The sequence below is a fragment of the Pseudomonas sp. Q1 genome (genome assembly GCF_009935975.1).
Classification (GTDB): domain Bacteria; phylum Pseudomonadota; class Gammaproteobacteria; order Pseudomonadales; family Pseudomonadaceae; genus Aquipseudomonas; species Aquipseudomonas palleroniana.
The window spans coordinates 57,672-113,242 of the sequence record NZ_QODI01000018.1 but is presented as its reverse complement, the minus strand read 5'-3'; the positions used below and the strand labels follow the sequence as shown (position 1 = coordinate 113,242).

Sequence of the window (55,571 nt, the reverse complement as noted above, 5' to 3'; positions counted from 1 at the left end):
TTGCTGGCTCGATGGCTGGAGCGAGCAACCTGTGCATGACCAGCCTGACCTCGAGCCGAGCAAACGCACTGATCGCCTGACCTGGGCGGAAATCCGTCGCCTGGCCCTGCGTCACAAGAAATCCTTGTGGCTCGCCAATGGCGTCGCCGTGCTGGCGACCCTGTGCAGTGTGCCCATTCCGTTGCTGTTGCCGCTGCTGGTCGATGAAGTACTGCTGGGCCACGGCGACGCCGCGCTCAAGGTGATGAACCACGTCTTACCGCTGGGCTGGCGGAAAGCCGCCGGTTATATCGGCCTGATGCTGCTGGTGACCCTGCTGCTGCGCTGCGGTGCGCTGGTATTCAACGTCGTGCAGGCGCGGCTGTTCGCACGGCTGGCCAAAGACATCGTGTACCGCATCCGCGTGCGCCTGATCGAACGGCTCAAGCGCATTTCCCTTGGCGAATATGAAAGCCTGGGCAGCGGCACGGTCACCACGCATCTGGTCACCGACCTCGATACTCTGGACAAATTTGTCGGTGAAACCCTCAGCCGTTTCCTGGTGGCCATGCTCACTCTGGTGGGTACCTCGGCCATTCTGGTGTGGATGCATTGGCAACTGGCGTTGTTGATCCTGCTGTTCAACCCGCTGGTGATCTACGCCACGGTGCAGTTGGGCAAACGCGTCAAACACCTGAAGAAGCTGGAAAACGACAGCACCTCACGCTTTACCCAAGCGCTGACCGAAACCCTGGACGCCATCCAGGAAGTGCGCGCCGGCAACCGCCAGGGTTTTTTCCTCGGGCGCCTCGGCCAGCGTGCCCTGGAGGTGCGCGATTATGCGATCAACTCCCAATGGAAAAGCGACGCCTCCAGCCGCGCCAGCGGGTTGTTGTTCCAGTTTGGTATCGACATCTTCCGTGCGGCGGCGATGCTCACCGTGTTGTTTTCCGACCTGTCGATTGGCCAGATGCTCGCCGTGTTCAGTTACCTGTGGTTCATGATCGGCCCGGTGGAGCAGCTGTTGAACCTGCAATACGCCTACTACGCGGCGGGTGGGGCGCTGACGCGGATCAACGAGCTGCTGGCGCGCGCCGATGAGCCGCAATATGCCGGTGGCGAAGATCCGTTTACCGGGCATGAAACGGTCGGTATTGATGTGCGGGGCCTCAATTTCGGCTACGGCGAAGATTTAGTCCTCGACCAGCTTAACCTGAGTATTGCGCCCGGAGAGAAGGTCGCCATCGTCGGTGCCAGTGGTGGCGGCAAGAGTACTTTGGTACAACTGCTGCTGGGCTTGTATACCCCGCAGGCGGGCAGTATCCGTTTTGGCGGTGCCACCCAGCAGGAGATCGGCCTGGCAACCATTCGTGAAAACGTTGCGGTGGTGCTGCAGCATCCGGCGTTGTTCAACGATACCGTGCGCGCCAACCTGACCATGGGCCGTACCCGTTCCGACCAGGCCTGCTGGCAGGCATTGGAGATCGCCCAGCTGGATGCTACCGTCAGGGCGCTGCCCTTGGGCTTGGACAGCGTGGTGGGGCGTTCCGGCGTGCGCTTTTCCGGCGGCCAGCGCCAGCGCCTGGCGATAGCGCGGATGGTGCTGGCCGAGCCGAAGGTGGTGATTCTGGATGAGGCGACCTCCGCTTTGGATGCCGCCACCGAGTACAACCTGCATCAGGCGCTGGCGCGGTTTCTCAGCGGGCGTACTACACTGATTATCGCCCATCGCCTGTCGGCGGTGAAACAGGCCGATCGGGTACTGGTGTTCGATGGTGGGCATATCGCCGAAGATGGCGACCATCAGCAATTGATTGCCGATGGCGGGTTGTACGCCAAGCTGTATGGTCACCTGCAACAAGTGCGTTGAGTTAGCTTAGGCTGTGCTGTCGGGGGCGGATTTTCGCGTGCGTATTCAGCTGTGCATGTGCAAGGGACTTCATGAAGCAAAAACGAACTCTCGGAACACCACGGTTGTTGGGCATTGTCTGGCCTTTTATTGCCGTTGTGCTGTTCCAGGCATTGTTGGGTTGCGTCAGTCTCTACGTGCTTTCAGCGGTGCGTGGCTATGTGGCTGGCGAAAGTCTTTGGTCCAAGGGGCAGAAAGATGCCATCTATTACCTGACCCTCTACGCCGATAATCGCGACGAAGCCACTTACCTCAAGTATCAGCACGCCATCGCCGTGCCACAGGGTGGGCACGAGTTGCGCATTGCCCTCGACCGTCCCGTCCCTGACCTCACCGCGGCGCGCCTGGGTATTCTCAAGGGGGGCAACCACCCGGATGACGTTTCCAGCCTGATCTGGCTGTACCTCAACTTTCGCCATTTCAGCTACCTGGAAAAAGCCATCGCACTGTGGACCGTGGGCGATGGCTACCTGGTGCAGCTGGATGAACTGGCCCAGTCGATGCACCGGGCGATCAGCGCCAATCAAGTCAGTGGCGACAACGTGCGCGACTGGAAGGCGCACATCATTGCGATCAATGACGGCGTGACCCCGGCGGCCAAGGCATTCAGCGATGCCTTGGGCGAAGGCTCGCGGATGATTTTGCGGCTGTTGCTGATCACCAACCTGGCCACCGCGTTGGGGCTGATTGTTCTGGCGCTGCTGCGTACCCACAAGCTTCTGGCCCAGCGCCATGCCTTCGCCAATGCCCTGCAAGTCGAGAAGGAGCGGGCGCAGATCACCCTGGAGTCGATCGGCGACGGGGTGATCACCACCGACGTCGATGGCGCCATCACCTACATGAACCCAGCGGCGGAGGCGTTGACCCACTGGAAAAACGCCCAGGCCCAAGGCCTGCCTCTGGCGGCGTTGTTCAACCTGCTGGACGAAAGCGCCGAGCCCGACGGCTTTACCCTGATCGAGCGCATCATCAGGGGCCGGCTTGGTGGCGGCAGCGAACATTCCAAGCTGATCCAGCGCCTGGACGGCAGTACGGTGTCGGTGACGCTGGTGGGGGCGCCGATCCGCAGCGCCGGCAAAGTCAGCGGTGCGGTACTGGTGCTGCACGATATGACCCAGGAGCGCCAGTACATCGCCAACCTGTCGTGGCAAGCGACCCATGATGCCTTGACCGGCCTGGCCAACCGTCGCGAGTTCGAGTACCGCCTGGAGCAGGTGCTGCAACAAGTGGGGCGCCAGCAGGGTGGGCGGCATGCGTTGATGTTCCTAGACCTGGACCAGTTCAAGCTGGTCAACGACACCTGTGGTCATGCGGCCGGTGACGAGCTTCTGCGTCATATTTGTGCGCTGCTGCAGTCGGACCTGCGCGAAGGCGACACGCTGGCTCGGTTGGGCGGCGACGAGTTCGGCATCCTGCTGGAGAACTGTCCGGCGCCGGTGGCGGAAAGAATCGCCGAAAGCCTGCGCCATACCGTGCAGAGCCTGCATTTTGTGTGGAAGGGACGGCCGTTCATGACCACCGTCAGTATCGGCCTGGTGCACATCTCACAAACCCCGACCACCCTCGAAACGTCGTTGCGGGCGGCAGATATGGCGTGCTACATGGCCAAGGAAAAGGGCCGCAACCGAGTGCAGGTCTACCATGCCGATGACTCGGAATTGTCTTTGCGTTTCGGTGAGATGGCCTGGGTGCAGCGCCTGCACATGGCGTTGGAGGAAGACCGTTTTTGCCTGTACTCCCAGGAAATCTCGCCGCTGGGCCATACCGACGCCGGCAGTGGGCATATCGAAATCCTGTTGCGACTGCACGATGAAGGGGGGCGCATCATCTTGCCCGACAGCTTTATCCCGGCCGCCGAACGTTACGGCCTGATGACATCGCTGGACCGCTGGGTGGTCGAGAACGTGTTCAAGATCATCGCCAAGTGCATGCATGAGCGTCCGGGCCGGCCCATGGCCATGTGTGCGATCAATCTGTCAGGCATTACCATTGGTGATGACGATTTCCTGGGTTTTTTACATGAGAAATTCGCGGCTTATAACATCCCGCCTGAAATGATATGTTTTGAAATAACAGAGACGAGTGCTATTGCCAATCTCGGCAGTGCAATCCGTTTTATTAATGAACTCAAAGCCTTAGGTTGCCATTTTTCCCTCGATGACTTTTGCGCCGGAATGTCCTCATTCGCTTATCTCAAACATTTACCTGTAGACTTCCTGAAGATCGATGGAAGTTTCGTAAAGGATATGCTGGACGACCCGATTAACCGCGCCATGGTCGAAGTGATCAATCACATCGGCCACGTCATGGGTAAGCGCACAATTGCCGAGTTTGTTGAAACCACGCACATCGAACAGGCGTTACTTGAGATCGGTGTGGATTACGCTCAGGGCTACCTGATTGAACGCCCGCAATTGTTTACCTTTGATAGCTTGCAGTGTCGACCTGTGCGTCCGCAGCCTCTGTTATTCAAGGCGCCCGGCACATTCCGCTGAAACATTTGCTGGTCTGTACTATCACACTAAAAAAGGAGCCCTACAGTGATCGACACATTCAACAGAACCGGCCCGCTTATGGAAGCCTCGAGTTACCCCGCCTGGGCGCAACAATTGATCCAGGACTGTAGCGAGAGCAAGCGCCGAGTTGTCGAGCACGAACTGTACCAGCGCATGCGCGACAACACGCTCAGCGCCAAGACCATGCGCCACTACCTGATTGGTGGCTGGCCGGTGGTGGAACAGTTTGCCTTGTACATGGCACAGAACCTCACCAAGACCAAGTTTGCCCGCCATCCTGGGGAGGATATGGCGCGACGTTGGCTGATGCGCAATATTCGTGTGGAACTGAACCACGCTGACTATTGGGTGAATTGGGCGCGTGCCCATGGCGTGAGCCTGGAGGAGTTGCAGGCGCAGAATGTACCGCCGGAATTGCATGCCCTGAGCCATTGGTGCTGGCATACCAGTTCGTCCGATGCGCTGATCGTTGCAATTGCCGCAACCAACTATGCCATCGAGGGGGCGACTGGGGAGTGGTCCGCCGTGGTGTGTTCGACCGGTGTGTATGCCGCCGCCTTCCCTGAGGAAGACCGCAAGCGTGCGATGAAGTGGCTGAAGATGCACGCCCAGTACGACGACGCCCACCCCTGGGAAGCCCTGGAAATCATCTGCACCCTGGCCGGGATGAACCCGAGCAAGGCCTTGCAGGTCGAGTTGCGCCAGGCCGTCTGCAAGAGCTACGACTACATGTACCTGTTTCTGGAAAGCTGCATGCGGTTGGAAAAAGACAACGACAAGATGCTCGCGGCCGTTCGCGAGCGCCCGGCACGCGTCGCCAGCGAGGCGTGATGCAAGCGTGATGGCGGGGGCTTACCCCGCCATCGCCAAGCGGTTACGGCCTTCGCGCTTGGCCACGTACAAAGCGTTATCGGCCCGGCGCAGCAGGCTTTCAGCCGACTCGGCGGCCAACAAGGTTGAGCAGCCGAGGCTCACCGTCAATTCGATCCGCGTCCCCTCCACCCAGTAATCCTGTGCCTGTGCTGCCTGGCGCAAACGCTCGCCGACCATGGCGGCGGCCTCTCGGCCGGTATTCGACAGCAGGATCAGAAACTCTTCCCCGCCAAACCGAAACACCATGTCCACGTTGCGCAACTGGTTTTTGATCGTGGTGGCGATTTCGCGCAGCACGCTGTCGCCAGCCGCATGACCGTGAGTGTCGTTGATTCGCTTGAAGTGGTCGATGTCCAGCATCAGCAAAGACAACGGGCTCAGGTGCCGCTTGGCCATGTCGATCTCCCTTTGCAGAGTCTGGTCCATGGCGATTCGGTTGCCGGTTTCAGTCAATGGATCACGCAGGGCGCTGCGCGTGGCTGCGCGGTAGAGCAGGGCGTTGCGCATCGGATAGAGCAGGGTCGCCAGCAAGGTTTCGAGTTGGTGCAGTTCGTCTTCCATGAAGCGCTGGTTGCGGCGAAAGATCAGTTCACCCAAGTGCTCGCCTTCGTGGCTCAGGCTGTAGCTCACTGAATGATGGCCGCGATGGCCGAACTCCAGGCGCAGGTCGCTGGTTGCGTGACGGTACTGCAGGGCATCCACGGGGACCAGGCGCTGGGTTTCGCGAAAGAACAGGCCGAGGATACGCTCCGGCTCCAGGCTGACCTGCAATTGCTGGTTCAGCTGCTGGCGCAATTGGTTAAGGGTGATGGGACGCTGCGGCCGCAGGGAGGGTTGACCAAACCCCAGACGTTGCAATTTGGCACTGTCGAAGTCAATTGCGTTGGTCTGGGTGGGTGTTTTCATAGTTGGACGGCCTCTAAGCACTGAACTGTCTTACAGGCTGGATGAGAATGGCAGAAGCCAAGCGTCTTACTGTTCCGTCAGTTGCGTAAAACAATAGGAACAGTTTAAACCGCTTTAGTCCGGGTTATAACCCCGGGGCACCGCCGCACGTCTTGTCATCGCTTAACCTGCTTGTCAGGGATTAGAGCGAGATTCGTGCCAAATCCTTTTGGCTGTATAAAACGTCTTACAAATCAATTAATTGCTTTTATAACTCAGTGGGGTTGTCGCCTGCTCGCGTCAGTTATTTGGCTGACTGCTGGCTTAGACCAAGGTTGTGCGGTCGATCTGCTCAATCGACGTGACCCCGGTCAGGGTCATGGCCACGCGCATCTCCTTGGCGAAGATATCCAGCAGGTTTTCCACCCCGTGCTGGCCGTCGGCAGCCAGTGCGTAGGCGGTGGCGCGGCCCAGCAGGCACGCCTTGGCACCCAGGGCGAGCATGCGCACTACGTCCAGCCCCGAACGGATGCCGGAGTCCACCAGCACGGTGAGGTCATCGCCTACCTTGTCGGCAATCGGTGGCAGGGCCTTGGCGGTGGACAGCACGCCGTCCAGCTGGCGCCCGCCATGGTTGGAGACCACGATGCCATCGGCCCCGAAGCTCACGGCGTCCTTGGCATCCTGCGGATCGAGGATGCCTTTGATGATCATCGGGCCTTTCCAGAACTCACGGATCCACTCCAGGTCTTTCCAGCTGATGGAGGGATCGAAGTTGTTGGCCAGCCAGCCGATGTAGTCTTCCAGGTGGGTGGGTTTGCCCAGGTACCTGGAGATATTGCCCAGGTCGTGTGGACGGCCCAGCAACCCCACATCGAACGCCCATTGCGGCTTGGTGACGGCTTGCAGCATGCGCCGCGACGCCGCGAATGGCCCGGACATGCCCGAGTGTGCATCGCGGTAGCGTGCGCCTGGCGTGGGCATATCCACGGTGAACACCAGTGTCGTCACCCCGGCCGCCTGGGCCCGTTCCAGCGCGTTGCGCATGAAGCCACGGTCCTTGAGGACATACAGCTGGAACCAGATTGATTGCGCGCTTTGAGACGCCACTTCTTCAATCGAACACACCGACACCGTCGACAGGCAGAAGGGGATGCCTTTATTGGCGGCTGCTTTGGCCGCCTGCACTTCGCCGCGCCGCGCATACATGCCGGTGAGGCCCACCGGGCTGAGGATCACCGGCATGTCCAGGGGCTGGCCGAACAGGGTGGTCTTGAGGCTCAGGCTATCCACATTGCGCAGGACACGCTGGCGCAGGCTGATCTCGGCCAGGTCCGAACTGTTGGCGCGCATCGTGTGTTCGGCGTAGGCACCGCCGTCGATGTAGTCGAACAGGAAGCGCGGCAGCTTGCGCTTGGCGGCTGCGCGATAGTCGGAGGCGGACGAGATGATCATTGAAGAAGGGCTCCACAAGGCAAGGTGATTCAGGATAGGCAATAATCTGGCATGATAAAAACAACTTTTATCAATGGTAGCCAGTCGCAAAAGGAATACCGATGAATCTACGAGCATTGCGTGCCTTTGTCGAAGTGGTGCGCCAGGGCGGCTTCTCCCAGGCTGCCGAGGTGGTGTCGCTGACTCAGTCCTCCGTGAGCAAGGCCGTCAGGACGCTGGAGGATGAACTGGGCGCGCCGCTTTTTAATCGCCTGGGCCACCGTAACGAACTCACCGCCGCCGGTGAAATTGTCTACCGTCGCGCCCAGGTGCTGCTCGCCGAGAGCAATGACCTGGTGGCCGAGATCAATGACTTGCGCGGCCTCAAGCGTGGCCAGCTGCGCATCGGCCTGCCCCCGGTGGGTTGCGGCGTGCTGTTCGCGGCCATGTTCGCCACCTACCGCAGGCGCTACCCTGACATCGAAATCGAACTCACCGAGTACGGCAGCAAGAAACTGCGCGGGTGCCTGGAAGCCGGGGAGATTGACCTCGCGGCGTTGCTGCTGCCCACGGATGAAGGGTTCGACTTCCAACCCGTGCGCAATGAACCCCTGATGGCCGTGTTGCCCATGAACCACCCGCTGGCCCGGCGCAAGCGCATCGACTTCACCGACCTTGCGGACTCACCGTTCATTCTGTTCGAAGCCGGCTTCGCCCTGAACGCCAAGATCCTCGCCGCCTGCGAGCGCAAAGGCGTGACACCCAAAGTCACGGCCCGCAGCGGGCAGATCGACTTTATCGTCGACCTGGTCTCGGCGGGCCTGGGCGTCGCCTTCCTGCCGCGCATGCTGGCGCACATGCACCAACCCACCGGTATCGCCCTGATCCCCTTGGACGAACCCCACACCGACTGGCACATCGCCCTGGCTTGGCGCGCCAGCGCCCACCTGCCGCCGGCGGCGCGTGCCTGGCTGGATTTGGCCAAGGAAATGGCCCATTCGGAGTAGGGCGGCTAGCGGTTATCAGGATGAATTCACCAAAATGCATCCAGATGCTTGACTTCTTCTTTTTAATCAGTAACATACGGCGCATTCCGCGATAGCTCAGTTGGTAGAGCAAATGACTGTTAATCATTGGGTCCCTGGTTCGAGTCCAGGTCGTGGAGCCAGATAGGAAAAGCCTGCAGCGATGCAGGCTTTTTTTTTGCCTTGGATTTCTTCGGGGTGATCAAAGCGCACGGCGTGAGCGGCATGAATGCGCATCAGGAGGTCGATCGCTCCATGATTTGATGGGTTAAATTCTGATAACGTCCTGGATATCAACATTCGAGGCAGTGTCAATAATGGGCAATCATGTAGCTCGCTACGCGTTATTTGCTTTTCCCCTCTTCCTGTTGTGCCAACCAGTACAAGCAGCATCGTGGCAAATTTGCAGTATGGAGTTACGTGTTACTGATGTATTGAAACATCCATACCCCAAGCTGCAGGCGCAGATCCTGAAGGTGAGCCCTACATCGACCACGGCAGAGTGCCCGGAAGAGGGGGCGACCCTCACGTTTATCCCAGAAACTACTGATTACCAAAGCCAGATCCCACGCCGAGAGTGGCCAAAAAAAGGCCAGTCGGTGCGTGTGAACTACCGGTATCTGGATGGGATATGTAAAGGCGATGGCCATAGTCATGCGTGCCGTATTGAGCATTACCCATTAGCGGGTAGCTGAGTTGCAAGCGTTTTCCCGGTTCACTTCAAGTTAGCTGAACGGACGCGGCGGTAACTGCCCGATCTTGCTGATCCGCTCCGTCTCCAGTCTTAGGCTCAGGAGGACCGCCCTTTAGACCAGCGCTTGTAATCCGCAGGAGTCATCCCCGTAAGTTGAATGAAAGCCCGTCGAAACGAGGTATCTTCGTTGTAGCCGCACTTGAGGGCCACTTGTTTAACGCTGGCTCCCGGTGTCTGAAGGAGGACGCAGGCCGTTTCTATCCTCACGCGGGTAATGAGTTCTTTAGGCGACTCATTGGTCAATGCCTTGAGTCGCCGATGCAGTGTCCGCTCACTCAGATTCAATGTTTTGGCCAGCTCTTCAGCCGTCAGCCCGGGTTTGGCATGACGAATGATTTGCTCGGTTTCCAGAAGCAGCGGATTGGCACTATTGATAAAACCTCGGGGTGCATAAACCAGTTGAGGCAGGGGCAAGCTGTCGGTCACAGAGATATCTGCGGTCAACTTGGCGACATCGGCACCGGCCAAGCGCCTAATCACGTAGAGGGCCAGATCAATCCAGGATAACGGTCCTCCAGTGGTAATGATGCCGTCTTGCTCCTCCACCGCAGTGCCCCACACCGGCTGGGCTTTTGGAAATCGCTGTTTGAAAGCATGGTGCAGCCACCAGGTCGTGGTGCAGCGTCTGTTGTCGAGCAACCCAGACTCTCCCAGAACAAACGTACCCGCGCACGCCCCACCGACCAGTACGCCTTGCTGATGGTTCACTTTGAGCCAAGCTGCCGCGTGTTTGAGGGAGTCGGAAGTGGGCGGCAACCTATCCGGCCCCAAGGCCATGCCAGTCACGAGCACAGCATCAAAAGGCCCCGCGCCGTAAAAATCTGCATCAACGGGGATCAGTCTGCCCTGAGGATCCCTTAGCGCCTTACCATCCGCACTGACGATGATCGTTTCGAATTCAACATCGATCTTGGCGCTCATTTCCGAAGCCAAACCAGGCGGTGGTGATTTCAGCGCCTGATTGGTCATCCAGAACAGATCAGCCAGCCCAGTGATGGCAGACATCAAGCTACCTTCCACAGCAACAATCGCAACGCGCATGGCAAATCCTGCTTTGGCAATCAAGTTGGCGAGTTTTGCATGAAGTGTGGCTTATTTGTTATCTAACAGTTCCAGTTGCGCCTACTTAAACTTTGCACAGTCAACTGCAAAGGCGCTCCGACATGAACCTGCCGCTCTACCTGAACTCCAGGCCTCACGAAGAAAAACGCCCCGGTCCGCTGAGCTGGCTGAGCCGACTTGGCTTGGCCCTGGGTTTATCGCTGTTGTTCTCCGGTGGCCCGGTCCTGGCCGCGTTACCTGATGGCAGTGTGCGCAACATCGTGCTGGTACATGGTGCATTTGCCGATGGCTCGAACTGGACACCGGTGATCAAGCAGTTGACTGCTATGGGCTATCACGTCACCGCCGTACAGAACCCGATGACCTCATTGGAAGATGACGTTTTGGCAACGCAGCGCGTACTTCGCCGACAACAAGGTGATGTTCTGCTGGTAGGACACTCATGGGCCGGCGCGGTTATAACGCAGGCCGGTAACGCCTCCAATGTAAAGGGGTTGGCCTATCTCTCCGCTTTAGTGCCCGACAGCGGTGAATCAGCAGCGGGCCTTCTGCAGCGACTGAATGCGCCTATGACTGGCCTGACACCCGATGCGGAGGGTTGGGTTTGGCTGGACGATCCCGTGCAGTTTCATCAAGTCATGGCGGCGGACTTACCGATGAAAAAAGTGCAGTTGCTTGCATCGGTTCAACAGCCTATAGCGGCAGCCTGTTTTGTCGAGAAAGTCCAGCACGCGGCGTGGCACGACAAGCCGAGTTGGTACTTGCAGACAACTGACGATAAGGCGCTTTTACCAGCGGTACAGCTGGCTATCGCGAAACAGATTGGAGCACAGACCTTATCAATCCGATCCAGCCACCTGTCCCTTGTTTCTCATCCCGACACGGTAGCCAAGTTCATCGATCAAGCCGCCAGAGAAGCCGGACGATGAAAAGTGCTCATACGTTTTCTACAGCAAGCAGGTCCTCAAGCATGAAAATTCTGCATATTGACTCGAGCATAATGGGCAGCAACTCCATAACCCGTAGACTTTCCTCAACTTTCGTTGCACATCTTCAAGATAGCCATCGCGAGACGCATGTGGAGTACCGCGACCTGGTCGATGATGAGTTGAAGCATCTCACCGGTCCTATTGCAGCAGGATTCCGACAAACCGAGATCAATGATTTTACGGAGGCCACTTTGCAGGAGCATCAACTGTCAGAAACTCTAGTCATGGAGTTCCTGGCGAGCGATGTGCTGGTCATCGGCGCTCCGATGTACAACTTTAACGTATCGAGCCAGCTAAAGGCTTGGCTCGACAGGATCGCCCAAGTCGGACGAACCTTTAAATACACAGAACAGGGTCCTGTAGGCTTGTCCGGCGATAAACGCGTCATCGTGGTTTCGGCTCGTGGGGGCTTCTACTCGGAGGGGCCACTGCAAAAAATGGATTTCCAAGAAAGTTATCTCAGGGCATTTTTTGGTTTTCTCGGAATTAGTGATATCCACTTCATCCGCGCCGAAGGCGTCTCCAGAGGCCAGCAATTACGAGACCAGGGCGTTGAAAAAGCCATAGCTGCAATGCCCGCTGTCATTGCAAGCCTGTCAGCCCCTGCTCAATAACTCACCCAGTCTGGAGGCTTGAATTCATGCTGTTTGCTATCAAACTTACCTACCTTCGCCCTGTTGAGGAAATTCAAGCTCACTTGGAAGCCCACAAAGCGTGGCTGGTCAAATATATACAGTCCGGAATCATACTGTTTGCCGGCCCTCTCGCCGATGAGAGCGGGGGCTTCATCCTTGCGTATGGTGAGCGCCACTCGGACATTCAACAAATAGTCGCCGAGGACCCGTTCGATGTTTACCGGTTGGCAACTTTCGACATTCTGGGTTGTGATCCGGCAGTCCGCACGTCCGATTTCGCAGCCCACTGGGCCAGCGGAGCCAAGTCCATAGACTGTGTTTAGCGCGTTGCCTGTCGCATAAGGAGTTGCGTTTTTTGGGTGGCATCGCTCTTCAGTGGGACGGCGAGGGGATTTTTAATCAGGTGCTTATACTTCCCAAACCGTGCCATACAGTGAAAAGCCTGCAGTCATGCAGGCTTTTTTTGCCCTGGATTTGACCTTGCCCCTGCTCACCAGAACAGCATCTTCAATGCCAACGCAATCACGACGATATTGAAAACTGACTCCATCCATTGATCACCTTTCTTTAACGCAAACTTGGCGCCGGCATTGGCGCCCAATAGCGTGCCAATAATCAGGCAACATCCGTACTGCCAGTTGATGATGCCGCTGACACCGAAAATGATGAGTGAGCCCACGGAAAGGACGAGCCCGCCGACTTTGCGTGTACCCACCGATTCGCTGATGGTTTTTCTGAAAAAGATAATGAATAAATACGTCGAGAGTTTGGCCTGCCCACCGAATAGCCCGCCGATCATTCCTACTGGAATGAAGAGAACATAGCCAAACAGACGCCTGGCCGCTGAGGGAGGTGCTTCGCCGCTACGAGGTTTTTTTATAAAGGACAATGCGACCAGCAGCAACGTCAGCCCGCCAATCACTTTGTGCAGCAGCGCGGGGTCTATTTGAAGCAGCAGGCTCGCTCCTCCCACGGCCCCGGCGAGCCCTAGTGCAGCAGCCGGAACGGCCAGCGCATAATCGATTTTTCCCTGATTATGGAAGTGCCGCAACCCGGCAACCATGGTGCCTACCGAGGCCAAGCGTGCTGTGGCGATCGCTGACTGAGGCGCAATCCCCAACCAGATCATCACTGGGACGGTTAGAAACACGCTCCCACCGGTGTTGGTCCCGACGAATCCCGTCAGAACTCCGAGAAAAACCAGGGCAGCACCTGTCAACCCATCATGTGCCGTCGCCCAGGCAGTAAAATCCAACATCACTTATGCAGGATCGCCTGGTGAATATCCTGCAACGCCATGATGCGCTGGGCGGCGTTTAGTTTGATGGCTTCCTTGGGCATGCCGAATACCACGCAACTGGCCTCGTCCTGGGCTACCGTCGCGGCGCCGGCAACGAGCATTTCCTTGAGGCCGCGGGCGCCGTCGTCGCCCATGCCGGTCATGATGATGCCGGTGGCGTTCTTGCCGGCGAATTTGGCCACTGAGCGAAACAGCACATCCACTGATGGCCGATGGCGGTTGACCAGCGGCCCGTCGATGACCTGAGTGTGATAGTAGGCGCCGCTGCGTGTGACCATCAGGTGCTTGCCGCCGGGAGCGATCAACGCCAGGCCGGGCAGGATACGGTCGTTGTTGCGCGCTTCACGCACTTCGATCTGGCACACGCTGTTCAGGCGCTCGGCGAAGGAGGCGGTGAACTTCTCCGGCATGTGCTGCACGATCACCATGCCCGGGCACACCCTCGGCAGTGCCGTCAGCACGGCCTCCAGCGCCTGGGTGCCGCCGGTGGAGGTGCCGATGGCGACAATGCGTTCAGTGGTCTGGGCCATGGCCTGGCCGTTGGCGGCGGGCAGGATCGCATCCGCGGTCAGCTTGCCGGCGACCGTGGGCGCCGGGGTCGGCTTGGCGATGCGCTTGCCGAGGTTGCTGACATTGGAGTTGGCCGCCGCACGGATTGCCGCAATCAGTTCCGGGCCCGATTCGATCAGGAAATTTTTCAGGCCGGTGGTGGGTTTGGTGATGATGTCCACGGCGCCGGCCGATAAAGCCTGCAGGGAGGTTTCCGCGCCTTTCTGGGTCAGTGACGAGCAGATCACTACCGGTGTCGGGCGCTCGCTCATGATTTTCCTGAGGAAGGTGATGCCATCCATGCGCGGCATTTCCACGTCCAGCACAATCACATCCGGCCATTCACGGGCGAGCTTGTCCATGGCGAAAATCGGGTCGGAGGCGGCGCCTATGACGTGGATATCCGGCGTGTCATTGAAAATCGCCAGCAGCACTTGGCGGACAACGGCCGAGTCATCGACCAGCAATACGCTGATTTTTTTATTAGGCATTGTTTTTGAGTAATCCCATTGGTTGATGCCGGACCCAGACGTTGCCGTTCCACAGGTCGAACACGATAGTGCGATAACCGGTACTGCCCATGTCCTGGGCCGCCAGGTGCAAATGATGGTGTTTGGCAAGCGCCAGCGCGGCGCGGATGTTCAGGGCGGCCACATTTTGCGCCGGTAGGTGGCGATGCTGCGTGGGGAACATCTCGCCGCCGCCGAACGCCTTCACCTGATAGTCCTGGGGCCGCGTGCCATGGGCGCGTGCATGCCGAATCAGCAGCTCCAGCGCTTCGTCGCCGTATTTGCCATCCAGGGGCTGACCATGCCGCAAGCGTGCTGGCAGCATGAAATGGCACATGCCGCCGATCCGCCGTTGCGGATGCCAGAAGGTGAACGCCACGCAGGAACCGAGCAAGGTGCGCAGGCGAGTCGGCCGCGTCGCAAAAGTGACTTGGCCGGGCGCCAACACCACTTCGGCTGCACCGAGAGGCTTTTTCATGGCTTTCGGTAAATCGACGGCGCCACCAGCTTCAAGGTGTCGTTCACACCATTGAGGCTTTCCGAGTGGCTGATGATGAAATGGCCGCCGGGCTTGAGCTGCGGCAACAAGCGTGCGACGACTTGGCTCTTGGTCTGCTGGTCGAAATAAATCATCACGTTGCGCAGGAAGATCACATCGAACTCGCCCAGGCCTGGCAGCGGCTCGTTCAGGTTGACTTGCACGAAGTTGACGCGGTTGCGCAGGCTCTTGTCGATCAGGAACGTGCCTTCCTGGCGGCCGATGCCCTTGAGGCAGTATTTGGTGAGCAGCGGCTGGGGCAGGGTGCCGACGCGCTCCATCGAGTAATGCCCGGTACGCGCCTTGGCCAGCATCTGAGTGCTGATGTCCGAGCCGATCACTTCCCAAGGCGTAGTGCCCAGGGCCTCGGCCAGCGTCATTGCCAGGCTGTAGGGCTCTTCGCCCGAGGAGCTGGCCGCGCTCCACACGCGAAACACTTTGCCCGGCGTGGCCTTGGGCAGGACGTGCTGACGCAGGAAATCAAAGTGCTTGGGCTCGCGAAAAAAGTAGGTTTCGTTAGTGGTCAGCAGGTCCAGCGCGACTTGCAGTTCGCCCTTGCGCTGGTCGTTCATGATCAGTTTGAAATAGTCCCCGTAGCTCTCCAATTCATAATGCTGGAGGCGCTTGAACAGGCGCCCGGCCACCAAGGCTTTTTTGGCCGGCGACAGGTTGATGCCGGCCGCACGGTACAACCAGGATTGGAATTGACCGAATTCACGATCATCGAGCGAGGCAGTGTCGGCCATGATCGTATCTCAACGCTGCTCAAGGTCGAGCGCCGGTGCCTGCGCGCTTTCGGCCAGGCTGGACATCTCATCGATAGAAAGGACTTTGCCCACCTCCAGCACAATCACGAACTTGCCTTCGACCTTGGCCATGCCGCCGATGAAGTCCGCGCGAATCCGCGCGCCGAAGCTGGGAGGGGGCTCGATCTGGGCCGCTGGAATCTCCTGCACGGCGGATACCGTATCCACCAGCAACCCGATGTCCTGGGGCTGCCCATCTTCGGTACTCGCTTCGATGATGATCACGCAGGAGCGTCGGGTAATCGGCGAGTTCGCTCGGCCGAAACGCGCCGATAGATCAACCACCGGCACCACGGCGCCGCGCAGGTTGATCACGCCGCGCACGAACGCGGGCATCATCGGTACCACGGTCAGGCTGCCGTATTCGATGATTTCCTTGATGCCCAGAATGCCGATCGCGAACATCTCGCCACCGAGCATGAAGGTCAGGTATTGCGCATCCTCATCCGCCGCCACTGCGGTCTGACGGTTAGTCATCACTGCACCCATGTCACTCTCCCTGTAAGCCCGCGTCGATGTCTCGCATCAGAAACGGGTAAATTCCGACTCGTCCGGTGCGCTGGCCATCGTGTAGGCAAACGCTTTGCGGGCGGGCTGCGGTGCCGGGCGGGGTGGCTGGCGGCTGGGCTTGTTGCCAGGGCTGTCCACACTGCTGGGTTGAACCGCGGCGCCGGACGTGGCGTCGAGTACGAAAAAGCTCATCGCCTGTTGCAACTGCTCGGCCTGGCTGCTCATTTCTTCGGCGGTCGCCGCCAGTTCCTCGCTGCTGGAGGCGTTCTGCTGGGTCACCTGGTTGAGCTGGGTCATGGCTGTGTTGATCTGCGCCACGCCGGCCGCCTGCTCTTCGGACGCGGCACTGATTTCCTGCACCAGGTCGGAGGTCTTGTTGATCGAGGGGACCATTTCGTCGAGCAGTTTTCCGGCCTTTTCCGCCATGTCCACGCTGCTTGACGACAGTTCGCCGATTTCCTGCGCGGCCACCTGGCTGCGCTCCGCCAGTTTGCGGACTTCGGCGGCGACCACCGCGAAACCTTTGCCGTGCTCGCCGGCCCGGGCAGCCTCAATCGCGGCGTTGAGCGCCAGCAGGTTGGTCTGGTAGGCAATGTCATCGATGATGCTGATGCGCTGGGCGATTTTCTTCATCGCCAATACCGTTTGTTGCACTGACTCTCCGCCGTCGGTGGCTTCCTTGGCCGCCTTGCTGGCCATGCCATCGGTGACCTTGGCGTTTTCGGTATTCTGATTGATGCTGGCGCTCATCTGTTCCACAGACGCGCTGGTTTCCTCGACGCTGGCGGCCTGTTCACTGGTGGCCTGGCTCATCGACTGTGCGGTGGCGCTGACTTGCTCCGAGGCGCTCGCCAGGTTATCGGCAGCGTTGCGTACTTCACCGATGATAGTCGCCAGTTTGCCGACCATGTTGCGCATGGCATTGAGCACCATGCCGGTTTCATCTTTGCCGCCCGGCGCGATAGGGGTGCTGAGGTTGCCTTCAGCCAATTGCTCGGCGGCGGTCGCGGCTAGCCTCAGTGGACGCGAAATAATCCGCGCGATGAACACCGCCAGGCCCAGGCCGATCAACAGGGCGGCGACCAGCACCGCGATGATCGACACGCGTGCGCTGTCGTACAACGCCAAGCCCTTGTCACCGGCTTCGCTCGCGCCGGCTTCATTGAACTCGACCATTTTCTGCAAGCGGCTGGTCACCTCATCGAAATGCGTCCTGGACTCCCCTCTGAGCAGGGTAGTCGCAGCGGCTTCCTGGTTCTGCCGGGACAAGTCGAGCAATTGCTTGCTGGTCGCCAGGTAGGTGGACCAGGCACTTTTCAAACCGGTCAAAAGCTGACGTTCTTCATCGCCCGACAGCAATTGCTCGTAGGTGCCCATGCGGGTATTGAACTGCTGAAGCGTCTCATCGGCTTCGCGATCAGCCTGGGCCTTTTCTTCGGCGATCTCGGTAGTGACGTGGCGGTTTTCCTTCAGACGATAATTGGCTGCAAAAAAACGCATGCCGGCCGCGGCGCGCATGGATGGCATCCAATCGCTCTTGATCTCCTGGGCTGCCTGGTTGACGGCACCGAGCTGGTGGATTGCGAACACGCCCATGGCCGCAGTGAGCGCCAGGACTACCAGGAACGCGCTGATCAATTTGGTGGAAATCTTAAGATCGTAGAACCATTTCATCGGGGAACCTCCATGGAATTGCGAATGCGTCAGCGCACGCCGACCGCGGGCGACGAGGGCGCCTGAGGTGTGCGGGCTTCCTGTTGTACGATTTGGTTGAGCAACGCCGGTATATCCAGGATCAGGGCCACCGCGCCGCTGCCCAGAATGGTCGAGCCGCTGATGCCGCGTAGCGCACCGAACAGCTTGCCCAAGGGTTTGATGACGGTCTGGAACTCGCCGAGCAGGTCATCCACCACCAGCCCGGCCTTGTGTTCGGCATAGCGCACCACCACCACGTTCTGGCGGCGGGCCGGCGGGCCTTCATGGTTGAAGTGGTCGCGCAGGTGCACCAGCGGCAGCACCTCGCCGCGCAGATCCAGGTAGCCCTGGTCGCGGCTGGATTGGCGCTGGTGTTCGTCCAGCTCGACGCATTCCTGGACCATATCCAACGGAATCACGTAGGTGCAATGGTCGATGCCGACCAGGAATCCGTTGATGATTGCCAGGGTCAGCGGCAGGCGAATGCGCACCACGGTGCCTTGGCCGGGGCGGCTGTCGAGGTCGACGGTACCGCGCAACAGGGTGATATTTCGTTTGACCACATCCATGCCGACACCGCGTCCGGAAAGGTTGGTCACCGCCTCGGCCGTGGAGAAACCGGCTTCGAAAATCAGGTTGTAGATTTCCTGGTCGCTGAGCACCGCACCGCTGGCGACCAGCCCGCGTTCCTGGGCTTTTTCCAGGATACGTTCGCGGTTGAGTCCGGCGCCATCATCGGCGATTTCGATCACGATGCTGCCCGAGTCGTGGTAGGCATTCAGGCTCAGGTGACCCTTGGTCGATTTACCGGCGGCGCGTCGGGCCTCGGCGTTCTCGATGCCATGGTCCATCGCATTGCGCAACAGGTGCATCAGCGGGTCGCCGATTTTCTCGACGACGGTCTTGTCCAGCTCGGTTTCCGCGCCGCTGATGATCAGGTCGATATCCTTGCCCAGTTCCTGACTGACATCGCGCACCACGCGGCGGAAACGATTGAAGGTATCGCCGATGGGGATCATGCGCAGGCGCAGCGCGCCATCAAGGATCTCTTCCACCAGCCCGGAGACGGTCGAGGCGGCTTCTTCCAGCGGGTCGTTGTTGCAGGAGCGCGCCAACAGGCTGGCACCGGCGCTGGCGATGACCAGCTCACCGACCAGGTTGATCAGTTCATCGAGCTTGTCGGCATTGACCCGTACATAGTTGCCGTCCCGCGGCTTGACGTCGCTGGTCGTCGCGACGCGCTGTTGCGTGGTCGCCACTGGGCTGGCAAGGGTCTGGGTGACCAACTCGGTACCGGCTGCGGTGCTGCTGTCGCCTGGCGCGTCGAGGGCGCTGATGAGCACCTCACAGTCATCGCGTACGAAGTCGAACACTTCATTGAGGGTGGCATGGCTGGCATTCGAACGCAGGTCGATTTCAAAGCCCAGGTAGCAGCTTTCCGGGTCCCAGGCGTCCACGGGCGGAATGCGCTCGGTCAGCGGGGTGACCTGTAGCAACTGGCCCAGCGTGGCGAGGTAGCGCAAGAAGGACAACGGGTCCATGCCATTGCGGAACACCTCTGCGCCGAAACGCAGGGAAATATGCCAGAGCACCTCGGCGCGGGTATCGTCATCTTGGCCTGCGCTTTCCACAACGGCGATTGTCGTCTGCAGTGGCTGATAGGCGCTCAGTGCTTCGCGCAACACCTCACCATATTCCAGTGTCGCAGGCTGCAGCGCGCCACCGTGATGGTCGACCGCCTCGATCAGGTCAAGTATGTGGTCGCCGCACTTGAGCAGCAGTGCGATCAACGCCGCATCCACTTTTACGCTGCCATCGCGCAGGCGGTCGAGCACATCTTCGACGATATGCGTGAAACCGACAATCGGTGCCAAGCCGAACAATCCGGCGGAGCCTTTGATGGTATGGGCGGCGCGAAACACTGCACCGATCGCATCTTCATCACCGGGTTCGCTCTCCAGTTGCAGCAGGGATTGCTCCATGACCTGCAGCAGCTCGCGTGCCTCGGCGATAAAGGTCTGCTGTGCCTGATCGAGATCAATATTCACCTGGACACTCCTTGTCGCTCATTGAGCGGGGCTGCGCGCTAGAAGATCGCGCCGCCACACAGTTGAAAGGTGCTCGTGACCGCCTGGCTCTGCCCGGCAAGGCTCAGGTCCGTGCCATTGCCGGCGGCTTCGCGCTTGATGACCGCGAGCAATTGCAGGCCGGCGCCGTCGATTTCGGTGACCTGTGACAAGTCGATTTCCAGGCGTGGCACCGCGCCAATCTGGGGCAGCAGCGCGGCGGCAAGCTCGGCCACGGTGTAGATCGTCAATTCGCCGTCAATGCCCAGGCGGGCGGTGCCGTCGACTGTTTCGCAGGTGATGGACATAAGGCCTCCGTGCCGTCATCGGTCAGGGCAGGATCAACTTGGACACCGCCGCCAGCATCTGCGCCGGCTGGAATGGCTTGACCACCCAGGCCTTGGCACCTGCGGCCTGGCCTTCGGCTTTCTTCGATTCCTGCGACTCGGTGGTCAGCATGATGATCGGGGTGAACTTGTAGCTGGCCAGCTTCTTGACTTCCTTTACAAAGGTGATGCCGTCCATATTGGGCATGTTCACGTCACTGATGATCAGGTGCACCTTCTGCCCGTTGAGCTTGCCCAGGGCATCCTTGCCATCGCAGGCCTCGATCACATCGTAGCCGGCACTTTTCAAGGCAATGCCGACCACTTGTCGCACGCTGCTCGAGTCATCGACCACCAATACATTCTTCGCCATGCTGTGCTCCTAGAAAAAAGTGATGTCTTGTGAACTCTGCTGCGCAGCGGTATCGCCATGGTGGTTACGCCGCTGCTCGTCGGTGGCATAGGTGGCCTCCATGCGCGCCAGCCACTGGCGGGCATCGACGGCCGCCAGTTGGTCGGGCATCTGGTTGGCCTGGAGCAGGTGCTCATGCAGGGCGTACATGTTGTCGCGTACATGGCTGAGGATCTGGCTGACCCGGTCCTGGAATTGCAGGTTGACCAGCACCTCGGTCATTTCGTCACGGATGCCGTAGCTTTCCTGCTTGAGCAGGTCGGCGGAATCTGCCAGGCGCCCGGTGATGCTCTGGAAGCGTTCGAGCACCTGCTGGATGCTCTGCTCGGACGCGGCGACGGAGTGGCTGTCCTGGTCGGCGCTGCTGGAAGCCACCTGCACCAGTTGGGTAATGGCGTTGTTAATGATGTCGACTTTGGCCGACATCTGCTGGCCGGTCTCGCTGGATTTACTCGACAGGCTGCGCACCGCATCCGCAACCACGGCAAACCCGCGCCCGGCTTCACCGGCACGCGCCGCCTCGATCGCGGCATTGAGGGCCAGCAGGTTGGTTTGTGCCGCAATCGCCGCCACGTCGGCGGCCATGGTGCGCAGTTCGCCGGTATAGGCGGTAAGGCTGCGCACCTGGGAGAGGGTCTGGTCGCGGCTCGATTGAGCGGCCTTGAGCGAGTCGATGACCTGGCTCAGTTCGCTGTCGCTGCGCGCCAGTACCTTGAGCGCGCCGTCTGCAGCCTGCCCATCGAGTTCCCCGGCGGCTTGCTGCGAGGCCTGCACGGTGTCCTGCAGGCGCGTGGAAATACCCGTGAAACGGTTGGCCAGGCTGACGATGGCGTCTTCGGTCTGCAGGCGCGAGCTTTCCACTTGCTTGGCCCAGATGGGCATGGCGCCCAGCAACACCTCGTCGAGCTGGGCGCGCACGGCCATGCCGTGGTGTGTCGCGTCTGCATCTGCCGGGTCTGCCTTGGCCTGCGCAATTGCTCGCAGCACCAGGTCACGCTGCGAACGGGTGCTCCAGGCGCATGCACCCAGACCGATCAGCAGCAGTACGGCACAGGCCGCCAGATTGGCCGGCGAGGCTGATTGCAGGAGTATCCATGCAATGGCAGGGATGACCGGGATTAACGCAAACCAGCGAAAAGGCAAGGGAACGGGGGGGAAAGTACGGCCGGATTGACGCTGAGTCATGAGTTCGGTCCTTGAACAGTGTTGCAGATGTGAACGACATAAAGTCTATCTGTCCCCGGCGCCTTAACTTTAGATGGGGTACATACCTTCCGTCCGGTTTGTGACCGGTGTGTTACCGGGCGTCGGCAGGAGAGTTGCCCCATCTCTTGAGAATCCGCGGCTCTTCAACCGTAGGCAGGAGGTACTCGAGCCACCCGGTACGGTGTGAGCCTGGCAGGCCCTGCGCCTCGTCGGCACCCGCCGATTCACCTTCATCGCAGCTATAACACTTGTCACTGCTGCGTCTGCCATCAGCATAGACAATAAAGCCGCCGCGGCCTTCATGGCACTCGTGCAGATACACCGGCGACAGCTCTCGTTGCTGATCAACATACGCATTCACGCGAGTGATATAGATCCCCATCGACAACGACACGCAAACAATCAGCACTACGCACAATACCAACTGATAGGTATAGCTGATGTTTACGTGATCAGGACGCACTGACGACATACAACGACCCTGTTCGCTCAACGTTCTGACCCACCAGAAACCAGCTACTGCCTCCCATGCGGATCAACTGAGCTTTCGGTGCGAGGAAGCCAGCCATCAGGGCGGAGAAAATCAACACCAGCAGGGCACCGATGATCATCGAAGACAGGTTCATGGCTGTGATGCTCTGGATAAGAAGAGCCTCAGCTTAAGCAGGGGAGGGTTAACATCAGGTAAACATCATTCGAAGGCCGGCCGGCTTCCGTTATCCTTCAAGCCTCTGCGCACTACCTGTCCGAGGCTTTTTACTGTGCATATTCATCTGCTGCTGGTCGAGGACAACCTGGACCTGGCCACCACCGTCATCGAGTATCTGGCGTTCAGCAGTATCGTCTGTGACCACGCCAGTAATGGCCAGGCCGGACTTAATCTGGCACTCAACCAACATTACGACGTCATTCTCCTGGACATCATGCTGCCGCGACTGGATGGCCAGCAGTTATGCGAACGACTGCGCCAGCAAGGCGTGCAGACGCCGATCCTGATGCTGACTTCGCTGGATGCGTTGTCGGACAAGCTCGCCAGTTTTGCCGCGGGAGCCGATGACTATCTGGTCAAGCCATTCGAACTGGCCGAGCTGGTGGCCAGGATTCGCGCATTGAGCATGCGCCGCAGCGGTCAGACCAGCCGCCTGCAGGTGGATGATTTGGTGATGGAGCTGTCCACCCGTAAGGTCAGTCGCGCAGGACAGGAACTGCATTTGTCGCCGATCTGCTGGGCCTTGTTGGAGCATCTGATGCGCGCCAGTCCTGAACCCGTTCCCCGAGAGCGGCTGGAAGCAAAAGTCTGGGGCGATGAGCCTCCGGACAGTAATACGCTCAAAGTGCACCTGCATCGGCTACGCAAGACGGTCGACAAACCCTTTGGCCGGCCATTGATCCATACCCTTGCCGGGGTCGGTATTCAGGTAAAACCCTATGCGTAATGGGTTGAGCCTGAAGTGGGTGATCAGCGGGAGTTTCCTGTTACTGATTGCGGTGGTGTTGCTGATCTACAGCCACCTGCTGCCTGTATTCACCGTGCGCGGCTTGCTCTACACCGCCAGCTCGATGATGGAAGAAGAAGCCCAATATTTTATCCGGCACTACAAGAAAGACCCGACCACGCCACCTCCGCACAATTACTTCTATACCGGCGTCATCGGCAAGGAGGCGTTGCCGCAGAACGTCCGCCAGATGCTGGATAGCCCGCCGAGCCTGTCCTTCGGCGCGGTCCACATCTTCGGCGATCTTTACTCCGATGATGACGATGCCCCCTTCCAGATCATCCTCGAGCAGCCCCTGGGGGACGGTAAAACCCTGTACCTGTATGACATCGACCATGACCACGAGGAGGGCGGTGAAGTCGAGACACCCTTGTCCGATGCCTACTTTGACCAGGTGTTGCAGAGCGTCACGTTCATCAGCCTGGCGGTATTCGTGCCGGCGCTGCTCATTATCGCCTTGTTGGTGTGGTGGTTGGTGCGTCCGTTGGGACGCCTGGCCGAATGGTCCAGTACGTTGAAAAATGCTGACGCAATGGCCGCCGGCCGGCCGGGTTTCAGCTTCAAGGAATTCAATATGCTGGCCGAAGCGCTGGCCAAAAGTGTCGAGCAGGTGCAGGCGGCCAGCCAGCGCGAAGGTCGTCTTTTACGCTACACCAGCCATGAACTGCGCACCCCATTGGCGGTGCTCAAGGCCAATATGGAACTGTTGACCCTGCAATCGGGCGGTGTGCTGCCGACCTCTTTGCAGCGCATCGAGCGCTCCGTGCTGAATATGCAGCTCATCGCCGAGACATTGCTGTGGATGAGCCGCGAGAGCCCCGAGCCGCTGCCGGAAGCAGACGTTGACCTGGGTGAGCTGGTGGGCGAATTGATTGAGAAACATCGCTACCTGATCGGTAACCGGGATATCGAGCTGATCATCGACATCCGCCACGAACCTTGCCGCTTGCCTCCCACCGCATGCCGCATCGTGATCGGCAACTTCCTGCGCAATGCGCTTCAGTACGCGCAGGAGGGGGAAGTAGAAATCAGCTTCCAATACCCCCGTTTGTTTATTGCCAATCAGATGAGGGAGATCCCGCCGCAACAGGAGTCCAACGACTTCGGCTATGGCCTTGGGCTGCAGTTGATGCGCCAGCTATGTGCAAAACTGGGTTGGCACATTGAAGTGATTCGCGTGCAACATCGTTTCACTGTCATTCTCGACTTCACGGACTCGCTGGCGGTCGAGTCGGCGAAGTAAGGGGCCGTTAACGATTACTGTGTTCGGGCTGGTAACCTGCGTAGCGGCAGGCCGGGTTTCCCTTCAAGAGGATCAAGTGCATGGCTTTCACCACGCTGATACTGGATGCGCCCGCGCCACCGTTGTTGTTCGAGGAGGTCGATCAATGCCTTGAACTGGGTCTCGTGGTTACCCTGAACCTTCATTATTTCACCGATAAGGACTGCATCAAGCGACACTACGGTGGGCGCATTGGTTATGCCGAGATCAACTGCCACGACGAGCCCGCTTTCATTGATGCAGTGAGGCAGGCCGGCGGGTACAGCGTGTTCAAGACACGTTTGAACATTCCCCTCGGGCAAGCACTCATCCGTGCCGCAGCGTCACCCGCCCTGGCCACCCCGCTGTGTGCCATCGCCCAGGCAGGCGCCGGTACCAACCATATCGACCGGCAAGCCTGCGAACGGCACGGGGTGACGATATTGAGCACGCCGGGTTCCAACGCGGTGGCGGTCGCTGAATATGTGGTTGCCCAGGCGTTGTTTTTATCCAGGGACCTGGATGCCTACAACACACAGACCCACAACGGCCATTGGTCCAAAGGCAGCTTGGCGCCTGGCCGCGAATGCTCCGAGCTGACCCTCGGCCTGGTAGGCACCGGCAGTATTGCGCAACAGGTGGCGCGCAAGGCGGGTGCGCTGGGGATCAAGGTGATCGCCACGGGTTCAGAGCGCTTTACCGAGCAGATGGCGCGCAGCCTTGAACTGGAGCGCAGGCAAACCCTGGGGCAACTGCTGAGTGAGGCCGATATCGTCTCGATTCATGTGCCGCTCACCCCGCAAACCCGAGGGTTATTCGGGGCTGCCGAGTTCGCGCAGATGCGTCGAGGTTCGATTCTGATCAATACCGCACGTGGTGGCATCGTTGATGAATATCAGCTCGCAGCCTTCATGACCGAGTTTCCAGGGCATGTGAAAGCAGTCGCCATTGATACCTTTGCCTTGGAAAAAGACCAGTTCAACTCGCCCTTGACCGGCATCCCCAATGCGCAACTGACGCCTCACATCGCGGGCAATACCGCCACGGCGATCCGCACGGCCTCGCGGCGAATCATCGATCAGATCCATAGGCTCAGTACCGTCGCGACGGGTAAAGCCTGATGACGGGCTGCGTGCGCGGGTGCCTGGTTTTCGTCCCAGAGGTTATGGCGTATCGGGACGTATCGGCGGCGCCGTAGCGGCGGCAATATCCCACGTCAACAGCAGATGGTTGATAGCCGCGTCGATGCTTTCATGGGGGACGTTGTCCCGCGCCAGGATCGAGACGCCCTGCAGAAAACTATCAAACACCGTGGCCAGTGCCGCCGCATCCAGTGTGCTCGGCAACTGCCCGATACTGATCGCACGTTCTACACACTGCACAATGCCCGCCCGCGTTCGCGTGCGTGATTGCGTCAATGCCTGCGTAACGCGCGCGTTGTCCGGGCTTGGTGCACTCATCACGCCGAGCGCCACCATGCAGCCTTTGGGGTGTCCATCTTCACATTGCATGCGCGCTGATTGACGCAGCGCCGTTTCGATCGCTTGGCGTGGCGCAAGGCTTTCGTCCCACAGGCATTCGGTGACTTGCGCGTAGGTTGCCAGGTAGCGCTGCACACACTCATCGAACAGCGCTTCCTTGGAGCCGAAGGCCGCGTAAAAACTCGGAGCGGAGATACCGCCACCCAAGCCCGACTTGAGCTGGGCCAGGGAAGTGGCGTCATAACCATGCTGCCAGAACAAGTGCATAGCTTGCTCCACGGCGTGTTCGCGGTCGAAGTTACGGGGGCGCCCCATTTGTGCCATGGCAAAAATCCTCTGGGTGACGAGATAAATACTAGTCGATACATAAGTCGTTGACAACGCATCGCGGCGCTGCGCAATATTTGTAACGATCAGTATCTAAGTCCTTCCAAGGAGTTTCCCGTGACACCTTCACTCAGCTTATCCGAGTCATCTGACCGCTTGCCCATCGGCGCATTGCTCGCCCTGGCCATGACCGGTTTCATCTGCATCGTCACCGAAACCTTGCCGGCCGGGCTCTTGCCATTAATCAGCGAAGGCCTGGCCGTGACCCCGTCCATGGCCGGGCAACTGGTTACCGCGTATGCCTTGGGTTCAGTGCTGGCGGTGATCCCTATGACCATCGCGACGCGAGGCTGGCGTCGACGCAATGTGTTGCTGCTGACCATCGTCGGTTTCCTGCTGTTCAACTCGATCACCGCGTTGTCGTCTCACTATGGCGTCACGTTGGTAGCGCGATTCTTCGCGGGTGTGGCCGCAGGGTTGGCGTGGAGCCTGTTGGCCGGCTACGCCCGGCGCATGGTCGCGCCACACCAGCAGGGCAGGGCACTTGCGCTGGCGATGGTCGGGACGCCGATTGCGCTGTCCCTGGGGGTGCCGCTTGGCACTTGGGTTGGTGGCCTGGTGGGCTGGCGCACGACGTTCGGCCTGATGTCAGGATTGACGCTGGCGCTGATGGTGTGGGTGCTGGCGAAGGTCCCGGACTATCCACCGCAGGCCGCGCATCAGCGTCTGTCCCTGGGCAAGGTCTTGACCACGCCGGGTGTGCGGCCGGTGCTTGCGGTGGTGATCAGTTGGATGCTCGCGCACAATATTCTCTATACCTACATTGCACCGTTCGTGGCACCGGCCGGGCTGGCCGAGCGTGTGGATAGCGTGTTGCTGGTGTTTGGCATCGCCGCGCTGGCGGGCATTTGGCTTACGGCAAAATGTGTCGAGGCGTGGTTGCGCAAGACCGTGCTGGTCAGCCTGGCGACGTTTGCATCCGTGAGTGTGCTATTCGGCTTGTTGGGGCAGTTGCCCTTGGTGATTTACTTTGGCGTGGCGGTGTGGGGCGCGAGTTTCGGCGGCGCCGCCACCTTGTTGCAAACTGCTCTGGCGGACGCGGCGGGCGAGGGGGCCGACGTGGCGTTGTCGCTGAATGTGGTGGCGTGGAACAGCGCAATCGCCGCCAGCGGCCTGGTGGGCGGGGTATTGCTCGATACCTGGGGCGTGGCATCGTTTCCGTGGGCCATGCTGGTGTTGATTGTGCTGTCGTTTGCGATTGCCGGGGGCGCTCATGCCCACGGTTTCAAGCCCGGCGCACGGGCGACGGGAAAACCGCTCGCAGCAGGGCACTAATGTGACTTTGCCTGGTCAGTAACCCTCGCAATATCAGTCACTTGGCTCCGCATTTCGGAGCCTGTCGCCTCACTCTCTTGCGAAGAATCACGCCATGCACCTGCGCAACATTGCAGTTGGGCTGTCGGCCCTTGTTTTGCTCTCTACCGGGGCACAAGCCCGCAGTCTGTTGGACTTTATCAAGCCTCCGGCCCAGGCACACAGCTCGCACTCCGGTTCGATCAGCCAGGGGGCCGCTCTCGACCTCTATTCCAACCAGCAGAAAAAGCCCACGTTTGACGGTTGTGCCGATCTGTTCCCCGCTGCGACGCCGATCAACCTTGCCACCGTGCCGGTTTCGATGAAGCCCCTGGCGCTGTGCTCGGACAACTTCGCTGTGCTCTACTCGCAAACCAGCAGGACGCCGCTGGTGGTGGTCGAACGCTTGAATGCCGCGCAGTTGAAAGATGCCAAGGGCGAGGAGCGCACCAACCAGTTCTACCCGGACCCACGCATTCCCAAGGACGGTCGCGCAGAACTGAGCGACTATCGCGGCCAGCATCCGGCGATGGATCGCGGTCACCAGTCCCCGGCCGCCGACGCACCGAGTGCCAATGCCATGGCGCAATCCTTCGCGCTGTCGAACATGGTGCCCCAAGACCCGACCAACAACCGCAAGATCTGGAGCAAGGTCGAAGCGGACGTGCGTAAATTTGCCACCCGTGCCGGTGGCAATGTCTTCGTGTTCACTGGGCCGCTGTTTGACCCGGGCTACAGCACCATGGGCGCGCACAAGGTCTGGGTGCCGACGCGCCTGTTCAAACTGGTGTACGACGCTTCGTCAAAACGCGCCTGGGCCTATGTGCTGCCTAACGCCGAGACTCGCATCCAGAAGCCGATGGACTACGACACTTTTGTCAAAAGCACCGGGCTCAGGTTGCTGGGTAATTTGCCGGTCGCGGGGTCCGTCGGGCGGACCTGATTCGTCCACCTTATCTGGCCTTCTTCAATGCCTTGAGCCGCTGCGTCGCACGTTGCACAGCGGCCATTTTCTCGGGACGCTTCATGCGTTTCCATTTGCGGATGTCGTCCTTGCTGCGTCCGCAGCTGACGCACAGGTCACCGCTGAGCTGGCAGATGGAAATGCAGGGGTTTTCAATATCTTTGGCCAAGGTCTCACCCGGGTGCGCAGTAAAGGCCGCCGTTAGGCGGCGTGAAATTCGACCGTGAGGTGACTCACCTCATGGACAGGTTCAAGGCGCTCGCGAATGCTCTCGGCATTGGTCGAGCGGCCGACCACGCTGACAATCGCCGCATATGCCTCGGGGCCGACGCGCCAGACGTGCAAGTCGGTAATCCTGGCATCGCCGGGTTGTTCAACCAACTCGCGGATCTCGGCAGCGACCTGTTCATCGGTCTGGTCCAGCAACACACCGGCGGTGGCCTTCATCAGGCTCCAGGCCCATCGCGCAATCACGAGGGCGCCGACAATGCCCATCAGTGGGTCCAACCACACCCAACCCAGGTAGCGGCCCGCCAGTAACGCGGCGATGGCGAGCACCGAGGTCAAGGCATCGGCGATCACGTGCACATAGGCCGAACGCATGTTGTTGTCGTGGCCGTGAGGGTGATGATCGTGGTCGTGGTCATGCCCGTGGCTGTGGCCGTGACCCAGCAGCAGCGCACTGAGGATATTCACCGCCAGGCCCAACACGGCGATCAGCGTCGCTGTCCCGAACTGCACCTCGGCAGGCTGCAGCAAGCGAATCACCGACTCGATACCAATGCCCAGGGACACCAGCGCCAGGATCAGCGCCGAGGCGAAGCCGCCCAGGTCGCCGACTTTGCCGGTGCCGAAGCTGTATCGCGGGCTGTTCGCATGACGTTTGGCGTAGGCGTAGGCCGCAGCGGCAATGCCCAAGGCGCCGGCATGCGTAGCCATATGAAAGCCGTCAGCCAGCAGGGCCATGGAACCGGTCAACGCGCCGGCGGCGATTTCCGCCACCATCATGACGACGGTCAGCAACACCACCCAGAGGGTGCGCCTGGCGTTTTCTTCGTGGGATGAACCGAGGAATACATGCTCGTGGGTGTGGGGCGTGAGAGTCATTTGGAATACCGCCGGATGGCTTCGAGCAATTCTTCGACACCTTTGTTGCGGGCTTCTTCGCTAAGGGACGGATCGGCCACATGGGCCCTGGCGTGGTCTTCGATGATTTCCTCCATCAGCCCGTTGATGGCGCCACGGGTGGCGGCCACCAGATGCAGGGTCTTGGCACAGTCAGCGTCTGACTCCAGCGCTTTTTCGACTGCCTGGATTTGCCCAGCGATGCGTTTGACGCGTTTGATCAAGCTGTCTTTGTTCGCGGCTATATGGCCCATGGCATACCCCCCCTACCTATGATGGGGCGGATCATTGCATACCCCGCCCCCCTATACAACGCGAGGCGTCGAGCGGTTGCCGAGAGCTGGTATGTCATGATGTCCGAATCCGTCCTCGGCTGGTCCGGCCTGTGCCTGTTGCGTACCGGGTGGCGCGCCTACCATGGCGTCTGAAATTCACACCATGAGGACTGTCCATGAAACGCAAAGCCCTGATCGTGATCGATGCCCAGCATTCGTTCCGCCATTCCACCTACTGGTCCGAAAATGACCTGCCTGACTACCTTGCCAAACAACAGGCCCTGATTGATGGATGTGTTCAGCGAGGCATCCCGGTGATACAAGTCTTCCATGTTGAAGACCAGGGGCATTTTTCGATGGCATCGGGCAACGTCAGAACCTTGAGCGAGTTGTCGATCGAGCCGGCCTTGGTCATCCACAAGCGCTACCACAGTGCTTTTGCCGGCACGCCCCTGGCGGCACGGCTGACGGAGATGGGAGTGAACACATTGATCATCAGTGGCATTCGCACTGAACAGTGCTGCGAAACCACCACGCGGCAGGCGTCGGACAGCGGCTTTACCGTGGACTTTGTCAGCGAGGCGACGCTGACCTTCCCCATGACTCACGCGCGCAGCGCGCGGGTCTACACCGCGGCCGAGATCCGCGAGCGCACGGAGCTGGTGCTGGAAGACCGCTTTGCGCGCATCGTCACTGTCGCCCAGGCCTTGGAGGCCTGACCGTGAGCGTGCCGGTGCTGTTCGTGTTGCTGCCCAATGTGCTGATGCTCGACCTGGCAGGCCCCGCCGAAGTGCTGCGCCTGGCGGCTCAGGTCGAGGACCCGGCTGCCATCGATTTCGACCTGCAGTACGTCAGCCCGGTGGAGTCCCTGCAAACCTCCATCGGTTTGCCGCTGGCCGGCTTGGCGCCCCTTCCAGCGGTCCTGGCACCTGGCACCCTGGTGGTGTTGGTGGGCTCCACGTCGAAGGTGAGCCTGGCACGCCAACAGGCTTTCGAGGCGGCCAGTAACGCGCTGACCCAGTGGCTGCAAAAGGTGTACGCGCCTTCGGGCGAGCGGCTGGTATGCGTCTGTGCGGGAGCGTTGAGTGCCGCCAGGGCCGGATTGCTGGATGGGCGCCAGTGCACCACGCACCACGCGCTGTGCGCCACATTGCAGGCCGTGGCGCCCAAGGCCCGGGTGTTGGAAAACCGGCTTTACGTCACCGACGGTCCTGTGAGTTGCAGCGCCGGCGTCACTGCGGGGATCGACCTGATGCTGCACCTGCTTGCCGAGCTGGCCGGCCCACGCCTGGCCTGCACGGTCGCTCGGGACATGGTGGTGTATATGCGCCGCAGTGGCGCCGACCCGCAATTGTCGCCCTGGATAGCCGGGCGCAATCATCTGCATCCGGCCGTGCATCGGGTGCAGGACGCCATCGCTGCCGCCCCCTGTGAGGCCTGGACCGTCACGCGTATGGCGGCGTTGGCCTACACCAGCAGCCGCCACCTGGCGCGGCTGTTCCACGAGCACGTCGGTAGCAGCCCGCTCGACTACCTGCATCGGCTGCGACTGGCGGTGGCCCGTGAACTGTTGGCCGAATCGGCCCTGGGTATTGAAACGGTCGCTGAGCGCGCAGGCTTTGGTTCGGCGCGCCACCTGCGGCGCATCTGGAGCAAATACGAAGCCGGCACGCCTTCCAGCCTGCGCCTTCTGGTTGATGCCGGCTGATGGTTCAGCAGGACGTGTCGGCGGGCGTGGCCGGCTCTTGAGCCGCTTCAGCCGCCAGTTTCGCGCGGTCGGCTTTGCTGATGTATTTGTCTTTGCTTTTCGGCGCCAATTTGGCACTGGCCTTTTTGGCCTTGGCCTTGAAGAGCTGCTGGAGTTTCTTTTGGCGATTCATGTCTTTTACCTGGGTTGTACAGACCTGGATGATATCAGTTTAAAAAAACGGCCCGTTACCTGAGTCGCTTTTTAGCGTCGATCTGTACATTGAACCGCGAGTCCTTTTGCCAATAATCAGGTCGGGTATCCAGCGTAAACGGAAGATCCTGATGAGCACCCACACCCGCACAAAACGCATGACGGTCCCGCAACTGGTGGCGATGAAGGGCCAGCAGAAAATCGTCTCATTGACCGCATACTCCAGCGCCATCGCCCACTGATCGACCCCTGGGTAGACTTCATTCTGGTCGGCGACTCCACCGCAATGGTCGGTTATGGCCGCGCCTCGACCTTGAGCATGCAATTGGAAGAAACCATCGGGCATACCCGCGCCGTGGTCGACAGCACGCAGCTGGCCTGCGTGATTGCCGACATGCCCTTTGGCAGTTATCAGGAGTCCTTCGAGCAGGCCTTCCGCAATTGTGCCCAGGTGCTGGCGCGCACGGGCTGCGATGCGGTCAAGCTGGAGGCCAATCAGGCGCTGGCGGGGACGGTGGAATTTCTGGTGGCGCGAGGGATTCCGGTAATGGCCCATGTGGGGTTGATGCCGCAGTTCGTCAATGTGATGGGCGGCTTCAAGGCCCAGGGCCTCACGGCGCAAACCGGTGCGGTGATTGCCGAGGACGCCCGCGCCAACCTCGAGGCGGGCGCCTTCAGCCTGTTGCTGGAAGGTGTGGCCGAGGGCGTGGCGCGCCAGATCACCCTGGATTCAAGCATGCCCACCATCGGCATTGGCGCGTCGCCGGCGTGCGACGGCCAGGTACTGGTCACCGAAGATGTGCTGGGCCTGGGCGGTGGGCACCTGCCGCGCTTCGTCAAACAGTATGCGGATGTCAGTGAAGTGATTCGCGATGCCTGCGCCCGCTTTGCCGACGACGTACGCCATGGCCGCTTTCCCGAAGCGCGTCACTGCTACGGGGTTTGACGGATCGCCTCGGCCAGTTGGTGTACCGCCTGGGCGATATCCTTGTTCCAGTCGAGGGTAAAACTCAGGCGCAGATGCTGCTGCCAGGCGCCATGCTGGCTGAACAATTCACCTGGGGCGATGACGATGCGCCGGGCCAGCAAGGGTTCGAACACCCGCCGCATCTGCACCGGGCGCCTGGCCTGCAACCAGAAACTCGCGCCGCCTTGGGGCACTTGAACGTGCCACAGATCGTGGACCTCCAGCAGGGCTTTGAGTTGGTTCATCCGCGTCAATAGCTGCGCGCGAAGTGCTTTTAAATGGGCGTCGACGCGTTTGGAGGTCAACAGCTTGGCGATGGCTCTCTGACGGATTGGCGAAAGGCGAAACCCGCGCTCCAGAAACAACCGCTGTAACGCCGGCCGCTGCTCGCTGCATAGCACGTACCCGTAGGGCGCTTCGGAGCCGATCACTTTGTCGAAGGTGGAGAACACCAGCAGTCTGCTGGGGTCGGCAAAGTCGCGATAGCGCGCAGGGTGTGCAGCAAAACACAGCTCGCCGTAGGTGTCGTTCTCGAACAGCCAGATATCCCGTTCCGCCAGCCAACGGCAGATCTGCTGCTTGTCCTGCGCCGGCATCAGGCCGCCCTGGGGAATATTCACGGTCGACGAGAACACCGCCAATCGAATCGGCTCTTGCTGGAGCAAGCCACTGAGCGCCGCCAGGTCGAAACGCCCGTCGGCGTCGAGGTGCAACTCGATCACACGCACCTTCGCCGCTTCCAGTTGACGCAACACCGCCCACGAGCAGGGCGACTCCACCAGCGCTACCGTGCCCGCCAGGTTCAGGGCATTGAGGGCAATGGCCAGCACGCTGTGCAGGTCTGCGCCGATATACACCTCATCGGCTTGCCAGTAGCGGTCGGTGGAGTGGGTGTAGCGCGCGGCCAATGCGGCACGCAATTCGGGCTCGCCGAATGGCAGGTACAGGGGCGCAAGCGAGCGCGGATACTGCCGCGCCAACTCGCGCTCGATCATCCACAGTGGGTTTTCCAGAGACAGCAGCAGGGCGGGTGCATCGCTACTCAGCGCCAGCATTCCCGGTTGCCGTGCGTTGGCGAATACCTGATCGAGCAGGTTGGAAGGGCGGGGGGCCAACGTGCCGCCGGGGAGGGCTTTGATGAAGTAACCGAACTTGGCTCTGGCTTCGACCCGCCCCTCATCTTCAAGCAGCGCATACGCGTACTTGGTGGTCGACACCGACACTCCCAGGCGCCGCGCCAGTTGGCGCAGCGACGGCAGTTTTTGCTCGGTGTGCACAGGGGCCGCCTCGATCAACTCGACGAGGTAGCGATACACGGCTTGATAGGCAAAAGAGCTGTGCTGGGTTTTTTCCATGATCACTCGAAGCGTTCGACCGCTAATGATGAGGCGCGCCCATCAGGGGTTGGTCCGGCCCAGTATCCTGCAAGGCGATGCCATACGGAAATCCACGCTCAAGACACCGTTAACCCGCCGGTGCTGGCCTGCGCTCGGGTTGCGCGCCGTGCCATCACCCAAGCCAATACCGGCGCCAGGGTAAACAGCGCGAACAGCCATTGTGCCGCATTGGCGATGCCGGCATTGCCGGTCGCATCATTGATGCCCGCCACGTTGGAGATCACGCCCGCCAGTGCCGCGCCCATGGCCATGGCGAACAGTTGCAGAGTGGTAATCGACGCAGCAGCCGTGTCTTTATCCTGCTCCGACGCCACTTGCAGGATTCGCGTCAGCAGGTGCGGCCAACCCAGGCCAATGCCGAAACCTACCAGAAACATTCCGAGGCAGATGGGCGCCAGCCGTGCCCATTCGCCCAGGCTGGCCACGGGGGTGGTGATTGCCAGCAGCACCAGTCCGCCCACGATAAACAGCGGCCCGGCGAGGATGGCGCGTTGTGCGCTGCGGCCTGTCCAGCCGGAACTGAGGATTTCCGAGACGGTCCAGCCGACGGCCATCAGTGCCGCCATATAACCGGCATACAGCGGCGACTGGCCGTGCAGGTGCTGCAGAAAGTACGGCATGAAAATTTCGCTGCTCATGCCGATCACCAGCAGGCAGATGGTCGCATAGAGCGCACAAAGCGGGGTGTTGAACTTCAATGCGTCCCTGGGCAACAGGCGGATCGAGGCGCTGGACTCGTGGCGGATCAGCAGAAATACCAGCCCGGCACAGGCCGCGATGCCCAGCAGGTTCCAGCTCGGCAGCGACGAGACGCTGCCCGCACACACCGCCAGCACCGCAGCGGCCAGCAGCACCAGTTGCGGCACAGGCAAGCGGCTGGCGCTGTCCGTGGCGCTGTCACGGGGTGGCAGCGCACGGTGAGTGAGCACTATGTAGGCGAGGCTCACCGGCACCATGGCGCCGAAGGCGTAGCGCCAGGCGTCCAGTTCGGCGAACACGCCCCCCACGGCCGGGCCTACCAGCGTTGCGACGCCCCACATGCCCGACACCAAGGCCATTGCCCGGGGCCACAGGCGTTCTTCGAACACCAATTGGATCATCGAATAACACAGGGCCAGCAACATCCCGCCGCCCAGCCCCTGGATCAAACGCCCTGCGAGCATCACCGGCATGCTCGGCGCCAGCGCGCAGATCAACACGCCGACCATGAAGATCAGCGTGGCGACGGTATAGGCCAGCCGTGGGCCGGTGTGTTGCAACAGCTTGGAGGTGAGGGCGGAACCGAGGATCGAGGCCACCACGTACAGCGTGGTGCTCCATGCATAGAGCGCCAACCCGCCGATTTCAGCGACCACCGACGGCAAGATAGTGGTGGCGATGTAAGTGTTGGTGGCATAGAGCGCTATGCCGCCGGAGAGGGCGATGGAACGAGCGGCGTTCTTGCCGCGCAGCAATTCGCCCCAACTGCTGTCATGGGTTTGCATCGACTATTCCTTGTTGTGCTGTCGGGCTTGGTTTGATTTGCCAAGTAATAGCTTTGAATATTGCGATGCGGCGATTTATTTTGTCAAGAAATGGCTTGGAATATTCATCACAGGTGACCTCTGCCCGCGTTCCATCGAAGGCTCAACGGCTTGCCTCCAGCGCTGACGCGACTTCCTCGGCGACCTCCCTGAACGCCCGCGCCGCCGCTGACGGGTACACCCCTTTACGCTGCATCAACACGGCCGTGCGTTGCAGGCGCTGTGGCCCCAGTTCAATTGCGATCAAGCCCGGATGCGCCCGCGCAATGGCGGCGGGTAACAGGGTCGACAGGGTCGTCCTGCGCACCCCCTCAATCAGCGCGCCGATGACGTTGGCCTCCATCACCACGCGTGGGCGAATGCCGTGTTGGTTGAAGTAGCGGTCGATTTGCTCGCGGGTAGCGAACGCTTGGCTCAACAAAATCAGGGATTCGGCGTTCAGCGCCGGCAGGCCGATAGTCCGTTCCCCGGCCAGCGGATGCTGACAGCCGACCACCAGCGCCAGGGTTTCAACCAGCAGTGGGGTGGCCTCGATGTCCTGCGCGTGCACCTCATCAAAGGCGATCCCCACGTCCAGCTCGTCGGCCAGTAGCTGGCGTTCCAGCGCTTCCTGGGCGACCTCATGCAGGCTCAAGGTGATGTTCGGATAGCGGCGGTGGAAAGCTTCCATCAGCGGCCCGACAAGGTAAGTGGTGAAAGTGGGCGTGAACGCGATCCGTAGCGACCCTCGGCTCAAATCGCCTACGTCATGAATCGCACGCTGACCTTGCTGCAGCTCCTGCGCGGCCCTCAATGCGTAACGCTGGTAAACCTCGCCGGCATCGGTCAGGCGTGTCTTGCGACCCGAGCGATCGAATAATTGCGCGCCGAGGCTTTCCTCCAACTGCCGTATTTGCTGTGAGAGCGCCGGTTGCGAGACATGCAAGGCCTCGGCCGCTTTGGTAAAGCCTGCGTGTTGTGCCACGGCCAAAAAGTACTGGATGTGCCGTGCCAGCATGTTTGATTTCATAAGATTATCTAATGCTCTGGATAATATTTGAGACTTTTACCTTATTTAGACTGCTGCGTAACCTCTGCTCCATCGCATCGCGAACCCACGGAGTCACCCATGCAAGACATCATCGAAGGTTTCCTGAAGTTTCAACGCCATGCCTTCCCCGAGCGCGCCGGCTTGTTCAAAGACCTCGCCAACCAGCAGAGCCCGCGAGCGCTGTTCATCTCCTGCTCCGACAGCCGCCTGGTGCCTGAGTTGGTCACGCAGCGCGAGCCAGGCGACCTGTTCGTGATCCGCAACGCCGGCAATATCGTGCCGTCCTACGGCCCGGAGCCCGGAGGTGTGTCGGCCTCGGTGGAATACGCGGTGGCTGCCCTGCAAGTCAGCGATATCGTGATCTGTGGGCATTCCGATTGCGGTGCGATGACCGCCATCGCCACCTGCACGTGCCTGGACCACATGCCCGCCGTAGCCGGCTGGTTGCGTTACGCCGATTCTGGCCGGGTGGTCAACGAGGCCCGCCAGCATGTCGATGTGCCCGCGAAAGTCGCCGCCATGGTGCGTGAAAACGTGATCGCGCAATTGGCCAATATCCAGACTCACCCTTCGGTTCGCCTTGCCCTTGAAGAGAGGCGGGTGACCCTGCATGGCTGGGTCTACGACATCGAAAGCGGCGGCATCCAAGCCTTCGACAACCGTACCGGCAAATTCGTCGCCCTCGCCGACAACCCGAGCGTGCGGGCCGTTTCGCACTAACCCCTGATGTTTACCCACGGAGATAAACCATGATCCAGTCGCAAATCAGCCAGAACACCCGCCTTGCCCTGACCGACGTCATCCTGTTGGCCAAGGCCCGCAAAGACCTGTCGTTCGCCCAGATTGCCGAAGGCACCGGCCTGCATGAAGCCTTCGTTACCGCCGCCTTGCTAGGCCAGCACCCACTGCCGGCGGACGCCGCGCAAAAGGTGGCCGACACCCTGGGCCTGGACGCGGACGCGGTCGCCCTGCTGCAAACGATTCCGTTGCGCGGCAGCCTCGGCAACGGCATTCCCACCGACCCGACGATCTACCGCTTCTACGAAATGATTCAGGTCTACGGCACCACGCTCAAGGCGCTGGTTCACGAGAAGTTTGGCGACGGCATCATCAGCGCCATCAACTTCAAGCTGGACGTCAAAAAGGTCGATGATCCGGACGGCGGCTCCCGCGCCGTGATCACTCTGGATGGCAAATACCTGCCGACCAAACCGTTCTGATCGCGAGATAAAAAAAACGGCGCCGTGAGGCGCCGGTTCACGTTGCAGCAAAATCCAGCAGGTCTCGGGCTCCGAATGACTACGGCGCTTCGAAGCCCTCGTAATTCAGGGAAATCCCATCGTCTTTGGGGTAGCTCACATACACCACTACCGCATCGCTGTTATCCACCAGGGCGAACGGCCATTTGCCGTTGGCCTTGCGCATGCGTTCATACAACGGCAGGTAAAAATCCTTGGTCTGGCCGCGCGGGTCGTAGGGCGCTTGCACATGGAAAACCGGATAGTGCCCATCGTTGCAGAGCTGGATGCGTTCAAGCTGAAAATGGTTTTTCTCCAGCAACGCACGGGTCGGATGCTGCCAGGTGGTGAGATCGACGTCTTGGCAGTCGTGGGCGGTGTCGGTGTAGAGCGTGGTGTCTTTCAGGACGGGGAGCGCGCAGGCCACACCGGGTAAAAGCACCAGTACCCAGGCGGCGAGGGAAACTTTCATTATTTAACGTCCTTGAAATGGGGGGCACATCATGACTTGAAATGGGCGGGTTGTGTAGAGGCTGTGCGGGACTAGGAAGTTGCTGACGAGGTCTTACTTTCAGGTATTACAGATGAGGACTTCGTGTTTTTAGGAAGTTGTGGGGTTACTTGGGTTGATAAAACGTGCAAGGGTAATGGTGTGATTCATACGGCTGGATTGATTGGAGTCCTTGGATAATAACTATTTGTCGCTAGGGTGATGATTATGGATAACTCAGTTGTTTGGTGGCGGTGGATGAGTGGGCGCAGACCTGTATTTGCTTTGCTGGGTGTTTTAGCCGTTTCGGTCAGTGAAGAGGCTTTTGCGTCGGAATGGTCTATCTCTAAAACCATGGCGCCCGGTTCCGTACTTGTGCTGTCCAACTCGAATATCGACCCCGCTGTTGGGTTCTCGCTGTTTAATATTCTTTCCGCTGATATACCTGCCGGTACATTTGCTGACCCCAAGCAATTATTAGAGATTCAATGGAAGACAACCTACTACCCTCAAAGCATTCAAGAGGATGTACATCTATGCTACTCACGCCCTTATAGCTCCCAGGAGGATTGTGAACGCATATATCCGAACTCTTCTGGAACGCTGTCAAAATTTAATGATCAGGCTTTCGGCAATGGTTCTCGCGTCAAAATAAAGCATTCTGTCTTGGGTGGCACGCCTCCGTTAAATCATCCGGCGGGTGTCGATTTGGTGACATTCCGGTATAGGAACTAATAGGGGTAAAGTACGCTCAGGCTGATTTGTCTGAGGGCTATTTTCCATGTTGGAGATTATGGTGTTTCTGTATAAAACAATGTGCAGGGTGAATACCCATGAATACTATCAATCCCTACGCCTGGACACCTGGCAGTCGTGTGGCCAGCGGTGTAGCTGACGCTGCTACTTTATCCGCTGTGATGCCTGATGAAGGCCAAGTGGATTCTGCTGCTAGTCGATTTGCTTCTACCAGCACCGTCTCAGCGCTTGCTCATCAATTAAACGAAGCCGCAACACGTGCCGTTCAGAAGAGCAACAATCCTCTCGATCTGATTACCGGCGATAACTACTTCGCCAGTAAAACAGTACACGATACCGAGATGCCCAATACCCATGACCCGCAGCTTCTGGCACGAGCCCGTCAAGCGACAGGTTTCGTCAATGGAGTCGACAGCAATCCCTTTAAAGGCCTCGTGCGTGAGCAACTTAGCTTGATTGCCCATGACGAGGGTGGTTCTTTCACCATCAATGAGCGACGCGCGGCATGGGAAGAGTTGCAGTCAACACAGCGAGCGTCTGCTCCCATCTCGAACCCAACAGCTTTTAATGGGCGCGACTTCATGATTGCTCGCCTGTTTGGTGGCAGTGAACCACCTGTTGCCAAGCCATCTGCTACACGGGACAACAGCCATATGAATCCCGCCGACTTCTTGAACCTCGATGATCGAAACCTGATCGCGGACATGTATGCATATGCCCATGCGGAAGGCGCGGACCTGACTTATGTCACCTATTTAGCCTCGATCCTCAGTACCTATCGCTATTACAACGACGGTCGTCAGCTAGGGGGTGGCAATAATGGTTATGACGCCGACGGCTACCGGGTCACGTTCGATTTCAAGAAAGAGGAGGCGCAGATCGCCTCTCGCATCCTGAACGGTTCGGCGATCAACAGCACCCGTATCGATCAGGGTTTTTTGCGGTACATCCTGCATCCGGACCACGGGGCGTTCACCAACCTTGGCGGCATACCGTTCCTGGAGCGAATGGTGAACAAATTCTCCAATGAAGGCGATGATCAACCGCCCCTTGGCAGCGAGTTCGCCACCTTCAAAAAAATCAGCTTCGAAGACTATGCCGTTCGTACCACAAACAAGGCCATAAGGCTGCCGCCCGACAAATCAGTCGCCGTCGTCATCAACGGTGTCTGGAGCCTCACCGAATATGGCAAGGTTTGCGGTTATGCGATCGACTCGGCCACTGGCAGATTGAGCACGCCGTCGGACTCCCCTGGCGAGAAAACGCCGCCACCCTCAACCTTGGGTGTACCTGCCACCGACGCGGCTAATCGCACGATTTTGGATGCCCTCGCAGAGACCCGCGATCAGCCCACCCAGCGCTGGATCTGGCCTGGTCATTTATTCACGATATTGAGAAACATCAAGCCCTGAGAGTCAGGATGGCTGAGTGACATTATTTGTGCACACGAGATAAAGCCACCCATAGGTAAGTCTTGTCAACGTGTCGCAATTCTCTAGTGACGCCGAGTTGAGTCGCCTGCGGTACAAGGTGCAAGCTGGGGGAAATAAAGCGAGTTGTCTCATGGTGGGACTTGGTCGTGCGGTCGGCAATTTGTGGACTGAGGTAACTCGGTGGGGTTCAGGGGACATCTATCAACTAGCGATAAACTCCTTGACGAAGTGACTCGCGGCCACACGACCTGAGGATACTTTTGCCGTCTGCTTGACATACTATAGTCTTAGTGATTCTCTCGAAGGCTAATTGGAACCCAAGGAACGGTCATGCAAAAACGAGTAAATTTCCATCGCGACAAGGAGTCTGAAAACGGCTTGTCCCTGACTATATTTGTAGAGGGGAGAACAGACGCCGAGATCGTCAAAAATATCTTATCAGTGCTGGCGTTGAAACCCTTTCCGAGTATCGTTATTTGCAATGGGAAGATGGAGCTAATTGAGAGAATCAAAAGCCTTAAAAATAATTCACATAAGAAATATATAGCGCTGATAGATGCTGATGAACCAAGCGTGCCCGACTCAAGGGCTGAAGCAGAACGCCAGCTAGGAAATCCCCAGATACCTGTGTTTTGTGCTGTTCCTACCATTGAGGCTTGGCTATTTGCCGATGAGAAAATTGCTGCAAAAATTGCCAGGGGTGAGACGGCTTCAAATGTAATTAAACGAATGCCGCTGCCTGAGTCTATTCCATATCCTAAATATTTAGCAAGTAAGTTATTGCGCATTACAAAATATACCAATGATTATAGTTTTCTACAGGAGATTAATATTTTTACAGCTGCAGCTAGATCCCCATCTTTACGAAATTTTCTCGCTGGGATATATGATGTGTTGAATATGCCTTCAAGCTTGCCTTATAAGTCGATTTCGTCAAATTTGAATCGAGAGATTTTTTCAACTTTATTACGGGAAATACCTGGGGATAGTGTGGCGTGGAAAACGCTTTCTGGTGAAACTTATAGTGCGGCGGATTTGGCAAAGAATATTGGTGAGGGTACCGATATTGGAAAGCAGTATATAACTGAATTGCTTCGGGTTGCTCGAGATCTTATGTCGAGGAAAGCGAAGAAATGACTATTTTTTTTGTCACGAATAGCGATCGACAAACCAAAGCTAATTTGGCTGTGGCGAGTAAAATAGTGATTGAGACAGATATAAGGCTTTTTGACCGAGATGCTTTACGCATTAAACTTCATGAGCAGTTAAACGGTAAAAAACGTACCATCTTCTCCATGAGTCATGGCTCGGAGTCCGCAATCATTGATAGTGTAGGTGATAAAGCGATTTTTGAAGCTGATGGACATGCGCTTAATGGTTTTAAAGTGTTTGCGTGGGCGTGTTTATCCGCCAAAGGACTCGGTGAGTCACTAGCCAAACAGAATGTGTATTGGTGGGGCTATGATGCGGCAATCACAGCACCAGATGATAGAGAAAGATATATCAATATTTATGCTGAAATATTATTTTCAGTGAAATCTAATTTTGAAAGGGGTATTGATGATGCTAGTGTGACGAATATATTAAACACCATCCGAGATGTCTGCTTGGCTGCAGAGGAAAAGCTAGATATGGCTGGCGCAGGGGAAGATGATGAAGCAATGTCTCTATATTCCTGTTGTCGCCAAATATGGACTTGCCTTTGTATATGGCTACCTCAAAACCAGCAGCCGATTAAACATAACGACGCTCCAGCAGCGTTCATAGAGTTCTAGAAGCTTAAGTGTAAAGTCGCCCGGTCCAACGTAGTATTTCGCATATGGTCTGGGTGGTGTCTAAGGCTTTAGAGTGAGTTTTGGAGCGTCTTGTCGTCTAGAGCTTCGTTAGTAATATTTTACTAGGTTTTAGTTGTATTCATACGGTCGGCCTTGATTTTTTTGGGGTTCCTATTGGTTCATAAGGATGTGGTCGTGGTAATTAAATCATTCATCAGTATTTCATCTAGGGATTATCTGTCAATATCACATCTATCAGCGGCAGCACTTTTTACGCAGCGAGCAGCCGTGCTTGAGCCTATATTGACTCTTGGGGATTCTGCCTCGGATGAGGGTCTTCGTGAGCACAAAGCCTGCGTGGTCGCGAGCATAATGCTTTCAGTCGCATTCTTAGAGGCTACAATCAATGAGTTATGGGCCGACTGTGGTGAATATTTCGATACAGCTAGGATCGAATGTCTGCAGAATAGTGAGATGATGGCTATTTTATGGAAGCAGTCGCCGCTTAAGCGATCAACAATGCTTGAGAAGTATGAATTAGCACTTGAGTTAAATGCGAAGCCGAAAATAGCGAGGAATGCTAGTCTCTATCAGGATGTGAAGCTATTGGTCGCTCTCCGAAATGCCTTGGTGCATTATGAGCCTGAGACTATCTCCAATTTCAGTGATAACGATGTAAAAGGGGAACAGCATAAATTTGAAAAGATGCTCCGTGGAAAATTTGAGCATAACAGACTAACTGGTTCCGGAAACCCCTTTTATCCTGACAAGGTACTTGGAACTGGTTGTGCACGCTGGGCCATATCAAGCGCGGTTTTATTTACAGATGATTTTTTTGAAAAGCTGGGTGTTCCGTGTATGTATGGGGGTGTCCGTTATGAGTTTGGGGTCTAGCTGGTAGCTGTAGTTTAGAGATGTGGGTATTTTAAAATTCTTATCGTTAAAAGCTTAGTATAGTAATTTAACTAGGAGAAAACTTGAGTTTGGCATGGTGGAAGTTTTCATTTGAGCGAAAATGGCGCCATCAAAAGTTGTTGGTGCGTAAACCCTATATTTTACGTATTAATTAATTTTCAATTTGATCCGCAGAGTTTGTGCTCCCAACGATCGTCTGCTGCAGCGTCCGGCCAGAATTGTCGAGCCGTCGTTGGGGTGCACAACACGTTATGAGACAGTCCAGAAGCTCATGCTGGCGCTGGGTGTGGAGCTGACGGTGCAGCCGATAACAACGGTCACAGCCAAACAGGCCACACCCAGCAAGCCCTGACATTCACTGCCTCATTCCCGTCGCCAGCATGTTTTTCGCACGAGTGCACGGGGCTTTCCATTAGCCCCAAACACCGCACAACCGTCGGCACCCAGTGCAGTGCAAGAGATCGGTGAAGCTCGCCTTGGTTGCATCGAACGAAGTGCCTAGCGCACCAGGCAAGGCTGCTTGTTATTGAAGCGCCAGCCCGGGATCAGGAACTGCATGGCCACGCTGTCATCCCGCGCACCCAGGCCCATGCCTTTATAGACTTCGTGGGCCTTGGCCACCGCGTCCATGTCGATCTCCACACCCAGGCCCGGCTTGGCCGGCACCTTCACGTAGCCACCTTCGATTTTCAGCGGTTCGCGCGTCAGGCGTTGGCCGTCCTGCCAGATCCAGTGGGTGTCGATGGCCGTGATATCACCGGGTGCAGCCGCCGCGACCTGGGTGAACATCGCCAGGGAAATATCGAAGTGGTTGTTGGAGTGCGAACCCCAGGTCAGGCCCCAGTCGTTGCACATCTGCGCCACGCGCACCGAGCCTTGCATCGTCCAGAAATGCGGATCGGCGAGGGGAATGTCCACGGACTGCAACTGGATGGCGTGGCCCATTTCGCGCCAGTCGGTGGCGATCATATTGGTCGCGGTCTTGAGGCCCGTGGCACGGCGGAATTCAGCCATGACTTCGCGGCCTGAATAGCCATTTTCCGCACCGCATGGGTCCTCGGCATAGACGAGCACATGGTGTTGGTCATGGCACAGGCGGATGGCTTCCTTGAGTGACCAGGCCCCGTTCGGGTCGAGGGTGATGCGCGCATCCGGGAAGCGTTCGGCGAGGGCGGTAACCGCTTCGATTTCCGCATCGCCGCTCAAGACACCACCCTTGAGCTTGAAGTCGTTGAAGCCATATCTGGCTTTGGCGGCTTCGGCCAGGCGCACCACGGCCTCACTGGTCAGGGCCGGTTCGTGGCGCAAGCGCAACCACTCGTCCTCTGCGTGCGCCTCGTTGCGGTAGGCCAGGTTGGTCGTTGTGCGGTCGCCGATATAGAACAGGTAACCGAGCATTTTTACCGCATCGCGCTGTTGGCCTTCGCCGAGCAGGGCGGCCACCGGCACTTCAAGGTATTGGCCCAGCAGGTCGAGCAGGGCCGCTTCCACGGCGGTGACCGCATGGATGGTGATGCGCAGGTCAAAGGTCTGCAGTCCACGGCCCGCAGCATCGCGTGAGGCAAAGGTGCTGCGCATCTGGTTGAGGATGCGCTGGTACTGGCCGATGGGCTGGCCGACGACCAGGCTGCGCGCGTCCTCCAGGGTTTCGCGGATGCGTTCGCCGCCGGGCACTTCACCGACGCCGGTATGGCCGCTGCTGTCCTTGAGAATCACGATATTGCGGGTAAAGAAGGGGCCGTGGGCGCCGCTCAGGTTCAGCAGCATGCTGTCATGGCCGGCCACGGGGATGACTTGGAAGTGGGTGATGACGGGGGTAGTCATGGTGATGTCCTGAATGGGCTCAAAGGGGGTTGCTGATAGCGGTGGCCGTTGGAGTAACGCTTGGCGCAGGCAACGCGGCAGAGGGCGACGTCTTGGCGAAGAACACCAGGATCGCCGCCAGCACCGAGGTGCCGGCCAGGCCATAGAGGCCGCCCTGGATCGAGCCGGTGGTCTGCTCCAGAAAGCCGAACGTGGTCGGTGCCACAAAACCGCCCAGGTTGCCGATGGAGTTGATCAGGGCGATCACGGCGGCGGCGATGCGCACGTCCAGGTAACCCTGGGGGATTGGCCAGAACAGCGAAGAGGCGGACTTGAAACCGATGGCTGCAAAACAGATCGCCACAAAGGCAAAGATCGGTCCGCCGGTGGTGGACATGAACATGCCCGCTGCGGCAATCAGCAGCGCAGCGGCAACCCAGGCCTGCTGGAACTTGAATTTGCCCGATAGCGCGGCGAACGCATACATGGCGATGATCGAGATCAACCACGGGATCGAGTTGAAAAAACCGACCTGCACGTCGCTCAAATCGCCCATCTTCTTGATGATGCTGGGCAGCCAGAAGGTGGCTGCGTAGATCGTCAGTTGGATGCAGAAATACAAGGCGCAGAACAACAGGATCTGACGGTCCTTGAGCAGCTTGCCGAGGGTCGGCTTGACCGTGGTCAGCGCTTCACGGTCGCGCTGCTCCTGGTCGATGGCGCTCACCAGTGCATCCTGTTCTTCACGGGTCAGCCATTGGGCGTCGTGGGGTTTGGAGTCGAGCCAGAACCACACGAAGAACCCCAATGCCACGGACGCCAGGCCTTCGATGGCGAACATCCATTGCCAGCCGTGGAAACCGAACCCTTCGATCTGCAACAACGCGCCCGACAACGGCCCGGAAATCAGTGAGGCCACGGCCGAGCCGCTGAGGAAGATGGCGATCGCTTTGCCGCGTTCAACACCCGGCAGCCAGCGGGTGAAGTAGTAGATCACCCCCGGGAAAAAGCCCGCTTCGGCCACGCCCAGTAAAAAGCGCAGGATGTAGAAGTGGGTTTCGTTCTGGATGAACGCCATCAGCGTGGCGACGATGCCCCAGGTGAACATGATGCGGGTCAGCCAGATCCGTGCGCCGACCTTCTGCAGCAGCAGATTGGAGGGCACTTCGAAGAGCGCGTAGCCGATGAAGAACAGTCCGGCGCCCAGGCCATAGGCAGCGGCGCCGATGCCCAGGTCGTGCTCCATGTGCGTGCGCACGAAGCCGATATTGACCCGGTCGATGTAGTTGAGGATGAACATGATCACGAACAGGGGGAGCACATGGCTCTTCACTTTGCTGACGGTGCGGCTGAGCACCGATTCGTTTTCTGCAGCGGCGGATGCTGGATTTGAATGGCTCATGACTCGAAAACTCCCCCTGATTTATTTTTATGCGGGTTTGTGTGTTGTTGATAGACATCATACAAGTGGTGTTCTTGGATTCGCAATTGGGTGATTGATGTTTTTGTGCTTATAAGGCCGCCATTGAAATAGATTTTATGGTTATTTGCCCATGTTTATTGGTGGTTATAGATTTTTTTAGCGTTGTCGAGCAAAGCCGACGTTATCTGGGGCTGGCGGCAGGGGGCGTTGAAATGCAGATTTATCAATTTGGTTGTCATACAAGTTGGGTGTCTTGTGAACCTAGCCTGCCAGGCTCGGATAGGGAGTGTTAAGCTCCCTCCAGCCCAACCCCGTGGACCCGCAGTGATGCCCATTGAAAACGGAACCCTTGTCCGTAGACGCTCCAGCAACCTGGCCCAAGGCGTGGTCGACGCGCTGACCCAGCGCATCCTGCTCGGGCAACTCAAGCCCGGCGAAAAACTGCCGTCCGAATCCAGCATCGTGCTGGAGCACGGCGTAAGCCGTACCGTGGTGCGCGAAGCCATTTCCAAATTGCAGGCATCCGGCCTGGTGGAGACGCGTCACGGTATCGGCACCTTCGTGCTGGAGCCGCGCGCGCAGCAGGGCTTGCGCCTGCACGTGGATACGGTCGCCAGTGTGCGCAACATGCTTGAGTTGCGCCTGGGCCTGGAGGTGCAGGCTGTGGCGCTGGCGGCACTGCGCCGGTCGGATGAACAACTGGCCCGTATGCGCCAGGCGCTGGATGACTATCAGGCATCGCTGGCCAGTAACGACAGCTGCGTGGAAGAAGACAAGCGCTTTCACCAACTGATCGCCGAAGCCACCGGTAATACGTTTTTCACCGAGATCATGGCGCACCTGGGCAATGCGATGATTCCGCGTACCCAGGTCAAGGGCGCCGAACGCGGCGGGGCGGATTTTGCCAGGCTGGGGCAACTGGCGAACCTGGAGCATGAGGCGATCTTCAACGCGATCAGGCGTCAAGACCCGGACGCCGCGCGGGCCGCCATGGTGTTGCATCTGACCAATAGCCGGGATCGATTTTCCGGGGAATGAAAAGGACCAACCGTTGAACCAACACACGCTGTCCATGCGCCTGGAGCGCGTGGCCGCCAACGTGCCGGCCGAATCGCGCCTGGCCGATATCGGCTCCGATCACGCCTACCTGCCGGTGGCGTTGATGCACCGTGGCGTGATCACCGCCGCGGTGGCGGGGGAGGTCGCGACCACACCATTCCACGCCGCCCAACGTACCGTGCGCGACAATGGCCTGGAACAACACATTACCGTGCGCCTGGCCAATGGCTTGGCGGCGATCGAGCCGGGGGACGGGATCACCGCGATCAGCCTCTGCGGCATGGGCGGCGAAACCATTCGCGACATCCTCGACGCCGGCCAGGCGTGCCTGAGCGGCCTGGAACGCCTGATCCTGCAACCCAACGGTGGCGAGCAACCGTTGCGCCAGTGGTTGATGGACAATGGCTACTCGATCCTGCACGAAGAGCTGTTGCACGAGAACCGCTTCTACTACGAAATCATCGTGGCTGAACGCGCCGGGCCCGTGACCTACAGCGGCGAACAACTGTACTTCGGCCCCCTGCAGATGCAAGCGCGCAGCCCGGTGTTCCTGGCCAAGTGGCAACGCCTGCTGCGTCAGAAGCACAAGACCCTGGCCAGCCTTGAACAGGCGCGGCAAGCGGTGCCGCCGGCGAAGGTGCAGGAAGTGGCCCGAGAGGTGCGCTGGATTAGTGAATTACTGGCGTGAAGGCGCAGGCTTCGGTCGCCTGAGGTTGACGTCTTATGCTCCAATGCGGCCCTTCATTCGCTGACCCAGGACCCCGCCATGGCCGATACCACCGACCAAGCCTTCTACGACCGTGCCGACGCGCACATCGAACTGTCGAACGAGCAGCTCAAGACCTGTGAAAACCTCGGCGAGGTCAGTGCCTCGATGATGTTCGGCACCACGCGTTTCAACGCCTGGGCCAGTGCTCGCAACTTCAAGTCCGGCGCAGAAATGGCCGAGGCGCGGGAGGCCATGCTGAAGTATTTCTGTGATCAGTACCGGATGATGCTTGAGGATAATCTGGATGATCACATCAATAATTTCAGCCGGTATATGCTCGCCAAATAGGCCGTCGGCACTGACTGCGCCCACCGCGTCCCGGTGTCTGCCTGTCGTTTTTTTCCAGTGGTAAGCGGAGAGTCGGGCCGTGCGCGCTGTATTGCACGTCATACCTTATGTGAGTCTGGAGATGATACCGGCTGGCAATGCCCGGCCCGCCTCAAGTGCCATCAACCGTTCAATGATCGGGTCGCGCTCGTTTTTCGGCGTATCGCGGTCGGTAATCGCATAGACCTGGGCGTCGGCCCAGAGGCGAATCTGCTCAAGTGAAGACGGCTCAGTCGGTGCGATTTGAAGTTGCTGGAGAAGAAATCCAGCTTGAGTCCATTTAGGCATCAAACCGAGCAGCGCCTGGCGTCTATCAGCGGTCAAGGTGGCCCAAAGGACTTCAAGTTGGCGGGTAAATGCCGATGCTATGACGCTCCAGGGTTGAGAACGCAAGCCTGTGACCGCTACCTCAAATACGCTCTTGGAAGGATCTGCGATCGCGCAAATTAAACGTGCAGGTCGGTTACCGCCTTCGATGTTCAGCACCAGTGAGCGAACCGCGCCGCTCTTTTGCTCCAATGCCGTAGTCAACCAGTCTTCAGGGACCGGCATGTTCAAATCCTGTGCCAGTCCAAGGACGCCCAGCCATTGCGCTTTCGTCTCGGGTGTATTGCCACGCAGGTGCGTCTGCAGGACATGCATGGGTTCGACGCCATATTTTTTTGCGGCCCATAACGCTGTCGACCTGGTTGCCGGTGAGGGGTCCGTTAAAAAGTCTTCGATCAACCGAGTACGACCCGTTGGTATCCGGACCGCCTCCAGAAACGAAAGCCTCCTGAGAATGCTGCTGTTGCTGGCGAGTCCGAATGCGACAGCCCGTTGAGCCGCGGCTTGTGGCAGTTCCATGGCACCTCCAAGGGCCGCTCGACGTACGCTGAAGTCGGGGTGATGCAAGCTCATTATCAGAAACGGCTCCCGTTCATCGTCCGTCATTGATTGAGCAAGGACCCGAAAGAGCAAGCGAGCGCACTGGCCACGGCTGGTGGGCAAGGCAGGGGCGCACAGTGGCAGGCATTCCGGTGTTGCCAGCAGCGCTTGGAGATTGTCGAGTGTGACTCGATGGTTTTCGCGCTTGCGCATTTCGAGCGCGAGAAGTGCGGGAAGTTGAGCGATCAGCCAAGGTGCATATTTGGGCGTCAAATAGTCACCGAGTGCGGTTTTCGCGGCCTCGCGAACTTGGGGCACCCAGTCATTGAGTCGTACGATAATTGCTGATAACCGCTCGCTGGTTTGTTCTGATCGAATCGCCAGTAGACCGGCCTCGCGGTCAAAGCCATCCCAACTGCTGACCAATGAATGCCAGTTTCGGGGGGCGGCTGTTTTCGGCAGCGGTGCTGGCCTAGCCGTATAGCAAGATTCAGCGGGCGTTGTTGGGATGGGCAATCTCATCAAAAACTCAGCCACCTCCCGCGCATTGCGTAAGTGAATCACCGGAACCTGCGGTGCGACCGTCAAGCGTGCGACCTCAATGCCTGGGCGGCTCAGGCGGTCATAGTTCCAGCAGTAACTCAGGAAAGCCAGGAACTCTCTGTCGAGCTTTTCCTTGCACCCCGTCGGTTTGTCTGTACGTGGTCGGTCCAGCAGGCTGCGCACCAGCACACGCCACAAGCACGTGGTGCGCGGAGTGTCGAGCCAGATGATCAGGTCGGCTCGCGGCAGGCGCAGGTCGAAGCTACGTCGTGCGTAATTGCCTTCGCAGATCCATTTGTCCGCGGCAATCGCTTGCCTGATCCGCTTGCGGAAGATTTCGTTATCGACCTCTACCCAGTTCGGTTCCCAGAACAACTTGTCCAGGTGTACCACCGGTGCTGCCAGGCGCTTACCCAGTTCGCGGGCCAGGGTTGATTTACCGCTGCCGGCGTTACCGAGGATGATGATGCGTTGCATGGGCAGATCCTTTGCTGAAAGCATAAAATTCCAAGGCCCGTCTCGACGGGTTACAGGCGTGCACGCAACACTGAGTGCTTTCGCCCCATTTTCGTGCGCGCCTGAGCGGGCAGCCGGTGTAGAAGCGCCTGTTTTCGGCCTCGGCACCAACGGCCCACATCTTGCTTGAGCCAGTTTAATCAATGACATGGCATTTTGCTTTTAGTCATTTCTAAGCTGTTTGGGGGAGTGGTCGGCGATGCACAGTCTTTTATCACCGGGTATCCGTTTGCTCGGCCGTTTCGGTTTCGCACGCAAGTTCCAGGTCTTGTTTTTCCTGTTCATGCTGCCCTTGGCTGCGAGCGTGTGGCTGATCGGGCAGGGCTATCGCGACAAACTCGCGGTGATTGCCAGCGAACAGTCCGGCGTTCGCCAGTTGTTGGCCCTGGACGCGCTCGACAGCCAGCTCACCGCACAACGCAACCTCGCTGCGCGCTGGAAGGCCGTGGACATCCTGCGTGCGCCAACCCCTGCCGCCCAGGCTGCGATGGACAAGGTCGATGCCGCTAACCCGCTGATCCAGCAGAGCCTGCAAGCCTTGGGTGATGTGCTCAACACTGAGCACGCCAGCGCCGACACCCTGGCGCGCTTCGAGGCGTTGCAGGCCGCCGTCAAGGGCATGGACACCCAGTCCTTGCGTGCCGTGGGCTGGTGGCCGGACGGTTATGATCGCTTTACCGCTGCCTTGACCGCCATGCAAACCCTGCGCGAGCAGATCACCCTGGATACCGGCCTGATCCTCGATCCCTGGCTGGAAACCTACCTGCTGATGCAGATTTCCAGCCAGTACACGCCGGACCTGATCGAGCGCATCGGCCGCACCGCCAGCGTCGGTGAGTCGTCCATTGCCTCGGGGCAGTTCACCTTGCAAAGCCGCTTGCAGATGCGTGACCTGCGCGGCCGTATCGGCGATGCCCGGGATCAGTTGGTCAAAGCCGCCGCTTCGCTCAAGGCCAAGCAATATCCGGGCATTGAGCCGTGGACTGCCCAATATGACAGCAGCCTGCAGTTGCTGGACAACCAACTCAAGACGCTGGACGAGGGCGTTTTCGGCGGCACCATCAAGCTCGATACTGCCGCGTTCGACAGCAGTGTCGACGCCGTGCTCGGTGCCCTGGGCGCGTTGCGCAGCCAGTCGCTGCACGCGCTGGATGCGCGCCTGGGTTACTACCACGGGCAATCGATCAAACAGTTCATTCCGGTGGCGGCGACGTTCAGTCTGTTGGCGTTGGCCGCACTGTACCTGTTCATGTGCCTGCAAGCCTCGATCCGCCGTAGCGCCAGCGGCATCACCACGCTGGCCGAGTCCCTGCGCGACGGCAACCTGTGTATCGAAGTGGCGGTGGAAGGCCGCGATGAACTGGCGCTGATCAGCGCCGCACTCAACGCTGCCGTGGTGCAACTGCGCACCAGCCTGCTGGGCGTCAATCATGAAACCCAGCAACTCGGTTCGGCCGTACACACCCTCAACGCACAATCGGGCAGCACCCTCACCGAGGTCGAAGACCAGCAGCACCAGATCAGCCAGGTTGCCGCCGCCGCCACCCAACTGGCCGCCACTTCGATGGGTGTCGCCAGAAGTTGCGAGCAAGCCTCTGGAAGTGCCCAGCACACCCGCAGCATTGCCGAGGACAGCAGTCGCGACAGCCAGCGCACTACGGCGAGCATCCAGCAACTCAACCAGCGCCTGACCGACACCGCCAACGCCTTGGAACAGGTCAGCCAGCAAGGCCAGCAGATTCAATCGGTGGTCGATACCATTCGGGGTATTGCCGAACAGACCAACCTGCTGGCGCTCAACGCCGCCATCGAAGCCGCTCGCGCCGGCGAACAAGGGCGCGGTTTTGCCGTGGTGGCCGATGAAGTGCGCAGCCTGTCGCAACGCACCCAGGCGTCCACGGCGCAGATCGCCGGCACCGTGGACAGCCTGCGTGCAACCGTCAGCCAGGCGGTCACCTTGATGGGCGCGGCGTGCGAGCAAGCCCTGACCGACGCCGAGTCAGTCACCGGCCTGGGGGCACGCCTGGGCGAAATCGCAGGCGCGGTACAAAATGTCACCGACACCCTGGCGCAGATTGCCGCGGCGGTGGAAGAACAGGCTGCCACGGCGGATGAAGTGAGCGGTAATATCCAGCAGGTTGACCAAGCGGCAGGGCGCCTGCTCGATGGCGCGCGTGCCGTGAACCAGGCGGCGGACACCTTGAGCAAAGGCAGCCGGGCATTGAGCGATAACACCGCGCGCTTTCGATTGGGCTGAGCGTTTGTAGTGAGCGGGCTTGCCCCGCGCTGGGGGGGCGCAGCCGCCCTAAACCCTGTCACTGCGGTGTTTCAGAAAGACCGAGGTGCCTGGTTTTGGGGCTGCTACGCAACCCAGCGCGGGGCGAGCCCGCTCACTACAAGTAAATTAGGTGGGCACTCCCGGGCGGTGGTGTAGTCTCTTTTCAGGACCCCCCTTTCGCTTAGCGGAGCTACCATGATCACCGTTCACCACCTCAACAACTCGCGCTCGCAACGCATCCTCTGGCTGCTCGAAGAACTCGGCCTGCCTTACGAGATCAAGCGCTACCAGCGCGACCCCAAGACCAACCTCGCGCCGCCCGAGCTCAAGGCCATCCACCCGTTGGGCAAATCCCCGGTGATCGAAGACGGTGGCCAAGTGCTGATCGAATCCGCTGCCATTATCGACTACCTGATCCGCCATTATGGCCAGGGCCGCCTGCAACCCGATCCCGCCACGGCCACCTATGACCAATACGTGCAATGGCTGCACTTTGCCGAAGGCTCGGCGATGCTGCCGCTGATGCTCAACCTCTACGTCGGCCGCCTTGGTGACGCTGGCGCGCCGTTGCACCCGAGGATCGAATCGGAAGTGGCCAATTACCTGGGGTACCTGAACGACGTGCTGGCGGATAAAGCCTACCTGCTGGGCGATGAGCTGAGTGGCGCGGATATCCAGATGAGTTTCATCGGCGAAATCGCCAAGGCCCAGGGCAAGTTGCAGGCTTACCCGAACCTGGCGGCGTGGGTGAAAAAATTCCAGGCGCGGCCGGCGTATCGCAAGGCGGTGGAGCAGGGTGGGGAGTATGCGTTTGCCAAGTAAGGGGCTTCACGGCGTTTACAACTGTTAACGGATTGAAGGGCGCAATCGCTATAGGCTTTGCGTTGTCCGTACAGGAGCCTTCGGTCATGAACTTACGAGCTGTCGCCGTCACGTTAATTGCATTCGCGCTTTTGCTGCCGTCGCCGGCCGAGGCCGCCACGCCCATCAAGCACGTCGCCATCTACCGCGGCCCGGCGGGCTGCGATGACTGTTCCGAGAACGTGGCGAATGCCTTGCGCCGCCTCAATCCCGAGTATCAGATCGATTATGTGGGCGCGCAGGAGGCCATCGACATCACGCCACAAACCCTGGCGCGCTATGACCTCTACGTGCAGCCCGGCGGCGGTCAGGACATTCCCGGTGCCCTGCGCAGCCTGGGCGATGCGCGCGCCGAGGCGATTCGTGGTTATGTCGCCGGCGGCGGGCGCTACCTGGGTTTGTGCATGGGTGCCTATCTGGCGGATGACGGTAACCTCGGCCTGATCCCCCAGGACCTCGACGGCGAAGCCGGCCGCCCCGGCTTTGAAGTGCCCGGCATCGCCGACGCCGCCGTGCAGGTCATGTGGGAAGGCAAGCCTGACCATGTGTTCTTCCAGGACGGCCCTTACATTCCCGCAGCCGACCCGGCCGCGCCCTACAAAACCATCGCGACCTACCGCAACGGCGACGTCGCGGCGGCGCGCTATACCTACGAAAAGGGTGTGGTCGTGCTGAGCGGCCCGCATCCCGAGGCCGGTCGCGAATGGTTTGAGAATGCCGACATCCCGTTGAACAAAATGCCGCGTGGCGATCTGTTTGGGGCGTTGATTCGCAACTTTTGAAGCGCAGCATACCGACCTGTGGCTAGGGGGCTTGCTCCCTGGCAACTTGATCCCAGGCTTCTTCGCTTCAAATAAAATAAGCCAGTAGTGCCCCCGCAGCCACCAGCCAAACTATCACCACCCCCCCCGCAGCCACTTTATTCACGGGCCGTTCGGCGTGGCTGTTCTCCCACTCACTGGCCTGGCGCTGACAATCCTCAAGGACTTGCGCAGGCATCAAGCGAATCGCGAGCAGAATGCCAAGGGGCAGGATGATCATGTCGTCCAGGTAACCCAGCACCGGAATAAAATCCGGAATCAAGTCGATGGGACTCAGCGCATAGGCCACTACGAATACTGAGATCCATTTGGGCAGCCAGGGCGTTTGCGGGTGTCGATAACAAAACCACAGCACCATGGTTTGCCGTTTCAAGGTTTTGGCCCAGCGGCGTACAGCATTGAGCAGGCTTTTCATGCTTTGGCTGACCTTCGCGAGTCCGCCCCTTCAAAAAACAGCATTCCAGCGCCCATCGCCAGAATGAACAGACCGGCGGACAGGCCTATCAGTGCACCGCCAAACAGCGAGGCCCAGGGGGTGAAGTGGGAGGAGAGCGTCATGGTGCAATACACCTGAGGGTGGGAGCAGGGTGGAGGTTCAAGCTTATCGCTATCACGGTTTA

56 protein-coding genes, 1 tRNA gene and 3 pseudogenes (1 of these 60 only partly in view) are annotated in these 55,571 nt (G+C 59.0%); 31 read left to right on the top strand and 29 right to left on the bottom strand.

All coding sequences use genetic code 11. The annotated features are described in order from the left end of the window. The 4 genes from DK870_RS25085 to DK870_RS25070 all read left to right on the top strand — a co-directional run. On the top strand, positions 1-39 hold the 3' end of the coding sequence (locus DK870_RS25085; RefSeq protein ID WP_178126907.1) for a DsbA family protein. It extends 564 nt beyond the left edge of the window; 39 of the gene's 603 nt are visible here — the last part of the coding sequence; its start codon lies beyond the left edge, outside the window; the stop codon is at positions 37-39. Then, complete coding sequence (locus tag DK870_RS25080; RefSeq protein ID WP_161550016.1) at positions 32-1,849, top strand: ABC transporter ATP-binding protein; 1,818 nt, start codon at positions 32-34, stop codon at positions 1,847-1,849. The genes DK870_RS25085 and DK870_RS25080 overlap by 8 nt, the downstream gene beginning before the upstream one ends. 71 nt (positions 1,850-1,920) lie before the next feature. Further along, entirely contained in the window at positions 1,921-4,383 is a 2,463-nt protein-coding gene (locus DK870_RS25075; RefSeq protein ID WP_161550015.1) for an EAL domain-containing protein, read from the top strand. A 78-nt stretch (positions 4,384-4,461) separates the two neighbouring features. Beyond that, positions 4,462-5,235, top strand: coding sequence for a TenA family transcriptional regulator (locus tag DK870_RS25070; protein WP_218580644.1), 774 nt, complete (start codon positions 4,462-4,464; stop codon positions 5,233-5,235). A gap of 21 nt (positions 5,236-5,256) precedes the next feature. Here the strand turns inward: DK870_RS25070 and DK870_RS25065 are convergent, their stop codons facing one another. Both DK870_RS25065 and lldD read right to left on the bottom strand, forming a co-directional pair. Further along, a complete protein-coding gene (locus DK870_RS25065; RefSeq protein WP_161550014.1) occupies positions 5,257-6,183 on the bottom strand; it encodes a GGDEF domain-containing protein in 927 nt (308 codons plus the stop codon). 303 nt (positions 6,184-6,486) lie between these two features. After that, complete coding sequence (lldD, locus tag DK870_RS25060) at positions 6,487-7,617, bottom strand: FMN-dependent L-lactate dehydrogenase LldD (RefSeq protein WP_090369670.1); 1,131 nt, start codon at positions 7,615-7,617, stop codon at positions 6,487-6,489. A 101-nt stretch (positions 7,618-7,718) separates the two neighbouring features. Here lldD and DK870_RS25055 point away from each other — a divergent pair, with 101 nt between their 5' ends. Both DK870_RS25055 and DK870_RS25050 read left to right on the top strand, forming a co-directional pair. Further along, positions 7,719-8,603: a LysR family transcriptional regulator gene (locus DK870_RS25055; protein ID WP_090369672.1), complete on the top strand. Its 885-nt coding sequence runs from the start codon at positions 7,719-7,721 to the stop codon at positions 8,601-8,603. Between the two features lie 85 nt (positions 8,604-8,688). Beyond that, a tRNA-Asn gene (locus DK870_RS25050) sits at positions 8,689-8,764 on the top strand. Positions 8,765-9,411: 647 nt separating this feature from the next. On the opposite strand, the gene DK870_RS25045 is transcribed toward DK870_RS25050, so the two are convergent. After that, positions 9,412-10,416: a GlxA family transcriptional regulator gene (locus tag DK870_RS25045; protein WP_161550012.1), complete on the bottom strand. Its 1,005-nt coding sequence runs from the start codon at positions 10,414-10,416 to the stop codon at positions 9,412-9,414. Positions 10,417-10,538: 122 nt separating this feature from the next. On the opposite strand from DK870_RS25045, the gene DK870_RS25040 reads away from it, so the two are divergent. The 3 genes from DK870_RS25040 to DK870_RS25030 are packed head-to-tail and all read left to right on the top strand — an operon-like array spanning position 10,539 to position 12,384. Further along, on the top strand, positions 10,539-11,366 hold the full coding sequence (locus tag DK870_RS25040; protein WP_161550010.1) for an alpha/beta fold hydrolase: 828 nt from the start codon (positions 10,539-10,541) through the stop codon (positions 11,364-11,366). A gap of 41 nt (positions 11,367-11,407) precedes the next feature. Beyond that, the gene (locus tag DK870_RS25035) at positions 11,408-12,040 is read left to right on the top strand and encodes an FMN-dependent NADH-azoreductase (protein ID WP_161550008.1); all 633 of its coding nucleotides are present in this window, start codon (positions 11,408-11,410) and stop codon (positions 12,038-12,040) included. Between the two features lie 26 nt (positions 12,041-12,066). Beyond that, on the top strand, positions 12,067-12,384 hold the full coding sequence (locus DK870_RS25030; RefSeq protein WP_161550006.1) for a YciI family protein: 318 nt from the start codon (positions 12,067-12,069) through the stop codon (positions 12,382-12,384). Between the two features lie 167 nt (positions 12,385-12,551). Here the strand turns inward: DK870_RS25030 and DK870_RS25025 are convergent, their stop codons facing one another. The 12 genes from DK870_RS25025 to DK870_RS29460 all read right to left on the bottom strand — a co-directional run bounded on the left by DK870_RS25025 (position 12,552) and on the right by DK870_RS29460 (position 22,604). After that, on the bottom strand, positions 12,552-13,319 hold the full coding sequence (locus DK870_RS25025; protein ID WP_161550004.1) for a sulfite exporter TauE/SafE family protein: 768 nt from the start codon (positions 13,317-13,319) through the stop codon (positions 12,552-12,554). Beyond that, positions 13,319-14,401: a chemotaxis response regulator protein-glutamate methylesterase gene (locus DK870_RS25020; protein ID WP_161550002.1), complete on the bottom strand. Its 1,083-nt coding sequence runs from the start codon at positions 14,399-14,401 to the stop codon at positions 13,319-13,321. The genes DK870_RS25025 and DK870_RS25020 overlap by 1 nt, the downstream gene beginning before the upstream one ends. Further along, positions 14,394-14,897: a chemoreceptor glutamine deamidase CheD gene (cheD, locus tag DK870_RS25015; RefSeq protein ID WP_060755843.1), complete on the bottom strand. Its 504-nt coding sequence runs from the start codon at positions 14,895-14,897 to the stop codon at positions 14,394-14,396. The genes DK870_RS25020 and cheD overlap by 8 nt, the downstream gene beginning before the upstream one ends. Beyond that, positions 14,894-15,703 (bottom strand): protein-glutamate O-methyltransferase CheR, encoded by an 810-nt coding sequence (locus DK870_RS25010; RefSeq protein ID WP_161550000.1) that lies wholly within the window; start codon positions 15,701-15,703, stop codon positions 14,894-14,896. The genes cheD and DK870_RS25010 overlap by 4 nt, the downstream gene beginning before the upstream one ends. A gap of 9 nt (positions 15,704-15,712) precedes the next feature. Further along, the gene (locus DK870_RS25005; RefSeq protein WP_161549999.1) at positions 15,713-16,252 is read right to left on the bottom strand and encodes a chemotaxis protein CheW; all 540 of its coding nucleotides are present in this window, start codon (positions 16,250-16,252) and stop codon (positions 15,713-15,715) included. A gap of 36 nt (positions 16,253-16,288) precedes the next feature. After that, a complete protein-coding gene (locus tag DK870_RS25000) occupies positions 16,289-17,947 on the bottom strand; it encodes a methyl-accepting chemotaxis protein (protein WP_161549997.1) in 1,659 nt (552 codons plus the stop codon). Positions 17,948-17,976: 29 nt separating this feature from the next. Beyond that, positions 17,977-20,016: a chemotaxis protein CheA gene (locus tag DK870_RS24995; protein ID WP_161549996.1), complete on the bottom strand. Its 2,040-nt coding sequence runs from the start codon at positions 20,014-20,016 to the stop codon at positions 17,977-17,979. Between the two features lie 38 nt (positions 20,017-20,054). Continuing rightward, the gene (locus DK870_RS24990; protein WP_161549994.1) at positions 20,055-20,342 is read right to left on the bottom strand and encodes a lipid asymmetry maintenance protein MlaB; all 288 of its coding nucleotides are present in this window, start codon (positions 20,340-20,342) and stop codon (positions 20,055-20,057) included. Positions 20,343-20,364: 22 nt separating this feature from the next. After that, the gene (locus DK870_RS24985; protein WP_003174214.1) at positions 20,365-20,733 is read right to left on the bottom strand and encodes a response regulator; all 369 of its coding nucleotides are present in this window, start codon (positions 20,731-20,733) and stop codon (positions 20,365-20,367) included. A gap of 9 nt (positions 20,734-20,742) precedes the next feature. Continuing rightward, a complete protein-coding gene (locus DK870_RS24980) occupies positions 20,743-21,654 on the bottom strand; it encodes a methyl-accepting chemotaxis protein (RefSeq protein WP_372241712.1) in 912 nt (303 codons plus the stop codon). A gap of 415 nt (positions 21,655-22,069) precedes the next feature. Continuing rightward, entirely contained in the window at positions 22,070-22,450 is a 381-nt protein-coding gene (locus DK870_RS24975) for a hypothetical protein (protein ID WP_161549990.1), read from the bottom strand. Then, on the bottom strand, positions 22,431-22,604 hold the full coding sequence (locus DK870_RS29460; RefSeq protein ID WP_178126906.1) for a hypothetical protein: 174 nt from the start codon (positions 22,602-22,604) through the stop codon (positions 22,431-22,433). Before DK870_RS29460 ends, DK870_RS24975 begins: the two co-directional genes overlap by 20 nt. Positions 22,605-22,739: 135 nt before the next feature. Here DK870_RS29460 and DK870_RS24970 point away from each other — a divergent pair, with 135 nt between their 5' ends. The 3 genes from DK870_RS24970 (at position 22,740) to DK870_RS24960 (ending at position 25,856) form a co-directional block, all read left to right on the top strand. Then, the gene (locus DK870_RS24970; RefSeq protein ID WP_104994364.1) at positions 22,740-23,414 is read left to right on the top strand and encodes a response regulator transcription factor; all 675 of its coding nucleotides are present in this window, start codon (positions 22,740-22,742) and stop codon (positions 23,412-23,414) included. Then, the gene (locus DK870_RS24965) at positions 23,407-24,717 is read left to right on the top strand and encodes a HAMP domain-containing sensor histidine kinase (RefSeq protein WP_161549988.1); all 1,311 of its coding nucleotides are present in this window, start codon (positions 23,407-23,409) and stop codon (positions 24,715-24,717) included. Before DK870_RS24970 ends, DK870_RS24965 begins: the two co-directional genes overlap by 8 nt. Before the next feature lie 80 nt (positions 24,718-24,797). Beyond that, positions 24,798-25,856, top strand: a complete 1,059-nt coding sequence (locus DK870_RS24960) for a D-isomer specific 2-hydroxyacid dehydrogenase family protein (RefSeq protein ID WP_161549986.1) — start codon at positions 24,798-24,800, stop codon at positions 25,854-25,856. Between the two features lie 42 nt (positions 25,857-25,898). On the opposite strand, the gene DK870_RS24955 is transcribed toward DK870_RS24960, so the two are convergent. Continuing rightward, positions 25,899-26,540 carry a TetR/AcrR family transcriptional regulator gene (locus DK870_RS24955; protein ID WP_161549984.1) on the bottom strand — a complete coding sequence of 214 codons (642 nt, stop codon included), beginning with the start codon at positions 26,538-26,540 and terminating at the stop codon, positions 25,899-25,901. A gap of 120 nt (positions 26,541-26,660) precedes the next feature. Here DK870_RS24955 and DK870_RS24950 point away from each other — a divergent pair, with 120 nt between their 5' ends. Both DK870_RS24950 and DK870_RS24945 read left to right on the top strand, forming a co-directional pair. Beyond that, entirely contained in the window at positions 26,661-27,878 is a 1,218-nt protein-coding gene (locus DK870_RS24950; protein ID WP_161549982.1) for an MFS transporter, read from the top strand. Between the two features lie 94 nt (positions 27,879-27,972). After that, positions 27,973-28,839, top strand: a complete 867-nt coding sequence (locus DK870_RS24945) for a DNA/RNA non-specific endonuclease (protein WP_161549980.1) — start codon at positions 27,973-27,975, stop codon at positions 28,837-28,839. A 10-nt stretch (positions 28,840-28,849) separates the two neighbouring features. On the opposite strand, the gene DK870_RS24940 is transcribed toward DK870_RS24945, so the two are convergent. The 3 genes from DK870_RS24940 to DK870_RS24930 are packed head-to-tail and all read right to left on the bottom strand — an operon-like array spanning position 28,850 to position 30,239. Then, positions 28,850-29,029 (bottom strand): DUF1289 domain-containing protein, encoded by a 180-nt coding sequence (locus DK870_RS24940; protein ID WP_090369728.1) that lies wholly within the window; start codon positions 29,027-29,029, stop codon positions 28,850-28,852. Between the two features lie 32 nt (positions 29,030-29,061). After that, positions 29,062-29,967, bottom strand: a complete 906-nt coding sequence (gene dmeF, locus DK870_RS24935; RefSeq protein ID WP_161549978.1) for a CDF family Co(II)/Ni(II) efflux transporter DmeF — start codon at positions 29,965-29,967, stop codon at positions 29,062-29,064. After that, positions 29,964-30,239 (bottom strand): metal/formaldehyde-sensitive transcriptional repressor, encoded by a 276-nt coding sequence (locus DK870_RS24930; RefSeq protein ID WP_060755830.1) that lies wholly within the window; start codon positions 30,237-30,239, stop codon positions 29,964-29,966. The genes dmeF and DK870_RS24930 overlap by 4 nt, the downstream gene beginning before the upstream one ends. A 197-nt stretch (positions 30,240-30,436) precedes the next feature. Here DK870_RS24930 and DK870_RS24925 point away from each other — a divergent pair, with 197 nt between their 5' ends. Together DK870_RS24925 and DK870_RS24920 are read left to right on the top strand one after the other, a co-directional pair. Beyond that, positions 30,437-30,979, top strand: coding sequence for a cysteine hydrolase family protein (locus DK870_RS24925; RefSeq protein ID WP_161549977.1), 543 nt, complete (start codon positions 30,437-30,439; stop codon positions 30,977-30,979). A gap of 2 nt (positions 30,980-30,981) precedes the next feature. After that, on the top strand, positions 30,982-31,968 hold the full coding sequence (locus DK870_RS24920) for a helix-turn-helix domain-containing protein (RefSeq protein WP_161549975.1): 987 nt from the start codon (positions 30,982-30,984) through the stop codon (positions 31,966-31,968). A 4-nt stretch (positions 31,969-31,972) separates the two neighbouring features. Here DK870_RS24920 and DK870_RS24915 read toward each other — a convergent pair whose 3' ends face one another. Beyond that, positions 31,973-32,140 carry a DUF2986 domain-containing protein gene (locus tag DK870_RS24915; protein ID WP_090369737.1) on the bottom strand — a complete coding sequence of 56 codons (168 nt, stop codon included), beginning with the start codon at positions 32,138-32,140 and terminating at the stop codon, positions 31,973-31,975. Between the two features lie 151 nt (positions 32,141-32,291). Here DK870_RS24915 and panB point away from each other — a divergent pair. After that, positions 32,292-33,106 (top strand): annotated as a pseudogene (panB, locus tag DK870_RS24910) (3-methyl-2-oxobutanoate hydroxymethyltransferase). Here panB and DK870_RS24905 read toward each other — a convergent pair. From DK870_RS24905 to cynR, 3 genes are all read right to left on the bottom strand, one after another. Beyond that, positions 33,094-34,482 carry a PLP-dependent aminotransferase family protein gene (locus tag DK870_RS24905; RefSeq protein ID WP_161549973.1) on the bottom strand — a complete coding sequence of 463 codons (1,389 nt, stop codon included), beginning with the start codon at positions 34,480-34,482 and terminating at the stop codon, positions 33,094-33,096. The pseudogene panB and the gene DK870_RS24905 sit on opposite strands and share 13 nt — an antisense overlap. A 98-nt stretch (positions 34,483-34,580) precedes the next feature. Continuing rightward, the gene (locus tag DK870_RS24900; RefSeq protein ID WP_161549971.1) at positions 34,581-36,008 is read right to left on the bottom strand and encodes an MFS transporter; all 1,428 of its coding nucleotides are present in this window, start codon (positions 36,006-36,008) and stop codon (positions 34,581-34,583) included. 142 nt (positions 36,009-36,150) lie between these two features. Further along, the gene (gene cynR, locus DK870_RS24895) at positions 36,151-37,044 is read right to left on the bottom strand and encodes a transcriptional regulator CynR (protein ID WP_161549969.1); all 894 of its coding nucleotides are present in this window, start codon (positions 37,042-37,044) and stop codon (positions 36,151-36,153) included. Positions 37,045-37,155: 111 nt separating this feature from the next. Between cynR and DK870_RS24890 the strand changes: the two genes are divergently transcribed. Further along, the gene (locus DK870_RS24890; protein ID WP_060755825.1) at positions 37,156-37,797 is read left to right on the top strand and encodes a carbonic anhydrase; all 642 of its coding nucleotides are present in this window, start codon (positions 37,156-37,158) and stop codon (positions 37,795-37,797) included. Between the two features lie 29 nt (positions 37,798-37,826). Then, positions 37,827-38,297 carry a cyanase gene (cynS, locus tag DK870_RS24885; RefSeq protein ID WP_060755824.1) on the top strand — a complete coding sequence of 157 codons (471 nt, stop codon included), beginning with the start codon at positions 37,827-37,829 and terminating at the stop codon, positions 38,295-38,297. Between the two features lie 79 nt (positions 38,298-38,376). Here the strand turns inward: cynS and DK870_RS24880 are convergent, their stop codons facing one another. Then, positions 38,377-38,787, bottom strand: a complete 411-nt coding sequence (locus DK870_RS24880; RefSeq protein ID WP_060755823.1) for a hypothetical protein — start codon at positions 38,785-38,787, stop codon at positions 38,377-38,379. Between the two features lie 246 nt (positions 38,788-39,033). On the opposite strand from DK870_RS24880, the gene DK870_RS24875 reads away from it, so the two are divergent. From DK870_RS24875 to DK870_RS29770, 6 genes and pseudogenes are all read left to right on the top strand, one after another. Then, the gene (locus DK870_RS24875) at positions 39,034-39,540 is read left to right on the top strand and encodes a hypothetical protein (protein WP_145977765.1); all 507 of its coding nucleotides are present in this window, start codon (positions 39,034-39,036) and stop codon (positions 39,538-39,540) included. 98 nt (positions 39,541-39,638) lie between these two features. Then, positions 39,639-40,973 carry a hypothetical protein gene (locus tag DK870_RS24870; protein ID WP_161549967.1) on the top strand — a complete coding sequence of 445 codons (1,335 nt, stop codon included), beginning with the start codon at positions 39,639-39,641 and terminating at the stop codon, positions 40,971-40,973. A gap of 351 nt (positions 40,974-41,324) precedes the next feature. After that, the gene (locus DK870_RS24865; RefSeq protein ID WP_161549965.1) at positions 41,325-42,131 is read left to right on the top strand and encodes a DUF4276 family protein; all 807 of its coding nucleotides are present in this window, start codon (positions 41,325-41,327) and stop codon (positions 42,129-42,131) included. Next, on the top strand, positions 42,128-42,769 hold the full coding sequence (locus DK870_RS24860) for a hypothetical protein (RefSeq protein WP_161549963.1): 642 nt from the start codon (positions 42,128-42,130) through the stop codon (positions 42,767-42,769). Before DK870_RS24865 ends, DK870_RS24860 begins: the two co-directional genes overlap by 4 nt. A gap of 195 nt (positions 42,770-42,964) precedes the next feature. Beyond that, entirely contained in the window at positions 42,965-43,663 is a 699-nt protein-coding gene (locus tag DK870_RS24855; RefSeq protein ID WP_372241710.1) for a hypothetical protein, read from the top strand. Between the two features lie 256 nt (positions 43,664-43,919). Continuing rightward, positions 43,920-44,036, top strand: a pseudogene (locus DK870_RS29770) (putative addiction module antidote protein); the annotation flags it as partial. Positions 44,037-44,182: 146 nt separating this feature from the next. Here the strand turns inward: DK870_RS29770 and gudD are convergent. Beyond that, positions 44,183-45,508 (bottom strand): glucarate dehydratase, encoded by a 1,326-nt coding sequence (gene gudD, locus DK870_RS24850; RefSeq protein WP_161549961.1) that lies wholly within the window; start codon positions 45,506-45,508, stop codon positions 44,183-44,185. Between the two features lie 19 nt (positions 45,509-45,527). After that, positions 45,528-46,889 carry an MFS transporter gene (locus DK870_RS24845; protein ID WP_161549959.1) on the bottom strand — a complete coding sequence of 454 codons (1,362 nt, stop codon included), beginning with the start codon at positions 46,887-46,889 and terminating at the stop codon, positions 45,528-45,530. Positions 46,890-47,237: 348 nt separating this feature from the next. On the opposite strand from DK870_RS24845, the gene DK870_RS24840 reads away from it, so the two are divergent. The 3 genes from DK870_RS24840 (at position 47,238) to DK870_RS24830 (ending at position 49,026) form a co-directional block, all read left to right on the top strand. Next, positions 47,238-47,948, top strand: coding sequence for a FadR/GntR family transcriptional regulator (locus DK870_RS24840; protein ID WP_161549957.1), 711 nt, complete (start codon positions 47,238-47,240; stop codon positions 47,946-47,948). Between the two features lie 13 nt (positions 47,949-47,961). Beyond that, positions 47,962-48,657, top strand: coding sequence for a tRNA (adenine(22)-N(1))-methyltransferase TrmK (locus tag DK870_RS24835; RefSeq protein ID WP_161549955.1), 696 nt, complete (start codon positions 47,962-47,964; stop codon positions 48,655-48,657). Positions 48,658-48,735: 78 nt separating this feature from the next. Next, complete coding sequence (locus tag DK870_RS24830; protein ID WP_060755816.1) at positions 48,736-49,026, top strand: DUF3144 domain-containing protein; 291 nt, start codon at positions 48,736-48,738, stop codon at positions 49,024-49,026. Positions 49,027-50,442: 1,416 nt separating this feature from the next. Here the strand turns inward: DK870_RS24830 and DK870_RS24825 are convergent. After that, positions 50,443-50,952, bottom strand: a pseudogene (locus DK870_RS24825) (AAA family ATPase); the annotation flags it as partial. A gap of 238 nt (positions 50,953-51,190) precedes the next feature. Here DK870_RS24825 and DK870_RS24820 point away from each other — a divergent pair. From DK870_RS24820 to DK870_RS24810, 3 genes are all read left to right on the top strand, one after another. After that, positions 51,191-53,248 (top strand): methyl-accepting chemotaxis protein, encoded by a 2,058-nt coding sequence (locus tag DK870_RS24820; protein WP_161549953.1) that lies wholly within the window; start codon positions 51,191-51,193, stop codon positions 53,246-53,248. A 216-nt stretch (positions 53,249-53,464) separates the two neighbouring features. Continuing rightward, the gene (locus DK870_RS24815; RefSeq protein ID WP_161549951.1) at positions 53,465-54,091 is read left to right on the top strand and encodes a glutathione S-transferase family protein; all 627 of its coding nucleotides are present in this window, start codon (positions 53,465-53,467) and stop codon (positions 54,089-54,091) included. Between the two features lie 86 nt (positions 54,092-54,177). Further along, on the top strand, positions 54,178-54,912 hold the full coding sequence (locus DK870_RS24810; RefSeq protein WP_161549949.1) for a BPL-N domain-containing protein: 735 nt from the start codon (positions 54,178-54,180) through the stop codon (positions 54,910-54,912). A gap of 67 nt (positions 54,913-54,979) precedes the next feature. Here the strand turns inward: DK870_RS24810 and DK870_RS24805 are convergent, their stop codons facing one another. Continuing rightward, positions 54,980-55,366 carry a YkvA family protein gene (locus tag DK870_RS24805; protein WP_060755812.1) on the bottom strand — a complete coding sequence of 129 codons (387 nt, stop codon included), beginning with the start codon at positions 55,364-55,366 and terminating at the stop codon, positions 54,980-54,982. Beyond that, complete coding sequence (locus DK870_RS30065; protein WP_372241709.1) at positions 55,363-55,509, bottom strand: hypothetical protein; 147 nt, start codon at positions 55,507-55,509, stop codon at positions 55,363-55,365. The genes DK870_RS24805 and DK870_RS30065 overlap by 4 nt, the downstream gene beginning before the upstream one ends. Positions 55,510-55,571 lie beyond the last annotated feature (62 nt).

What these genes read in the sequence shown, in the direction of transcription:
- DK870_RS25075 (WP_161550015.1), top strand. Translation starts at nt 1,921, where the DNA reads ATGAAGCAAAAACGAACTCTCGGAACACCACGGTTGTTGGGCATTGTC.
- DK870_RS25070 (WP_218580644.1), top strand. Translation starts at nt 4,462, where the DNA reads ATGGAAGCCTCGAGTTACCCCGCCTGGGCGCAACAATTGATCCAGGAC.
- DK870_RS25065 (WP_161550014.1), bottom strand. Translation starts at nt 6,183, where the DNA reads ATGAAAACACCCACCCAGACCAACGCAATTGACTTCGACAGTGCCAAA.
- lldD (WP_090369670.1), bottom strand. Translation starts at nt 7,617, where the DNA reads ATGATCATCTCGTCCGCCTCCGACTATCGCGCAGCCGCCAAGCGCAAG.
- DK870_RS25055 (WP_090369672.1), top strand. Translation starts at nt 7,719, where the DNA reads ATGAATCTACGAGCATTGCGTGCCTTTGTCGAAGTGGTGCGCCAGGGC.
- DK870_RS25045 (WP_161550012.1), bottom strand. Translation starts at nt 10,416, where the DNA reads ATGCGCGTTGCGATTGTTGCTGTGGAAGGTAGCTTGATGTCTGCCATC.
- DK870_RS25040 (WP_161550010.1), top strand. Translation starts at nt 10,539, where the DNA reads ATGAACCTGCCGCTCTACCTGAACTCCAGGCCTCACGAAGAAAAACGC.
- DK870_RS25035 (WP_161550008.1), top strand. Translation starts at nt 11,408, where the DNA reads ATGAAAATTCTGCATATTGACTCGAGCATAATGGGCAGCAACTCCATA.
- DK870_RS25030 (WP_161550006.1), top strand. Translation starts at nt 12,067, where the DNA reads ATGCTGTTTGCTATCAAACTTACCTACCTTCGCCCTGTTGAGGAAATT.
- DK870_RS25025 (WP_161550004.1), bottom strand. Translation starts at nt 13,319, where the DNA reads ATGTTGGATTTTACTGCCTGGGCGACGGCACATGATGGGTTGACAGGT.
- DK870_RS25020 (WP_161550002.1), bottom strand. Translation starts at nt 14,401, where the DNA reads ATGCCTAATAAAAAAATCAGCGTATTGCTGGTCGATGACTCGGCCGTT.
- cheD (WP_060755843.1), bottom strand. Translation starts at nt 14,897, where the DNA reads ATGAAAAAGCCTCTCGGTGCAGCCGAAGTGGTGTTGGCGCCCGGCCAA.
- DK870_RS25010 (WP_161550000.1), bottom strand. Translation starts at nt 15,703, where the DNA reads ATGGCCGACACTGCCTCGCTCGATGATCGTGAATTCGGTCAATTCCAA.
- DK870_RS25005 (WP_161549999.1), bottom strand. Translation starts at nt 16,252, where the DNA reads ATGGGTGCAGTGATGACTAACCGTCAGACCGCAGTGGCGGCGGATGAG.
- DK870_RS25000 (WP_161549997.1), bottom strand. Translation starts at nt 17,947, where the DNA reads ATGAAATGGTTCTACGATCTTAAGATTTCCACCAAATTGATCAGCGCG.
- DK870_RS24990 (WP_161549994.1), bottom strand. Translation starts at nt 20,342, where the DNA reads ATGTCCATCACCTGCGAAACAGTCGACGGCACCGCCCGCCTGGGCATT.
- DK870_RS24985 (WP_003174214.1), bottom strand. Translation starts at nt 20,733, where the DNA reads ATGGCGAAGAATGTATTGGTGGTCGATGACTCGAGCAGCGTGCGACAA.
- DK870_RS24980 (WP_372241712.1), bottom strand. Translation starts at nt 21,654, where the DNA reads ATGCCCATCTGGGCCAAGCAAGTGGAAAGCTCGCGCCTGCAGACCGAA.
- DK870_RS24975 (WP_161549990.1), bottom strand. Translation starts at nt 22,450, where the DNA reads ATGTCGTCAGTGCGTCCTGATCACGTAAACATCAGCTATACCTATCAG.
- DK870_RS29460 (WP_178126906.1), bottom strand. Translation starts at nt 22,604, where the DNA reads ATGAACCTGTCTTCGATGATCATCGGTGCCCTGCTGGTGTTGATTTTC.
- DK870_RS24965 (WP_161549988.1), top strand. Translation starts at nt 23,407, where the DNA reads ATGCGTAATGGGTTGAGCCTGAAGTGGGTGATCAGCGGGAGTTTCCTG.
- DK870_RS24960 (WP_161549986.1), top strand. Translation starts at nt 24,798, where the DNA reads ATGGCTTTCACCACGCTGATACTGGATGCGCCCGCGCCACCGTTGTTG.
- DK870_RS24955 (WP_161549984.1), bottom strand. Translation starts at nt 26,540, where the DNA reads ATGGCACAAATGGGGCGCCCCCGTAACTTCGACCGCGAACACGCCGTG.
- DK870_RS24945 (WP_161549980.1), top strand. Translation starts at nt 27,973, where the DNA reads ATGCACCTGCGCAACATTGCAGTTGGGCTGTCGGCCCTTGTTTTGCTC.
- dmeF (WP_161549978.1), bottom strand. Translation starts at nt 29,967, where the DNA reads ATGACTCTCACGCCCCACACCCACGAGCATGTATTCCTCGGTTCATCC.
- DK870_RS24930 (WP_060755830.1), bottom strand. Translation starts at nt 30,239, where the DNA reads ATGGGCCATATAGCCGCGAACAAAGACAGCTTGATCAAACGCGTCAAA.
- DK870_RS24925 (WP_161549977.1), top strand. Translation starts at nt 30,437, where the DNA reads ATGAAACGCAAAGCCCTGATCGTGATCGATGCCCAGCATTCGTTCCGC.
- DK870_RS24915 (WP_090369737.1), bottom strand. Translation starts at nt 32,140, where the DNA reads ATGAATCGCCAAAAGAAACTCCAGCAGCTCTTCAAGGCCAAGGCCAAA.
- DK870_RS24905 (WP_161549973.1), bottom strand. Translation starts at nt 34,482, where the DNA reads ATGGAAAAAACCCAGCACAGCTCTTTTGCCTATCAAGCCGTGTATCGC.
- DK870_RS24900 (WP_161549971.1), bottom strand. Translation starts at nt 36,008, where the DNA reads ATGCAAACCCATGACAGCAGTTGGGGCGAATTGCTGCGCGGCAAGAAC.
- cynR (WP_161549969.1), bottom strand. Translation starts at nt 37,044, where the DNA reads ATGCTGGCACGGCACATCCAGTACTTTTTGGCCGTGGCACAACACGCA.
- DK870_RS24890 (WP_060755825.1), top strand. Translation starts at nt 37,156, where the DNA reads ATGCAAGACATCATCGAAGGTTTCCTGAAGTTTCAACGCCATGCCTTC.
- cynS (WP_060755824.1), top strand. Translation starts at nt 37,827, where the DNA reads ATGATCCAGTCGCAAATCAGCCAGAACACCCGCCTTGCCCTGACCGAC.
- DK870_RS24880 (WP_060755823.1), bottom strand. Translation starts at nt 38,787, where the DNA reads ATGAAAGTTTCCCTCGCCGCCTGGGTACTGGTGCTTTTACCCGGTGTG.
- DK870_RS24875 (WP_145977765.1), top strand. Translation starts at nt 39,034, where the DNA reads ATGGATAACTCAGTTGTTTGGTGGCGGTGGATGAGTGGGCGCAGACCT.
- DK870_RS24870 (WP_161549967.1), top strand. Translation starts at nt 39,639, where the DNA reads ATGAATACTATCAATCCCTACGCCTGGACACCTGGCAGTCGTGTGGCC.
- DK870_RS24865 (WP_161549965.1), top strand. Translation starts at nt 41,325, where the DNA reads ATGCAAAAACGAGTAAATTTCCATCGCGACAAGGAGTCTGAAAACGGC.
- DK870_RS24860 (WP_161549963.1), top strand. Translation starts at nt 42,128, where the DNA reads ATGACTATTTTTTTTGTCACGAATAGCGATCGACAAACCAAAGCTAAT.
- gudD (WP_161549961.1), bottom strand. Translation starts at nt 45,508, where the DNA reads ATGACTACCCCCGTCATCACCCACTTCCAAGTCATCCCCGTGGCCGGC.
- DK870_RS24845 (WP_161549959.1), bottom strand. Translation starts at nt 46,889, where the DNA reads ATGAGCCATTCAAATCCAGCATCCGCCGCTGCAGAAAACGAATCGGTG.
- DK870_RS24840 (WP_161549957.1), top strand. Translation starts at nt 47,238, where the DNA reads ATGCCCATTGAAAACGGAACCCTTGTCCGTAGACGCTCCAGCAACCTG.
- DK870_RS24830 (WP_060755816.1), top strand. Translation starts at nt 48,736, where the DNA reads ATGGCCGATACCACCGACCAAGCCTTCTACGACCGTGCCGACGCGCAC.
- DK870_RS24820 (WP_161549953.1), top strand. Translation starts at nt 51,191, where the DNA reads ATGCACAGTCTTTTATCACCGGGTATCCGTTTGCTCGGCCGTTTCGGT.
- DK870_RS24815 (WP_161549951.1), top strand. Translation starts at nt 53,465, where the DNA reads ATGATCACCGTTCACCACCTCAACAACTCGCGCTCGCAACGCATCCTC.
- DK870_RS24810 (WP_161549949.1), top strand. Translation starts at nt 54,178, where the DNA reads ATGAACTTACGAGCTGTCGCCGTCACGTTAATTGCATTCGCGCTTTTG.
- DK870_RS24805 (WP_060755812.1), bottom strand. Translation starts at nt 55,366, where the DNA reads ATGAAAAGCCTGCTCAATGCTGTACGCCGCTGGGCCAAAACCTTGAAA.
- DK870_RS30065 (WP_372241709.1), bottom strand. Translation starts at nt 55,509, where the DNA reads ATGACGCTCTCCTCCCACTTCACCCCCTGGGCCTCGCTGTTTGGCGGT.